49 protein-coding genes (2 of these 49 running past the window's edge) are annotated in these 57,671 nt (G+C 66.6%); 26 read left to right on the top strand and 23 right to left on the bottom strand.

The genetic code is table 11. The features are described from left to right. The 4 genes from lpxC to ligA form a co-directional block, all read left to right on the top strand. On the top strand, positions 1–177 hold the end of the coding sequence (gene lpxC / locus QX135_RS22955; protein ID WP_316234302.1) for a UDP-3-O-acyl-N-acetylglucosamine deacetylase. The gene continues 783 nt to the left of window position 1, outside the view; the window shows 177 of its 960 coding nt (coding positions 784–960); its start codon lies beyond the left edge, outside the window; it ends in the stop codon at positions 175–177. 401 nt (positions 178–578) lie between these two features. Continuing rightward, entirely contained in the window at positions 579–1,469 is an 891-nt protein-coding gene (locus QX135_RS22950) for an outer membrane protein assembly factor BamD (protein ID WP_315736792.1), read from the top strand. 125 nt (positions 1,470–1,594) lie between these two features. After that, complete coding sequence (gene recN, locus QX135_RS22945; RefSeq protein ID WP_316230188.1) at positions 1,595–3,268, top strand: DNA repair protein RecN; 1,674 nt, start codon at positions 1,595–1,597, stop codon at positions 3,266–3,268. A gap of 109 nt (positions 3,269–3,377) precedes the next feature. Further along, entirely contained in the window at positions 3,378–5,525 is a 2,148-nt protein-coding gene (ligA, locus tag QX135_RS22940; RefSeq protein ID WP_315736794.1) for an NAD-dependent DNA ligase LigA, read from the top strand. A 192-nt stretch (positions 5,526–5,717) separates the two neighbouring features. Here ligA and QX135_RS22935 read toward each other — a convergent pair whose 3' ends face one another. From QX135_RS22935 to QX135_RS22925, 3 genes are all read right to left on the bottom strand, one after another. After that, on the bottom strand, positions 5,718–6,995 hold the full coding sequence (locus tag QX135_RS22935; protein WP_315811277.1) for a multidrug effflux MFS transporter: 1,278 nt from the start codon (positions 6,993–6,995) through the stop codon (positions 5,718–5,720). A 119-nt stretch (positions 6,996–7,114) separates the two neighbouring features. Then, the gene (locus QX135_RS22930) at positions 7,115–8,938 is read right to left on the bottom strand and encodes an aminopeptidase P family protein (RefSeq protein WP_315778772.1); all 1,824 of its coding nucleotides are present in this window, start codon (positions 8,936–8,938) and stop codon (positions 7,115–7,117) included. A 479-nt stretch (positions 8,939–9,417) separates the two neighbouring features. Next, the gene (locus QX135_RS22925; protein WP_315736799.1) at positions 9,418–10,314 is read right to left on the bottom strand and encodes a 50S ribosomal protein L11 methyltransferase; all 897 of its coding nucleotides are present in this window, start codon (positions 10,312–10,314) and stop codon (positions 9,418–9,420) included. 268 nt (positions 10,315–10,582) lie between these two features. Here QX135_RS22925 and QX135_RS22920 point away from each other — a divergent pair, with 268 nt between their 5' ends. After that, on the top strand, positions 10,583–10,747 hold the full coding sequence (locus QX135_RS22920) for a Flp family type IVb pilin (protein WP_315736801.1): 165 nt from the start codon (positions 10,583–10,585) through the stop codon (positions 10,745–10,747). Between the two features lie 189 nt (positions 10,748–10,936). Here QX135_RS22920 and QX135_RS22915 read toward each other — a convergent pair whose 3' ends face one another. Further along, complete coding sequence (locus QX135_RS22915; protein ID WP_316178603.1) at positions 10,937–12,538, bottom strand: NAD(P)/FAD-dependent oxidoreductase; 1,602 nt, start codon at positions 12,536–12,538, stop codon at positions 10,937–10,939. Positions 12,539–12,738: 200 nt separating this feature from the next. On the opposite strand from QX135_RS22915, the gene QX135_RS22910 reads away from it, so the two are divergent. The 4 genes from QX135_RS22910 to QX135_RS22895 all read left to right on the top strand — a co-directional run bounded on the left by QX135_RS22910 (position 12,739) and on the right by QX135_RS22895 (position 19,035). Next, positions 12,739–15,018: a fused MFS/spermidine synthase gene (locus QX135_RS22910; protein ID WP_316178604.1), complete on the top strand. Its 2,280-nt coding sequence runs from the start codon at positions 12,739–12,741 to the stop codon at positions 15,016–15,018. Positions 15,019–15,527: 509 nt separating this feature from the next. Further along, complete coding sequence (locus QX135_RS22905; protein WP_316178606.1) at positions 15,528–16,481, top strand: sugar-binding protein; 954 nt, start codon at positions 15,528–15,530, stop codon at positions 16,479–16,481. Positions 16,482–16,494: 13 nt separating this feature from the next. Then, entirely contained in the window at positions 16,495–17,997 is a 1,503-nt protein-coding gene (locus QX135_RS22900; protein WP_316178608.1) for a sugar ABC transporter ATP-binding protein, read from the top strand. A 12-nt stretch (positions 17,998–18,009) separates the two neighbouring features. Then, positions 18,010–19,035: an ABC transporter permease gene (locus QX135_RS22895; protein WP_315755099.1), complete on the top strand. Its 1,026-nt coding sequence runs from the start codon at positions 18,010–18,012 to the stop codon at positions 19,033–19,035. A gap of 53 nt (positions 19,036–19,088) precedes the next feature. Here the strand turns inward: QX135_RS22895 and QX135_RS22890 are convergent, their stop codons facing one another. Next, positions 19,089–19,877, bottom strand: a complete 789-nt coding sequence (locus QX135_RS22890; protein WP_315755100.1) for a L,D-transpeptidase — start codon at positions 19,875–19,877, stop codon at positions 19,089–19,091. Between the two features lie 319 nt (positions 19,878–20,196). On the opposite strand from QX135_RS22890, the gene QX135_RS22885 reads away from it, so the two are divergent. Further along, positions 20,197–20,547, top strand: coding sequence for a hypothetical protein (locus QX135_RS22885; RefSeq protein WP_316178609.1), 351 nt, complete (start codon positions 20,197–20,199; stop codon positions 20,545–20,547). A 26-nt stretch (positions 20,548–20,573) separates the two neighbouring features. Here QX135_RS22885 and QX135_RS22880 read toward each other — a convergent pair whose 3' ends face one another. Together QX135_RS22880 and QX135_RS22875 are read right to left on the bottom strand one after the other, a co-directional pair. Continuing rightward, the gene (locus tag QX135_RS22880) at positions 20,574–21,335 is read right to left on the bottom strand and encodes an ABC transporter permease (RefSeq protein WP_315736810.1); all 762 of its coding nucleotides are present in this window, start codon (positions 21,333–21,335) and stop codon (positions 20,574–20,576) included. Then, entirely contained in the window at positions 21,332–22,252 is a 921-nt protein-coding gene (locus tag QX135_RS22875; protein WP_315755102.1) for an ABC transporter ATP-binding protein, read from the bottom strand. The genes QX135_RS22880 and QX135_RS22875 overlap by 4 nt, the downstream gene beginning before the upstream one ends. 290 nt (positions 22,253–22,542) lie before the next feature. Between QX135_RS22875 and QX135_RS22870 the strand changes: the two genes are divergently transcribed. Both QX135_RS22870 and QX135_RS22865 read left to right on the top strand, forming a co-directional pair. Beyond that, on the top strand, positions 22,543–23,277 hold the full coding sequence (locus QX135_RS22870) for a hypothetical protein (RefSeq protein ID WP_315811282.1): 735 nt from the start codon (positions 22,543–22,545) through the stop codon (positions 23,275–23,277). A gap of 121 nt (positions 23,278–23,398) precedes the next feature. Next, entirely contained in the window at positions 23,399–24,445 is a 1,047-nt protein-coding gene (locus QX135_RS22865; protein WP_316161474.1) for an alpha/beta fold hydrolase, read from the top strand. Positions 24,446–24,450: 5 nt separating this feature from the next. Here QX135_RS22865 and QX135_RS22860 read toward each other — a convergent pair whose 3' ends face one another. From QX135_RS22860 to QX135_RS22835, 6 genes are all read right to left on the bottom strand, one after another. After that, positions 24,451–25,074: an isoprenylcysteine carboxylmethyltransferase family protein gene (locus tag QX135_RS22860; protein WP_315755106.1), complete on the bottom strand. Its 624-nt coding sequence runs from the start codon at positions 25,072–25,074 to the stop codon at positions 24,451–24,453. A gap of 41 nt (positions 25,075–25,115) precedes the next feature. Beyond that, positions 25,116–26,141 carry an NAD-dependent epimerase/dehydratase family protein gene (locus QX135_RS22855; protein ID WP_315778760.1) on the bottom strand — a complete coding sequence of 342 codons (1,026 nt, stop codon included), beginning with the start codon at positions 26,139–26,141 and terminating at the stop codon, positions 25,116–25,118. Next, positions 26,142–26,693: an Mpo1-like protein gene (locus QX135_RS22850; protein ID WP_315778758.1), complete on the bottom strand. Its 552-nt coding sequence runs from the start codon at positions 26,691–26,693 to the stop codon at positions 26,142–26,144. It abuts the gene before it with no gap. Between the two features lie 244 nt (positions 26,694–26,937). Then, the gene (locus tag QX135_RS22845; RefSeq protein WP_315778756.1) at positions 26,938–27,609 is read right to left on the bottom strand and encodes an OmpA family protein; all 672 of its coding nucleotides are present in this window, start codon (positions 27,607–27,609) and stop codon (positions 26,938–26,940) included. Continuing rightward, the gene (locus QX135_RS22840) at positions 27,609–28,025 is read right to left on the bottom strand and encodes a hypothetical protein (RefSeq protein ID WP_315736821.1); all 417 of its coding nucleotides are present in this window, start codon (positions 28,023–28,025) and stop codon (positions 27,609–27,611) included. The genes QX135_RS22845 and QX135_RS22840 overlap by 1 nt, the downstream gene beginning before the upstream one ends. A 114-nt stretch (positions 28,026–28,139) precedes the next feature. After that, positions 28,140–30,710: an ATP-dependent helicase gene (locus tag QX135_RS22835; protein ID WP_316234301.1), complete on the bottom strand. Its 2,571-nt coding sequence runs from the start codon at positions 30,708–30,710 to the stop codon at positions 28,140–28,142. Positions 30,711–31,001: 291 nt separating this feature from the next. Between QX135_RS22835 and QX135_RS22830 the strand changes: the two genes are divergently transcribed. Continuing rightward, positions 31,002–31,175, top strand: coding sequence for a DUF1328 domain-containing protein (locus QX135_RS22830; protein ID WP_006614063.1), 174 nt, complete (start codon positions 31,002–31,004; stop codon positions 31,173–31,175). Between the two features lie 83 nt (positions 31,176–31,258). Here the strand turns inward: QX135_RS22830 and QX135_RS22825 are convergent, their stop codons facing one another. From QX135_RS22825 to QX135_RS22810, 4 genes are read right to left on the bottom strand one after another with little or no spacing between them, the layout of a single operon-like run. Continuing rightward, positions 31,259–31,903: a hypothetical protein gene (locus QX135_RS22825; RefSeq protein WP_315736825.1), complete on the bottom strand. Its 645-nt coding sequence runs from the start codon at positions 31,901–31,903 to the stop codon at positions 31,259–31,261. Beyond that, complete coding sequence (locus QX135_RS22820) at positions 31,900–32,622, bottom strand: OmpA family protein (protein WP_316234300.1); 723 nt, start codon at positions 32,620–32,622, stop codon at positions 31,900–31,902. The genes QX135_RS22825 and QX135_RS22820 overlap by 4 nt, the downstream gene beginning before the upstream one ends. 43 nt (positions 32,623–32,665) lie before the next feature. Beyond that, complete coding sequence (locus QX135_RS22815; protein WP_315736828.1) at positions 32,666–33,427, bottom strand: MBL fold metallo-hydrolase; 762 nt, start codon at positions 33,425–33,427, stop codon at positions 32,666–32,668. 60 nt (positions 33,428–33,487) lie between these two features. Next, entirely contained in the window at positions 33,488–34,327 is an 840-nt protein-coding gene (locus QX135_RS22810) for a roadblock/LC7 domain-containing protein (protein WP_316234299.1), read from the bottom strand. 262 nt (positions 34,328–34,589) lie between these two features. Here QX135_RS22810 and QX135_RS22805 point away from each other — a divergent pair, with 262 nt between their 5' ends. After that, positions 34,590–36,089, top strand: a complete 1,500-nt coding sequence (locus QX135_RS22805; RefSeq protein ID WP_316234298.1) for an amidase — start codon at positions 34,590–34,592, stop codon at positions 36,087–36,089. A gap of 5 nt (positions 36,090–36,094) precedes the next feature. Here the strand turns inward: QX135_RS22805 and QX135_RS22800 are convergent, their stop codons facing one another. Further along, positions 36,095–36,934 (bottom strand): class I SAM-dependent methyltransferase, encoded by an 840-nt coding sequence (locus QX135_RS22800; protein WP_315736834.1) that lies wholly within the window; start codon positions 36,932–36,934, stop codon positions 36,095–36,097. 159 nt (positions 36,935–37,093) lie between these two features. Between QX135_RS22800 and QX135_RS22795 the strand changes: the two genes are divergently transcribed. Beyond that, positions 37,094–38,629: a helix-turn-helix domain-containing protein gene (locus QX135_RS22795; protein WP_316234297.1), complete on the top strand. Its 1,536-nt coding sequence runs from the start codon at positions 37,094–37,096 to the stop codon at positions 38,627–38,629. A gap of 16 nt (positions 38,630–38,645) precedes the next feature. On the opposite strand, the gene QX135_RS22790 is transcribed toward QX135_RS22795, so the two are convergent. Next, positions 38,646–39,152 (bottom strand): thioesterase family protein, encoded by a 507-nt coding sequence (locus tag QX135_RS22790; RefSeq protein ID WP_316234296.1) that lies wholly within the window; start codon positions 39,150–39,152, stop codon positions 38,646–38,648. 72 nt (positions 39,153–39,224) lie between these two features. Between QX135_RS22790 and QX135_RS22785 the strand changes: the two genes are divergently transcribed. Next, a complete protein-coding gene (locus QX135_RS22785; RefSeq protein WP_315771420.1) occupies positions 39,225–40,646 on the top strand; it encodes an FAD-binding oxidoreductase in 1,422 nt (473 codons plus the stop codon). A 160-nt stretch (positions 40,647–40,806) separates the two neighbouring features. On the opposite strand, the gene QX135_RS22780 is transcribed toward QX135_RS22785, so the two are convergent. The 4 genes from QX135_RS22780 to QX135_RS22765 form a co-directional block, all read right to left on the bottom strand. After that, positions 40,807–41,079 (bottom strand): GCG_CRPN prefix-to-repeats domain-containing protein, encoded by a 273-nt coding sequence (locus tag QX135_RS22780; protein ID WP_315736838.1) that lies wholly within the window; start codon positions 41,077–41,079, stop codon positions 40,807–40,809. Between the two features lie 267 nt (positions 41,080–41,346). Beyond that, positions 41,347–41,577 (bottom strand): hypothetical protein, encoded by a 231-nt coding sequence (locus tag QX135_RS22775; RefSeq protein WP_315736839.1) that lies wholly within the window; start codon positions 41,575–41,577, stop codon positions 41,347–41,349. Positions 41,578–41,776: 199 nt separating this feature from the next. Further along, a complete protein-coding gene (locus QX135_RS22770; RefSeq protein ID WP_316234295.1) occupies positions 41,777–43,480 on the bottom strand; it encodes a SulP family inorganic anion transporter in 1,704 nt (567 codons plus the stop codon). A gap of 42 nt (positions 43,481–43,522) precedes the next feature. Beyond that, entirely contained in the window at positions 43,523–44,440 is a 918-nt protein-coding gene (locus tag QX135_RS22765) for a LysR family transcriptional regulator (RefSeq protein WP_316234294.1), read from the bottom strand. 354 nt (positions 44,441–44,794) lie between these two features. Here QX135_RS22765 and QX135_RS22760 point away from each other — a divergent pair, with 354 nt between their 5' ends. The 10 genes from QX135_RS22760 to QX135_RS22715 all read left to right on the top strand — a co-directional run. Then, complete coding sequence (locus QX135_RS22760) at positions 44,795–45,493, top strand: outer membrane protein (protein ID WP_315736843.1); 699 nt, start codon at positions 44,795–44,797, stop codon at positions 45,491–45,493. Positions 45,494–45,725: 232 nt separating this feature from the next. Further along, complete coding sequence (locus tag QX135_RS22755) at positions 45,726–46,160, top strand: DoxX family protein (protein WP_315811296.1); 435 nt, start codon at positions 45,726–45,728, stop codon at positions 46,158–46,160. Positions 46,161–46,374: 214 nt separating this feature from the next. Then, positions 46,375–47,187, top strand: coding sequence for a class III extradiol ring-cleavage dioxygenase (locus QX135_RS22750; RefSeq protein WP_316178623.1), 813 nt, complete (start codon positions 46,375–46,377; stop codon positions 47,185–47,187). 1,199 nt (positions 47,188–48,386) lie between these two features. After that, positions 48,387–48,539: a hypothetical protein gene (locus QX135_RS22745; protein WP_315783081.1), complete on the top strand. Its 153-nt coding sequence runs from the start codon at positions 48,387–48,389 to the stop codon at positions 48,537–48,539. A 291-nt stretch (positions 48,540–48,830) separates the two neighbouring features. Further along, the gene (locus tag QX135_RS22740; RefSeq protein ID WP_316178626.1) at positions 48,831–50,132 is read left to right on the top strand and encodes an MFS transporter; all 1,302 of its coding nucleotides are present in this window, start codon (positions 48,831–48,833) and stop codon (positions 50,130–50,132) included. Positions 50,133–50,202: 70 nt separating this feature from the next. Further along, complete coding sequence (locus QX135_RS22735) at positions 50,203–51,435, top strand: cytochrome P450 (RefSeq protein WP_315755124.1); 1,233 nt, start codon at positions 50,203–50,205, stop codon at positions 51,433–51,435. Positions 51,436–51,604: 169 nt separating this feature from the next. Next, the gene (locus QX135_RS22730) at positions 51,605–55,372 is read left to right on the top strand and encodes an AsmA-like C-terminal region-containing protein (protein WP_315736849.1); all 3,768 of its coding nucleotides are present in this window, start codon (positions 51,605–51,607) and stop codon (positions 55,370–55,372) included. A 31-nt stretch (positions 55,373–55,403) separates the two neighbouring features. Next, a complete protein-coding gene (locus tag QX135_RS22725) occupies positions 55,404–56,345 on the top strand; it encodes a LysR family transcriptional regulator (protein ID WP_316178629.1) in 942 nt (313 codons plus the stop codon). A gap of 121 nt (positions 56,346–56,466) precedes the next feature. Further along, on the top strand, positions 56,467–57,348 hold the full coding sequence (locus tag QX135_RS22720) for a shikimate dehydrogenase (RefSeq protein ID WP_316178630.1): 882 nt from the start codon (positions 56,467–56,469) through the stop codon (positions 57,346–57,348). 79 nt (positions 57,349–57,427) lie between these two features. Then, positions 57,428–57,671 carry the beginning of an ABC transporter substrate-binding protein gene (locus QX135_RS22715; protein WP_316178632.1) on the top strand. Its footprint extends 896 nt past the window's final position, so 244 of the gene's 1,140 nt are visible here — the first part of the coding sequence; it begins with the start codon at positions 57,428–57,430; its stop codon lies beyond the right edge, outside the window.

The raw sequence follows: 57,671 nt of genomic DNA, 5'->3' as shown, positions 1-57,671 counted from the left end.
TCGGTCCGTGGCGGTCACAAGCTCAACCACGCGGTCCTGACCGCTCTGATGGCCGATCGCGCCGCCTGGCGGATCGTCGAAGGCGAGACCGTGCGGCGTCCCCGCGTGGCCGCGGACGCCGTCGGTGGCATGGTCGGTGGCATGGTCGCCCCGGCCTACGGTCCGGACGTGTCCTGAGCGCCTGCTGCGAGGCTCGAGCGAACGGATAGCGTCCCTCGTGGGGCGCGATGGGGCAACACGATTCTGCCGTCGGTATTTGCTCGGCTGCAGATCTTGTACGCTGAATTTTTTGTCATTGATTGTTGCCGACCGCATCCTTCCTCATGGACGGGCTGTCGGCATTTCCAGGTTTTCCCGCGGCTTCTTCAGCGATAACCATGATGCACGGCGGCAGCCTCGATCTTGCCTTAATCCGGGCGGATTGGCTTCCTATGCGGTTGGTTGATGAAGTGTTTTCGGCTAGAGAGGCCGGGGCCGCGTGATGCGTGCCACTGGCGGGGCTCTTCCTTCGCGGTCATGAAGCGACCTTCATGGTGCGCGGCGTAGATCAGATCACAGGCATCGGGTTCCAAAGAAGCATGTCGATACAGCGTCTCACGCGCGACCTCCGTCATCCCGCAGCAAGCATCGGCCGGCTCCGCCTCGCCGCGTCGCTGATCCTGCTGGCGCCGTTGTTGAGCGGCTGCGGCACCGGCGGACTCTGGGACAAATTCCTGGCCAAGGACGACACCTTCGTCGATGAGCCCGCGGACAAGCTCTACAATGAGGGCTTGTTCCTGATGAACGAGAAGAAGGACGTCAAAGGCGCGACCAAGAAGTTCGAGGAGGTCGATCGCCAGCATCCTTATTCCGACTGGGCCCGCAAATCGCTGCTGATGTCGGCCTACGCGTCCTATCAGGCCGGCGACTACGACGGCTGCATCGGCGCTGCCACCCGTTACGTGACGTTGCATCCGGGCAGCCCGGACGCGGCCTATGCGCAATACCTGATCGCCGCGTCGCATTACGACCAGATCCCGGACATCAGCCGCGATCAGGGCCGCACCGAGAAGGCCATTGCCTCACTCGAAGAGGTGGTACGCAAATATCCGACCTCCGAATACGCCACCAATGCGAAGGCCAAGATGGAGGGCGCCCGCGACCAGCTCGCCGGCAAGGAGATGGATGTCGGCCGCTATTACATGCAGAAGCGCGACTACACGGCCGCCATCAACCGCTTCAAGGCGGTGGTGACGCAGTATCAGACCACGCGGCACGTCGAGGAAGCGCTGTATCGCCTGACCGAGGCCTACATGACGATCGGCATCGTCGGCGAAGCCCAGACGGCGGCGGCTGTGCTCGGGCACAATTTCCCCGACAGCAAGTGGTATAAGGACGCCTACAATCTCGTGAAGTCGGGCGGCGTCGAGCCCGAGGAGAACAAGGGCTCCTACATCTCTCGGGCCTTCAAGAAGCTGGGCCTGGGCTGAGCGGTCGGCCAGATCGGCTGGTCGGTCTGGCTTTGTTCTGTATTCTTGTTTTGTTCTCTATTTGCTGCTAGCATCGAGTCGTTCGCTCAGGGGCGTTCCGCCCCGTTACGAAGGACTTCGGTTCCATGCTGGCGCGACTGTCGATCCGTGACATCGTCCTGATCGAACGACTCGATCTCGAATTTTCCCATGGACTTGCGGTGCTGACCGGCGAGACCGGTGCCGGCAAGTCGATCCTGCTCGACGCCTTTGCTCTCGCTCTCGGCGGCCGCGGCGACGCCAGCCTGGTGCGCCACGGCGCCGACCAGGGGCAGGTCACGGCCGTGTTCGAGATCGGCAAGGATCATCCCGCCGCCAGGATCCTCGCTGCCAACGGCCTGGATGCCGATGGCGAGATGATCCTGCGCCGCGTTCAATACGGCGACGGCCGCACCCGCGCCTTCATCAACGACCAGTCGGTCAGCGTGCAGACGCTGAAAGCGATCGGCGCCACCCTGGTCGAGATCCACGGCCAGCATGACGAACGTGCGCTGGTCGATGCCGCCACCCACCGCCGGCTGCTGGATGCCTTTGCGGGCCTGGAGAAGGATGTCGCCGCGGTCGAGGCGCTCTGGGCGGCCCGCCGGACCGCGGTCACGGCGCTCGATGAGCATCGTGCGAGCATGGAGCGCGCGGCCCGCGAGGCCGATTATCTGCGGCATGCCTCGGACGAGCTGAAGAAGCTGGCGCCAAAGGAGGGCGAGGAGACGCAGCTCGCCGCCCGCCGCACCGCCATGATGCAGGGCGAGAAGATCGCAGGCGATCTGCGTGACGCGCAGGATGCCGTCAGCGGCAACCAGTCGCCGATTGCCGCGCTGGCTGCGGCGGTCCGCCGGCTGGAGCGACGCGCGGTCAGCTCGCCCGCGCTGGTCGATCCAGCGGTGAAGGCGATCGATTCGGCGATCAACGCCCTGGAGGAGGCCGATCAGCATCTGACGGTGGCGCTCGCGGCCACCGATTTCGATCCGCTGGAGCTGGAGCGCATCGAGGAGCGGCTGTTCGCGCTGCGCGCGGCCGCGCGCAAATATTCGACGCCGGTGGACGGTCTGGCTGCTTTGGCTGCCAAATATGCCGCCGATGTGATCCTGATCGATGCCGGCGCCGAGCAGTTGAAGAAGCTGGAAGCGGCGGCGGCGGCGGCCGATGCGCGCTATGCCGCGGCGGCGGCCAAGCTGTCGGCGGCGCGGACCAAGTCGGCGGAGAAGCTGAACCGGGCCGTCCATGCCGAGCTCGCTCCGCTCAAGCTCGAACGCGCCAAGTTCATGACCCAGGTCGACAGCGACGCCGAAGCGCCGGGGCCGGAGGGCATCGATCGCGTCGAGTTCTGGGTGCAGACCAATCCGGGCACGCGGCCGGGCCCGATGATGAAGGTCGCCTCGGGCGGCGAGCTGTCGCGGTTCCTGCTGGCGCTCAAGGTCGTGCTGTCCGACCGCGGCTCGGCGCCGACCTTGGTGTTCGACGAGATCGATACCGGCGTTGGCGGCGCGGTCGCCGATGCCATCGGCGCCCGGCTGGCGCGGCTCGCGCACGGGGTTCAGGTGATGGCCGTGACCCATGCGCCGCAGGTCGCGGCCAGGGCGGACCAGCATCTCCTGATTTCCAAGGATGCGCTGGATCGCGGCAGGCGTGTCGTCACCCGGGTCAACACGCTCGCCACCCTGCACCGCCGCGAGGAGATCGCCCGCATGCTGGCCGGCGCCGAGGTCACCGCCGAAGCCCGTGCCGCCGCCGACCGGCTGCTGGAGGCTGCGGCGGCATAAGCCGAGGGATCGGGCCGAACGCTTTTGGCTCCGGCGTGCGCATTGTGTAAACCGTCGTTTCGGGGCGGCCTTCGGGCCGTCCCGCCATGACGAGCAGACAGTACGCAGCATGCCCAAGACAGCAAAACCGAAGCAGCCCGTCGACGTTGCCGATCTCACCAAGGCCCAGGCCAAGGTGGAATGGAAGCGGCTGGCGCTGGAGCTCGAGACCCACGACAGGCTCTATTATCAGGATGACGCGCCGAAGATCTCGGACGCCGCTTATGACGAGCTGCGTCGCCGTTTCAATGCGATCGAGAAGCGTTTCCCTGAGCTCGTCAGCAGCGAGTCTCCGTCACAGAAGGTCGGCGCGGCTCCCTCCGGCCGGTTCAAGAAAGTGCGGCACGCGGTGCCGATGCTGTCGCTCGACAACGCCTTCGCCGAGGAGGACGTGCGCGACTTCGTCGGCCGCATCGCGCGCTTCCTCAAGCTTGCCGACGATCGCATCGATTTCTCGGCCGAGCCGAAGATCGACGGGCTGTCGATGTCGCTACGCTATGAAGGCGGCGAGCTGGTCACCGCCGCGACCCGCGGTGACGGCGCCGAGGGCGAGGATGTCACCGCCAACATCCGCACCCTGAAGGACGTGCCGCACAAGCTGCACGGCCGCAACCTGCCCGACATCTGCGAAGTGCGCGGCGAGGTCTACATGACCAAGCAGGCCTTCCTCGCGCTCAACGAGCGCCAGAAGGAAGCGGGCGACACCATCTTCGCCAACCCGCGCAACTCCGCCGCAGGTTCGCTGCGGCAGAAGGATCCGGCCATCACCGCCTCGCGTCCCCTCGGCTTCTTCGCCTATGCCTGGGGCGAAATGAGCGCGATGCCGGCGGAGACGCAGAGCGGCATGATCAAATGGTTCGAGCGCTGCGGCTTCACCACCAATCCGCTCACGAGGCTCTGCCACTCGGTGGAGGAGCTGATCGCGTTCCATCATCACATCGAGGAGCAGCGCGCCGAGCTCGACTACGATATCGACGGCGTCGTCTACAAGGTCGACCGCATCGACTGGCAGGAGCGGCTCGGATTCGTGTCGCGCACGCCGCGCTGGGGCATCGCGCACAAGTTTCCGGCCGAGCGCGCCATGACCGTGCTCAAGGACATCGAGATCCAGGTCGGCCGCACCGGCTCGTTCACGCCGGTCGGCAAGCTTGAGCCGGTCGGTGTCGGCGGCGTCATCGTGCAGAACGTGACGCTGCACAATGAGGACTACATCAAGGGGATCGGCAACAAGGGCGAGGTGCTGCGCGAGGGCCGTGACATCCGGATCGGCGACACCGTCGTGATCCAGCGCGCCGGCGACGTCATCCCCCAAGTGGTCGACGTCCTCATCGACAAACGGCCGGAGCACGCCAAGGAATTCCACTTCCCGAAGACGTGCCCTTGTCCGCTGCATACCGACGTCGTGCGTGAGGAGATTGCGACCGGCGAGGAGGGCTCGCGCGCCCGCTGCACCGGCGAGTTCGCCTGTCCGTTCCAGAAGATCGAGCACCTCAAGCTGTTCGCCTCGCGCCGCGCTTTCGACATCGATGGTCTCGGCGAGAAGCAGATCCAATTCTTCTTCGACCAGGGCTGGGTCAAGGAGCCCGCCGACATCTTCACGCTGGCCGCACGCAACAGCAAGCTGAAGCTCGAGGAGATCGAGGGCTATGGCGAGACCTCGGTGCGCAATCTCTTCAATGCCATCGACGCGCGGCGCGAGATCGCGCTGGAGCGCTTCATCTTTGCGCTCGGCATGCGCCATGTCGGCGAGACCACGGCGCTGGCGCTGGCGCGGGGCTATGGCTCATGGGAGGCGTTCCATGAGGCCTGTCTCAAGGTCGCCAATGGCGACGAGGAGGCGATCGCGGAGATGGATGCGCTCGACCAGATCGGCGACACCGTGATCAAGAGCGTCGCCGCCTATTTCGGCGAGGACCACAACCGCGGCATCGTCGAGCGGCTGACGAAAGAGGTCAAGATCCTCGACGCGGAGAGGCCGAAGCGCAATTCGCCGATCGCCGCCAAGACTGTCGTGTTCACAGGCACGCTGGAAAAGATGACGCGCGATGAGGCCAAGGCGACTGCCGAGCGGCTCGGTGCGAAAGTGTCGGGATCGGTGTCGAAGAAGACGGACTACGTCGTCGCCGGTCCGGGGGCAGGCTCAAAGCTGAAGGACGCGCAAAAGCACGGCGTGCAGGTGCTCACCGAGGACGAGTGGCTGCAGCTGATCGGGGAGTAGCAGCTCCGCAGTGTTGGTTGCGACAGACGCTGGATGCGACACCAACAGTTGTCATCATCCGCGAAAGCGGATGATCCAGTATTCCACAGGCATTTGTCATAGGGCCGAGACGCCTCGGCCTACTGGATACCCGCCTGCGCGGGTATGACGCCGAGAGTGACGCGCGGTCGTGCAGTCGCTCACGTACCTCCCTCACATTACCCCGGCTTCGTCCTCTTCCGCCGTCTCGATCAGCTCCTTCGTCACCTTGATCTGCGTGCGCGGGACCAGGAAGATCATGCTGCAGGCGCAGGCGAGGGACAGGGTGAGCATCGCTGATGTCAGCGGCAGCGTGCTGCTGAAATGGCCGCCGAGCCAGGCGCCGAGCTGCGACGTCAGCGCGCCCACGCCCATTTGCAGGAATCCCATCGCGCCGGAAGCGGTGCCGGCTGCGCCCGGCCGGACGCTGATGGCACCGGCTGCGGAATTCGCCATCACGGCGGCATTGGCGAACATCAGCAGCATCTGCGTGCCGAACAGCACTGATGGCACCTGGTTGAAACCGAACAGGCTCCACGTGAAGTTCAGCGCGGCACTGGTGAGCTGCAGTCCCAATCCGAACCAGATCAGCCGATCGAGCGAATGGCGCGGCGCGTAGCGCACGCAGAACAGGTTGCCGACGAAATAGGCGAAGCCGGTGGTCGCAAACCACGCGCCATACTCCGCCGATGAGCGGCCCATCTGCACCTCGACGATATACGGCCCGCCGCCGGCGAAGGCGAAGATGATCTGCGACGCCAGCACCTGGCAGAGCATGTAGCCGAGGAAGGCGCGGCTCCTGACGAGCATGGCGACGTCGTGGCGGAAGCTCGCGCCTTCGATGCGGGCAGGGCGCGTTTCCGGCAGGGTCAAGGTCACGGCGATCGCGGTCACGATCGACAGCGCGGCGACGACGTAGAAGATGGCGTGCCAGCCGAACGCGATCTCGATCAGGCCGCCGGTCAGCGGCGACAGCATCTGCGCGATCATCATGACCGCGACGACGAGGCTGATCATCGCGCCGATGCGCTCGCGCGGATAGAGATCGCGGATGATGGCGCGGCTGATCACCATGCCGCTGGCGCCGCCGAGCGCCTGGAAGAAGCGCGCCGCGATCAGCTGGGGCAGGGTGTCGGCGAAGATGCAACTGACGCTTGCGACGATCGACAGCGCGAGCCCTGCAAGCATCACGGGGCGGCGGCCGAAGCGGTCGGAGAGCGGCCCGAGCAGCAGCTGCGAGATCGCGATGCCGGCCATGTAGAACGACACCGTCATCTGCACGACGGAGGCGTCGCGCCCGAACGTGGTCGCGAGCAGCGGCAGGGCCGGCACCAGCAGGTAAAGCGAGATCGGCGCCAGCCCGGTCATGACGACCAGGAGGACCAGCACGGTGCGCGAGGGGACGGCGCGCGGTGGCGCCGCCCCGGGCGGTCTGCTGATCATTCCATGCATGGTGCCGCTCAAATCAGGTGAACGCCCTGACTGTAGCGGCCTTCCGCTTCGCGGAAATGCCTGTTTCGGCATGCGCCCATGCGGGCAGCGGGACAGTTGGTAGCAGGGCGCGCGGATCGCTACAGTGGCGCAGTCGCCTGATCGAGCCAGCGCTGGTCGTTCTCGTCGAGCGCTGCACGGACGGTTTCCCTGACCCGGCCATGATAGGCGTCGAGCCACGCCCGTTCCTCGGCGGTCAGCATGGCGACGTCGATCAGGCGGCGGTCGATCGGCGCCAGGGTCAGCGCCTCGAAGCCGTTCATCGGCTTCTCCGCGTCCGCGACGTCCTTCGCCACCACGAGCTCGAGGTTCTCGATGCGGATGCCGAACGCGTCGGTCTTGTAGTAGCCGGGCTCGTTGGACAGGATCATGCCGCGCTTCAGCGGTGTCGTGCCGAGCTTCGAGATGCGCGCGGGTCCCTCGTGCACCGACAGATAGCTGCCGACGCCGTGACCGGTGCCGTGCTCGAAATCGATGCCGGCCTGCCACAGGAACTGCCGCGCCAGGGTGTCGAGCTGGGCGCCGGTAGCGCCATCGGGGAAGATCGCACGTGCGATCGCGAGGTGGCCGCGCAGCACGCGGGTGAAGCGGTCGCGCATCTCCTCAGTCGGCACGCCCACGGCGATCGTGCGGGTGACGTCGGTGGTGCCGTCCTGATATTGCGCGCCGGAATCGATCAGCAGCAGATCGCCCGGCATGATGCGGCGGTTGCTCTTGCGGGTGACGCGATAATGCACGATCGCGCCGTTGGGACCGGTACCCGAGATGGTCGGGAACGACACGTCCTTGAGCGCGCCGGTGTCGCGGCGAAAGCTCTCCAGCGCCTCGACCGCATCGATCTCCGTCAACGTGCCCTTCGGCGCCTCGCGATCGATGAAGGCCAGAAAGCGCACCAGCGCGACCGCATCGCGCTGATGGGCGCGCCGCGTACCGTCGATCTCCACCGCGTTCTTGGCGGCCTTGAGCAGGCTGACCGGATCGGCGCCGCGCACCGCCTTGCCGCCGGCGCCCTGGATCAGGCGCGTCAGGGCATCGGCTGCCGTGGCGCTGTCGAGCGCGATGGCTGCGCCGGATTGCGCGAGCTCGGTCAGGCGCGGTGTCAGCACGTCCGGCTCCGCCACCTCGGCGCTCTGCTCGAGATGATCGCGTGTCAGGTTCGAGAGCTTGCGGGAATCGATGAAGATGGTCGGACGTCCGGTCTTCGGCACCAGCGCATAGGACAGCGGCAGTGGCGTGTGCGAGACGTCGGCGCCGCGGATGTTGAAGGTCCAAGCGACGTTGTGGGAATCGGACAGCACCAGCGCCTCGACGCCGAGCCGCTCGATCTCCTGGCGGATCCGGCCGAGCTTGTCCGCCTCGCTCTCGCCGGATAATTCGGCGCCGTGGATGGATACGGCGCCGAGCGGCGGCAGCGGGCGTTCGGTCCAGATGCTGTCGACCGGGTTGCTCTCGACCGGCACCAGCTCCGCGCCGGCCTTGGCACAGGCGGCGGCCAGTCGTTCGGCCGCGGCCGTCGTATGCAGCCACGGATCGAAGCCGACGCGGTCACCGCTCTGCAGGTGTCGCGTCAGCCAACTCTCGGGCGGCGGCTCGATCAGCGATTCCACGGTCCAGGCCTTGCCGTCGACCTGCTTGCCGGCCTGCAGCGTATAGCGGCCGTCGACGAAGATCGCGGCGGCCTGCGGCAGCACGATCGCAAGGCCGGCCGATCCGGTGAAGCCGGTGAGCCACGCCAGCCTTTCCTCCGACGGTGGCACATACTCGTTCTGCTGCTGGTCGGCGCGCGGCACGATGAAGCCGGTCAGCTTGCGCCGTGCCAGCTCCTCGCGGAGAGCAGCCAGCCGCGCGGTCAGCGCCACGCCGGTTTCGGGTTCTTCGAACGTCTGGAACAGAGCTTCGAACATCGGTCTCATACTTTAGAAGTGGATCTTGCCGCGTCGGCGACGAATACTCCTCCAGCAGACAGTGCAGTGCACGAAGAATCTCCTTGCATTCGCCTGTGCAAAAAGATTTGCTGTCGCATGCCGGTCATCCGAAAGAGATGCGGCGAGGAAACGTATGGACGTGACGACCACGATCGTAAAGATCATCCACGGTCGCATGATCCGGGGAGTGCCTCAACTCAACGGCGAGGGGATGCACGATGCCTGCTTTTACCTTCGAAAAACTATCGGCGCCCGCGCCAAGTGGACCGGCGCCCGCACCGGCCGAGAAGCCGCGCAGTGCGCTGGCGGATCTCGTCAATCGTCTCGTCGCGCCGCGCGTTCGACGTGCCTCTCGTAGTCAGTCCGACTCCACCTCCCAGCAGAGCCAGCCGAAGACGTAATCGCGAGCTTGCCGCACCCAGCGTGCAGGTTCGATCCATGCCATGAGCTGATCCGCCTCACTGCTGCTTTTGCAGCAACAGGCTGCTCCACCCCTCGATTCTCAGATGCCGGACCGGAACCAGGCCGCGGGCACGATAGGCGGCGCAGACGGCGCGTGCCTGCGGGGTCAACAGGCCCGACAGGATCACGAAGGCCCCGGGCGCGAGGTGGCGCTGCATCGGCGCGGCCAGCTGGCGCAGCGGGTTGGCCAGGATATTCGCCAGCACCAGGTCGAAAGGGCCGCACCGGGCAAAGTCCGCGGCGGCGAAGCCGGTAGCACGGATGACCCGGACCAGGGGGCCTGCGCCGTTGAGCCGGGCGTTCTCCCGCGCCACCATGACCGAGGGCGCATCGATGTCGCTCGCCAGCACGGACCGGTGCGTCGCCTTGGCGGCGGCAATCGCGAGCACGCCGGTGCCGGTGCCGAGGTCGAGCACCCGTCGCGGCGCGCGGGTCTTGAGCACGTGATCGAGCAGCAGCAGGCAGCCGCGCGTGGTGCCGTGGTGACCGGTGCCGAAGGCGAGCGCCGCCTCGATCTCGATCCCGAGCTTGTTGCCGGGCACCCGCTGCCGGTCATGGCTGCCATGGACCATGAAGCGGCCGGCCGGCACCGGGACGAGGTCGTCCAGGCTGGCCTTGACCCAGTCCTTGGCCTCGACGACTTCGAATGCCAGGGTCTGGGCTACGTCGGAGCCCGCCGCCCCGCCGACGAGCTCCCGCACCAGCGTCTGATCCGGCGGATCGGCGAAATGAACCGTCACGTCCCAGCGGCCGTCCGGCCGCTCGAAGGCCGCGACCGCGGCATCACCTTCGAAGAACACCTCGGTCAGGACGTCGACGGCCGGGCGCGCGGTCGCTTCATCGGCAACGGTGAAGCTGGCCTTGTGGGTGGCGGGCGTGGTCGTTGAGGTCATCAAGGTGGATCCTGGCGAGATTTGACGGCGTGGTTAAGGGATTTGTCTGCCAACGCAAGCGATAGGACCGGAAATCTGCCAGGTTGGAACATTCAACGGTTGTATCTTGCCGCTGGCGGGGCGGCGTAAAAGTTGTGATTCAATTCCCGCAAAGAATCTCTGCAACTTGAACAGAGCGCCTTATCTCAACTTTAGGTTCTGGCCGCCTAATTTTCTCGTCATGGGAACCGGATGATCCTCGGTTCCTGGGTTGGGAAACGAGGTTCAGATGAAGACCACTCTGCTGAAGTTCTTGCGTGATGAATCTGGCGCCACCGCCATCGAATACGGCCTGATCGCAGCCGGCATCTCGCTGGCCATCATTGCCGCCGTCAACGGCCTGGGCAGCTCGCTCAGCAGCAAGTTCGAGTCGATCAACACGTCGCTGAAGTAATCCGCCTGACACGGCGTTCTCGAAGAACCGGGCCTCAGCGCCCGGTTTTTCTGCTTTTGGGGTGGGGGAATCTCGAAAGCAGGTCCACAGCATACCCACACGGCCGTGCACTGCTTATTGGATCGTTCATCCACTGCGCGTCCACAGCTTGTCCACACGGACGCCCACCCGCCTTTCCACCGCTTATCCTCAGCCGAACAGGGCGCGATGGTCGGACAGGATCGCCTGGGCCGCATTGTGGCCGGGGGCGCCGGTGACGCCGCCGCCGGGGTGGCTGCCCGAGCCGCAATGGTAGAGCCCTTTCAGCGGCGAGCGATAGTCGGCGTGACCGAGCATGGGGCGGGCCGAGAACAACTGGTTCAGGGTCAGCGCGCCGTGGAAGATGTCGCCCCCGATCAGCCCGAACTGGCGCTCGAGGTCGAGCGGTGACAGCACTTGCCGGCCGAGCACGCTGGCCGCAAAGCCCGGTGCATAACGGTCCACGGTCGCGATCATGAGGTCGGCGACCTCGTCGCGATGATTGTCCCAGGAACGGCCGTCCGGCAGCTCGGGCGCGACATGCTGGCAGAACAGGCTGGCGACGTGCTGGCCCGCGGGCGCCAGCGTCGGGTCGAGGGTGGAGGGAATCAGCAGCTCGACCACGGGATCGCGGCTCCAGCCATGCGCCCGCGCGTCGAGATAGGCTTGGTCCATGTAGCCGAGGCTCGGGCCGAGGATGATCCCGGCGGACAGATGGTCGCCGTCGCCCGGGAGCGCAATGAACGAGGGCAGCCGGTCGAGCGCCACGTTCATGCGGAACGTGCCCGAACCGCAGCGCCAGTTCCTGATGCGGCTCAGGAACGGCGCGGGCACGGCGCCGGCCGGCACCAGGCGCGTATAGAGCAGCTTCGGGTTCACGTTGGCGACGACATGGCGGGCGCGGATGGTGCGGCCATCCTCGAGCACGACGCCGACCGCGCGGTCGCGCTCGACGATCACCTCGCGCACGCCGGCCTCGACCTCGACCAGCGTTCCCAGCTCTTTCAGGCGCCCGGCCATCGCCTGCGTGATCGCGCCCATCCCGCCGATCGCATGGCCCCAGACGCCCTTCTTGCCGTTCACCTCGCCGAAGGCGTGATGCAGCATCACATAGGCCGAGCCGGCGGCGTAGGGGCTGGCATAGTTGCCGACGATGGCATCGAAGCCGAACAGCGCCTTCACCAGGTCGGTTTCGAAGATCTCGTCGAGCATCTCGCCGGCGGAGCGCGTGAACAGGTCGAGCAGATCGCGCTGCTGCTCCAGCGACAGTGCGCGCAGGGTGTTGGCGGTGCCGAGCGCGTTGAAGGCCTCGCGGATCGCCGACAGCCCGAACTGGGCGACCAGGTTTGGTGGCGCCCGCAGCACGAGGCTGCGCAGCACGTCCGCGATGGCCTCGAGCCGTGCCGAGAACGGGCCGATCGCGTCGGCGTCGCGCTGGCTCAGTCGCGCAACCGAAGCCAGCGTGCGACCCTCGCCCGTCAGCAGATAGCGACCGTCGGGCGAGGGCAGGAAGTTCTGCGCCCGGCGCTCGACGATCTCCAGCCCGTGCTCTTGCAGCTTCAGGTCGGAGATGACGCGCGAATTGAGCAGGCTCACGGTGTAGGACGCGACGGAGTTGCGGAAGCCCGGATGAAACTCCTCGGTGACCGCGGCGCCGCCGACCACCTTGCGGCGCTCGACCACATGCACGCGCAGGCCCGCCATCGCGAGGTAGGCCGCACAGGTCAGGCCATTATGGCCGGCACCGATGATGATGACCTCGGTTTCATTCATGTCAGCTTCAAAAAGCCCTGTTTAATGACCCGCACCGGGAACCTCGGCTGGTGCTGTCGCGCCGGATGGCTGCGACGTCAAGGGAAACTCCATTTTGCCTCAGCTCCTCGCCATACCGCCCTGCGATCCGCTATGTCTCGTCTGCTCATCGCGGTCCGGTCTTGGCATCTGATGCCGGCCGCGCCGCTGCCGGAGTTGTCATGACCTCAATCGCCTCGCCCGCCGCCGTCGCTCAGCCCTCTGCCGCACGCAACCGGCTGGTGCTCGTCGTCTATACCGCCGCAATTTTCGTCAGCGCGCTGCTGCTGTTCTCGGTGCAGCCGCTGTTCACCAAGATGGTGCTGCCGCGGCTCGGCGGCTCGCCGGCGGTGTGGTCGGTGGCAATGGTGTTCTTCCAGACCTTGCTGCTCGCGGGTTATGCCTATGCGCATTTTCTCACCCAGCTGCCCAGCCGGGTGCTCCCGATCGCGATTCATCTGCTGCTGCTCGGTTTCGCCATCCTGACGTTGCCGCTGTCGATCGCGAGCAGCTGGGGCGACCCGCCCAGCTCCGGTTACGGGCTTTGGCTGCTCGGCCTGTTCACCGTGTCGATCGGCCTGCCGTTCTTCGCGCTCGCTGCCAACAATCCGCTGCTGCAGGCGTGGTTCGTGCGCTCAGGTCATCCGGCCGCACCCGACCCGTATTTCCTCTATGCATCGTCGAACATCGGCAGCTTCCTGGCGCTGTTGTCCTATCCTCTGCTGATCGAGCCGATCTTCAGCCTGCGCGTGCAGAACCTGATCTGGACCGGCGGCTATGGCCTCCTGATCGCGCTGATCGCCGGCTGCGGCGTCCTGCTGCTGCGGTCGCCGGTGATCGTCACGAGCCTGCTGCACACCGGGGACAGCAATGCCCCGGCGCCACGCTGGCTGCTGCGTCTGCGCTGGATCTTCCTGGCCGCGGTGCCCTCCGGCCTGCTGATTGCGGTGACCGCGCATATCTCCACCGATGTCGCGGCCGCGCCCTTGCTGTGGGTGCTGCCGCTGTCGCTCTATCTGTTGACCTGGGTGCTGGTGTTCCAGTCGCGGCCGTTGCTGCCGCACAAATGGATGCTGGCGCTACAGCCGCTTGCGATCGCCGGCGTCGTCGTCCTGCTCGCTTTTGGCGGCGAGCAGAATCTCGCGCTCACGCTCGGCGGCCATCAGCTCTGCTTCTTCATCATCGCCATGGCCTGCCATGGCGAGCTCGCGCGCACGCGCCCGCCGGCCAAGTATCTCACCGGCTTCTATGTCGCGCTGTCGTTCGGCGGCATGGTCGGCGGCCTGTTCGCCGGCCTGATCGCCCCCTTCACCTTCTCATGGGTTGCCGAATATCCGATCCTGCTGGCGCTCGCGGCGCTGTGCCGGCCGGCGGCCAATGAGCGCTTGCCACGGATCACGCGCTGGTACTGGCTCCTGCTCGCGGTCATTGCCCTCGCGCTGCTGGTGCCCGCCGGAATGACCGGCAAGCTCACGACCTATCTCGAGGACCACCGCGTCTATGTCGCGGGCGCCGTGGGCGTGCTCGCCGTGCTGCTCGCTCTGCTGCTGAACGGTGGCCGCTGGAAGGTGTTCGCGACGGCCGCGCTCGCGCTCGTCCTGATCCGCGCCTATCCGGCCGATGACGGCCGCGTCGAGACGGTGCGCAGCTTCTTCGGCGTGCACAAGATCGTGGTGACCTCCGACGGGCACTATCACGTGCTGATGCATGGCACGACCATCCACGGCGCGCAGAAATATCTCAACGCCGACGGCTCCAAGGTGACGGGGCGGCCCGAGCCGATCACCTACTATCACAAGGACGGCGGCATCGGCCGCGCCATCACCGCGATCCGCGAGCGCAAGGGCGCGCCGCTCAAGGTCGCCGTGATCGGCGTCGGCGCCGGCACGCTCACTTGCGCAGCCGAGCCCGGCGAGAGCTGGAAATTCTTCGAGATCGACCAGACCATGGTCGATACCGCCAGCGACCCGAAATATTTCAGCTACATCAGAAACTGCGCGCCGGACTTCAAGCCTGTCATCGGCGATGCCAGGCTGACCTTCGCCAAGGAGCCGGACGGCGCCTACGATCTCATCATCGTCGATGCCTATTCCTCGGATGCGATTCCGATCCATCTGGCGACGGAGGAGGCGATGGCGATCTACAAGGCGAAGCTGGCGCCGCAGGGCGCCGTCGTGATGCACGTCTCCAATCGGCATCTGGAGCTGGAGAGCGTCGTCGTCGGCATCGCCGACGCCAACGACCTGAAGAGCTGGGTCTACAACGAGGACTCCGGCCGCGACGACGAGTACATCTTCTCCACCGACGTCGTCATCAGCGCGCGCGAGGACGCCGACGTCGGCACGCTGGCTTCCTCGGACAAGTGGACCGAAACCGAGCCGACCGACGGCGAGCGGGTCTGGACCGACGATTATTCGAACATTCTCGGCGCCGTGTATCGGCGGCTGCGCGACGGCGAGTAACAGGGCACTGCCGCCGTTCGACGTCGCCGGGCCCGGATCGCCGTGATAATGGCGTCTGCGCTCAAAGAGGTGCGCGCCTCGTCGGTGGCGGGCCTCGGTTGCATTGCCGCATCTATTTCTCGACCGTCTGATCGCCGACTTTGCTGTACCGCATCGCAAAACACAGTGGTTACGCGCTTTCTGCGTGGGCCTCTGTTGCGTGCCCGTCATGACCATGCTACCTTGAGGTGCGCCCCTCATTTGAAGTCGGTACTTTGCGCGTCTTCGAATGGGTGGGTTGGGGCACGCACGCGCAGTCGAGCTGGATCGCAAACTGAGCGGTGAGGGACCGGTCTGGTCGTCTCGCCCTGAGCGAACGATCGCGCGGACGCTGTCCAGATCGAGGTGCTGTTCGTCCGGGCGGAGCCAGCGGTTCGGACGAGAGATGATTGTTCGCGACTAGATTTCGTTCGACTACAAAATGCCGGCCGCATCAAAGCAGGCCGGCTTCACATGGGAGGAGGGGTTCAATGAAGCGTCTTTGGATTGCCGGTGCGTCTGCCTTGTTGTCGATGGCGCTCGGTCTCGGCTCCGCGGGAGCCGCGGACAAGAAGGTCCTCGCCTTCGTCGTCAACGGCGCGTCCGACTTCTGGAAGATCGCCGAAGCCGGCGTCAAGAAGGCGCAAGGCGAGCTGCCCAATTACAACCTGCAGCTCAAATATCCCGAGCAGGCGGCAGCCGCCGTGCAGCAGCGGATGCTGGATGACCTCGTCGCGGCCGGGGCCGCCGGAATCATGGTGAGCGCCGTCGATCCGAAGAACCAGACTGAGCACCTCAACAAGATTGCCGCACAGACGGTGCTCTTCACCACCGACAGCGACGCTCCGCAATCGAAGCGCATCGCCTATATCGGCTCCTCCAATACCGAGCTCGGCAAGGATGCCGGCAAGCTGATGCTGAAGGCGCTGCCGAATGGCGGCAAGTGCGTCGGTTTCGTCGGCCTGCTCGGGGCTGACAACGCCCGCGAGCGCATCGAAGGCGTGAAGGCGACCATCAAGGGATCGAAGGTCGAGCTGGTCGACGTACGCGGCGACGAGATCGACCAGACCCGGGCCAAGCGCAATGTCGAGGACATCCTGGCGGCGATGCCGGACGTCAGTTGTCTGGTCGGCTTCTATTCCTACAACACGCCGCGCATCTACGAGGTGCTGAAGGAGGCCGGCAAGCTCGGCAAGATCAAGGTCATCGGCTTCGACGAGGATCCGATCACGCTCGGCGGCGTGAAGGACGGCGCGATCGAGGGCACGGTGGTGCAGCAGCCGTTCGAGTGGGGCTATCAGGGCATGAAGCTGATGGCGAAGGTCGTGCAGGGCGACAAGTCCGGCGTTCCGGCCAACGGCATCATCATCGTGCCCGGCAAGGTGATCGAGAAGTCCAACGTCGACGACTTCATGGCGCAGATGAAGCAGATGCTGAAGAAGTGACGCGACGGCCGGCGTGCGCGAGCCCTTCCTTGAGCTGATCGACATCGGCAAGACCTATCCTGGCGTGGTCGCGCTCGACCACGCCAGCCTGTCGGTCGCGCCCGGCGAGGTGATCGCCCTGGTCGGCGAGAACGGCGCCGGCAAGTCGACCTTGATGCGCGTGCTCGGCGGCGTGGTGGAGCCGAGCAGCGGCACGATCCGGATCGATGGCGTGGCGCGGGCCAGCTACACGGTGGCGGACGCGATCGCGTCCGGCATCGCCTTCGTCCACCAGGAGCTGAACCTGTTCGACAATCTCGATGTCGCAGGCAACGTCTTCATCGGCCGCGAGCCGGTCTATGGCGGCCCGCTGCGGCTGATCGACCGCAAGACGCTGCGGGCCAAGGTGCGTCCGCTGATCGCGCGCCTCGCCGCTGATTTCGAGCCGGATACGCCGCTCGCCGAGCTGTCCTTGGCGCAGCGCCAGCTGGTCGAGATCATCAAGGCTTTGTCGCTCGACGCGCGCTGCGTCATCATGGACGAGCCGACCTCCAGCCTGACGCTGTCGGAAACCGAGCGGCTGATGCAGGTCATCGCCGGCCTGAAGGCGGACGGGGTCAGCGTCATCTTCATCACGCATCGCCTGAACGAAGTCATGCAATGCGCCGATCGCGCCATTGTGCTGCGCGACGGCCGCATGGTCGGCGCGCTTGCGCAAGACGAGCTCAGTCCTGCCGCGATGATCAGGCTGATGATCGGCCGGGACCTGCGGTCGCTCTACGTGCCGCCGGCCGCGCCGCCCGGCGAAGCCGTGCTCGACGTGGTGGAGGCCGTGACCGCGACCTATCCCAACCAGGCCGTCAGCCTGCAGCTCCGGCGCGGCGAGATCCTCGGGCTTGCAGGTCTCGTCGGCTCCGGCCGCACCGAGCTCGCGCGCGGCATCTTCGGCGTCGAGCCGCTGCTGGCCGGGGGCATCAGCCTGGAGGGCGAGCCGATCCGCATCTCGACGCCGCGCGCGGCGATCGATCGCGGCATCTATCTCATTCCGGAAGACCGCAAGGCTTGCGGCCTGCTGCTCGACCTGTCGATCGCCGAGAACATCTCGCTGCCGGATCTCGCCTCCTATCTCAGCTTTGGACTTGTCGACATCAGGCGTGAGACCGAGAATGCCGATCGGCAGCGCGAACGGCTCAAGATCCGGGCGTCCGACGTCAAGGTCTCGGTCGACACCTTGTCCGGCGGCAACCAGCAGAAGGTCGTGCTCGCCAAATGGCTGTCGATGCGGCCAAAGGTCCTGATCTTCGACGAGCCGACCCGGGGCATCGATGTCGGCGCCAAACAGGAGATCTACGACATGCTGCGGCGTCTGGCGGATTCCGGCGTCGCGATCCTGATGATCTCGAGTGACATGGAGGAGGTGATCGGGGTGAGCGACCGGATCGCAGTGATGCATGAAGGCATGATTTCGGGCTTCCTGGCCCGCAACGAGTTCAGCGAGCACAACGTGCTTCAGCTCGCCGTCGGCCATACCGTCTGAGCGAGGGCGCCCGTGCAGAAGAAAGATCTCAGCCTGCTGATCCTGATCCTGGTGGTCGGCGCCGTCGTGGCCTTCATCAACCCGCGCTTCCTGCTGGTCGGCAACCTCTCCAATACCGCCAACCAGGTCGGCATGTTCGGCATTTTCTCGATCGCGGAGGCCTTCGTCATCATCGTCGGCGGCATCGAGCTCGCCGTCGGCTCGGTGATCGCGTTGCTCGGCGTGCTGTTCATCGACCTCATCGTCAACCGGGACGTCGACTGGATCGCCGCCTTGTTCCTCATCCTCGCCGGCGGCATCGCCATCGGCTTGGTCCATGGCACGCTGGTCACCAAGATGCGCATCCAGCCCTTCGTGGTGACCCTGTGCGGGCTGCTGATCTACCGCGGCGCGGCGCGCTACTACACCGAGGATGCCACCGCCGGCTTCGGCTATGGCGCAAGCTTCCCGGCGCTGGAATGGCTGGCCGCCGGCCGCACCGATGTCCTCGGCTTTCCGCTGCCGCATAGCGTCGTGGCGCTCGTCATCGTGGCCGGCATCGCCTGGCTGGTGCTGCACCGCTCGGTGTACGGCCGTTATTTCTACGCGGTCGGCAAGAACGAGGAGGCGGCGCGCTACTCCGGCATCCGGTCCGATCGGGTCACGATAGCGGCCTATGTGATCTGCGGCGGGCTGACAGCGCTGGCCGCGGTCCTGCTCGCGATGTACACCCGCTCGATCTCGCCGGCGGTACACGGCTCGTTCTACGAGCTCTATGCGATCGCCGCGGCGGTGCTCGGGGGCTGTTCGCTGCGCGGCGGCGAGGGCTCGGTCATCGGCGTCGTGCTCGGCACGATCCTGCTGCAGATGCTGCAGAACCTGGTCAATCTGCTGGGCATCCCGAGCTCGCTCAATTTCGCCGTGATGGGCACGGTGATCCTGATCGGCGTGCTGGCCGATCAGTATTTCGTGCAGCGGCGCACGCGCATGCCGACGGCCCGCGGGCAGGCCAGCGCCGATCGCGCGTCCGCCTCGCTCGAGCGGGTCAACGCCGAGTGAGGAGGCGCCGATGCGCTGCGTAACAGCGCCCGGCCGCGAGGATCAATGCGCAATCAGTCCTGATAGGTGTAGTAGCCGCGCGGCTGATAATAAGAGCGCGGCTGGTAATAGCGCGGCTGCGCATAGCTCGGATTGCCGTTTTGGTAATCGTACTGCTGCTGCTGCGGATAGGCCTGCGCGTCGTAGACGCGCCGGGCCGTGCCGCGCGGCGCCGGATAGCGCACGCCGTTGTCGCTGCCGTCGGCGGGATAGATGTAGCCGTCATCGGGCCGCTGCTGCGGAACGACCTGGCGTCCCGGCAGCATCTGTGGCTGCGGCGTCAGCACGACCGGCTCGCCACTGTCGTCATACTGCTGCGGCACGTCGCGGCGGGCAACAGCGGTGCCGCGGCGTGGATTGCGCGCCAGCGCCACCTCGGCCGAGCCGGTCAGGGTCACCGTGGTGTTGAGCACGCCGTCCTTTTGCACCAGGTCGTAGAGCGTCGTGGCATTCGCCTTCGACAGCCGGACGCAGCCGTGAGACGCGGGGGTGCCGAGCCGGCCCTCCGAATCGGTGCCGTGAATGGCGTGGCCGACCTTGGTGAAGAAGATTGAGTGCGGCATCGGCGCGTCGTCGAACTCCTTGGAAAAATGATCCGCTTCCATGCGGAAGGCGCGGAACGAGCCATTGGGCGTTTCGCGCGAGGGAATGCCGGTCGAGACCGGCCACCGGTAGCGCTCGACGCCATCGACGGCGACCGTCATGATCTGGTTGTTCTTGTCGACGGTGATGTCGATCTTGGCCAGAGCTGGCGTGGCCGACAGAAAGGCGAAGCCGGCAACTGCAAAAAGGATGGTACGCATCTAACCTCTGGCCTCCAGGGCCCTCGACTGTGGAGAGACCTCAAACGGGACTTCGACAACGCCCAGGTCATCGCCTCGGCCTGCACTATGTCGGAATTGCGGGCTTTGTTCCAGCCGAGGGCACCCTCAACCTTAATGGCGGGCAGGGACCGGACAAAGGCTCCCCGCGTTCATCGGCGCTGACATTTTCGCGACCCGCGGATGGCCTTTCATTCCGGCGCTTAGGACCTCTCTAATCGGTCCAATTCGTCACGACCGCGCAACTTTTTGGCCGCATCCGCGTTTCAAGAATTCCTCCATGCGGTTTCCAGGATTCAAAATGCTGACGATGAAGGCCAAGACGGCGGTGCTCGACAATCGCGCGCCGCAGAAGCTGACCTATCTGCTCGCCGCGCTCGCGCTGGTCATCCTGGCGCTGGCCTGGCTGGCGCTGCCGCAATTCGCCCATGCCCAGGGCATCATCCGTGGCGCCCATGAAGGGGCCCACGAAGGCAACCGCATCGCCGGCCCGGTCGGCGGCGTCGTCGGAGGCGCGGTCGGTGCGGGTGTCGGCGGAGCCGTGGGCGCCGTCGAGGGCGTGCTCGGCATTCCACACCGCTCCTATTACCACCGGCACTATCACTGCCGGGGATACCGCGATGGCTACGGCCGCTTCCACTGCTACCGCTGAGCTGGAACGCCGCCCCCGATGCCGGCTCAATGCTTGAGCCGGTATCCGGTCTTGAAGATCCACCAGATGATCGCCATGCAGATCGCCAGGAACAGCAGCGTCACGCCGACGCTGATTTCCACCCTGACGTCGGCGATCTCGTAAAAGCTCCAGCGAAAGCCGGAGATCAGGTAGACCACCGGGTTGAGCAGCGCGATCGAATGCCATGTCGGCGGCAGCATGTTCACCGAGTAGAAGCTGCCGCCGAGGAAGGTCAGCGGCGTCACCACCAGCATCGGGACCATCTGCAGCTTCTCGAAGCCGTCGGCCCAGATGCCGATGATGAACCCGAACAGGCTGAAGGTCACGGCCGTCAGCACCAGGAACGCCAGCATCCACACCGGGTGCTGGATGTGCAGCGGTACGAACAGGCCGGCGGTAGCGAGGATGATCAGCCCGAGAATGATGGATTTCGTCGCGGCCGCGCCGACATAGCCGAGCACGATCTCGAAATGCGAGATCGGCGCCGAGAGGATCTCGTAGATCGTGCCGATGAATTTCGGGAAGTAGATTCCGAACGAGGCGTTGGAGATGCTCTGGGTCAGCACCGACAGCATCACGAGGCCGGGCACGATGAAGGTGCCGTAGCTGACGCCCTCGACCTGGCTGATGCGCGAGCCGATCGCGGCGCCGAACACGACGAAGTAGAGCGAGGTCGACACGACGGGCGACACGATGCTCTGCAGCAGCGTGCGCCAGGTGCGTGCCATTTCGAACTTGTAGATTGCGGCGACCGCGCGAAAATTCATTGCCGCACCAGGCTCACGAAGATGTCTTCCAGGGATGATTGCTTGGTCTCGAGATCGACGAAGCGGATGCCGGCGGTCCTGAGATCGCCGAGCAGGCTGGTGATGCCGGTGCGCTCGCCTTTGGTATCGTAGTCATAGGCGAGCCGCCAGCCGTCGTCCGACAGCGCGAGATCATAGGGCGCGAGCGCCTCGGGGACGGCTTCGATCCGGTGCTGCAGATGCAGGCTCAGCCGCTTCCGGCCGAGCTTTGCCATCAGCTTGGCCTTGTCCTCGACCAGGACGATCTCGCCCTTGTTGATGACGCCGACGCGATCGGCCATTTCCTCGGCTTCCTCGATGTAGTGCGTGGTGAGAATGATGGTGACGCCGGCGGCCTTGAGCTCGCGCACGACGTCCCACATGCCCTTGCGCAGCTCGACGTCGACGCCGGCGGTCGGCTCGTCCAGGAACAGCACCTGCGGCTCATGCGACAGCGCCTTGGCGATCATCACGCGGCGCTTCATCCCGCCGGACAGCGTGATGATCTTGGCGTCCTTCTTGTCCCAGAGCGAGAGGTCCTTGAGGATCTTCTCGATCAGGGCGGGGTTGTTGGGCTTGCCGAACAGTCCCCGGCTGAAGCTGACCGTGGCCCATACGGTCTCGAACGAATCGGTGTGCAGCTCCTGCGGCACCAGCCCGATCAGCGCCCGCGCGGCGCGATAGTCGCGGTTGATGTCGTGGCCGCCGACCGCGACCTTGCCCGTAGACGCATTGACGATGCCGCAGATGATGCTGATCAGCGTCGTCTTGCCGGCGCCGTTGGGCCCGAGCAGCGCGAAGATCTCGCCCCGCTCGATCGCGAGATCGACATTGTTGAGTGAGGTGAAGCCCGAGGAATAGGTCTTCGACAGGCCGGTAACGGAAATGACGGGAGGCATCACGAGGGAATTCGATCCGAGGGATTCGAAAAGGGCAGGGAGCTGCGCGAAGGAGGGGGCGCAGGCGCGGGCGAAGCGCTCAGATAGGAACGGCGGTGCGTTACCGCAATCGCGCGCGCCGCTCTCGATCGTGTCGCTTGTTGGGCTTTTCCGTGGCCGACGCCGGTGAGTGTTGCTGCGCAGCCACGTCTGGGGGAGGAACGCGCACCGCAATGTCCGACGATGTTGCGTCCGCGAGCATCTTGGGTACGGTCGCGCCGTCTCGACATTTCCGCCGCGGAGAAGGACCGATGACGCCACGCGCCAGCACCGTTCGACCCACCTGCAAGCGCAGCCTCTCGGCGCGCTGGTTTGGCATGGTGGCGCTGGCCGTTGCGCTGGCTCTGCCGCTCGGCACCGGATCGGTGCGGGCGGCGCCGAGCCCGGCGGCCGCGAGTGCCGCCAGCAGCACGCATGTCTATCTGCTGCGCGGCGTGCTCAACATCTTCTCGCTCGGGCTGGACGACATCGCCGCCAAGCTGGATTCGCAGGGCATTCCGAACACGGTCGCCAATTTCGTGTCGTGGTCGTCGCTCGCCGACGAGGCGGCGGCCGCCTATCGCGCCGGCCGGATCAAGACCATCATCCTGGTGGGCCATTCCTCGGGCGCGACGGCGCTGCCTGACATGATCAACAAGCTCGGCCAGCTCGGCGTGCCCGTGAAGCTCGCGATCGGGCTCGACTCGGTGTTCAAGACCAAGCTCGTTGGCGGCAACGCCGAGCGCTACATCAATTTCTACATCGCCAGCGGCGCCGGTGAGCCGGTCCGCCGCGACGACGGCTTCCGCGGCAAGCTCGAGAATGTCGACGTTCAGTCGGTTCCCGGTGTCGGCCACGTCACGATCGAAAAGAACCAGATCATGCAGCAGAAGGTGATCGGTGCCATCGACGGCGTGGTGTTCGGCGGTCGGGGCCGCCCGGCGGCGGCGCCGCCGACCCGCATGGCCGCCCCGCAGCGGGCTGCCAACGTCACCGGTTACCGGTAATAGGCGGCCGCGCCACCGGGCGCGCGCCCCAAAATGCTCCCATTCGGCGGCGACAAGCGGTATGGCAGGGGGGGAGATGACCCTGCTTGATCTGAGCTTGAGAGCTTTCCCGGGAGCGCGAATGACCAGCGTGGCGCGAATCGCGAGGCGGTGGCTCGGCCCAGCCAAGGCGGCTGCCGGCAGGAGATTGCTCGCGATTCTCGTCACCACACCTCTCCTCGCCGGACTTGCCGCCCCGAGCATCTCGCAGGCCGCCCAGCCCGGCGCTGCTTCCGCCCCCGCGCCGACCAGATCTGCCAAGGCATCCCCGGCAGCAACCCCCGCGGCGATCCGCGCCGCACCCCCCGCGCCGCCCGAGATCAGCCAGCCGCTGCCGCCGCCGCGGGTGTACCTGTTCCGCGGCGCGCTCGGGCCGCTGTTCTCGACCGGGATGGACCGTCTGGCCGAAAAGATCGAGCAGGCCGGCTACCGGGCCAGTGTCTATGAATTCACGCTGTGCGACCTGATCGCGCTCCAGGTGGCCAAGAACTACCGCCAGGAGCCGGGCCCGATCGTGCTGATCGGCCATTCGATGGGCGGGCTGTGCAGCGTCCGCATCGCGATCACGCTGCAGGAGCAGAACATCCCGGTTGCCCTCGTCGTCACCGTCGATCCGGCGCATGCGACCAAGAGCGTGCCGCCCAACGTGCAGCGCTTCATCAACCTGTTCCTGTCCGACAACATTCTCGGCGGCGGCGACGTCAAGCCCGAGCCCGGTTTTCGCGGTCATTATGCGAGCTTCGACATGAAGGATCATGACGAGGTTACGCACATCAACATCGACAAGATGGAGGATGTGCACGCCCAATTGGTCACCATGATCAGCCAATTGTCGCAGACCTCGGCCACTGCCGAGGCCGACCCGGTGCCGCTGCGCTACTTGGTGCCGCCGAGAGCCTCCGTGGAGTTGTGGGACAGCGGCACTGCACTGGCGGTGCGGCCGGGCGAGACCCTGGACCAGATCGCCACCAATTATCGCGTTCCGCTCTGGGCTCTGCAGCAGTCCAATCGCGGCCTCGCCGCCCAGCCGCTGGTCCCCGGCCAGCGCATCATCCTGCCGCGCCATCTGCTGCCGCAGGTGGCAAGCCAGCCGCCGCAGCTGCCGTCGGAAGCCCAGGTCAGGCGCTGAGCGCTTCAGCCCGGCGGCAGGAACGGAATGATCATCGGCACGCGCTGCCGGTAGGTGACGTAATCCGGCCCGAGCTCCTGAGCGAGGAAGACCTCTTCCATCTTTGCCTTCCAGGCCATCCCGAGCGAGATCAGGACGGCGCCGAGCACGGCGGTCACCGTGCCCACCGCGATGCCGGTGGCGATCATGCCGAGGATCAGCCCGGTATAGATGGGGTGACGGACCATGCCGTAGGGGCCGGTATCGATCACCTTGTGGCCTTCCTTGTGGGTGATCGCGTTGGACCAGAAGCGGCCGAGATGGATGCGCGCCCACCAGGTGAAGGCGATGCCGGCTAGGGTCACGACGGTCAGCAGGTAGACGCCGGTCTCGCCGGGATTCCAGAACGGCTTCTCGCCGAGCAGGCGCGAGGTCCACGGCGTGAACAGGATGCCGCCGAGCACGATCAGCGCGTGATAGCGGCTGGTCTTGATCACCGTCACATGCTTTCGGGTCTGCCCCGACCAGAACGAGGCGCCGACCCAGCTCGCGAGCCAGATCAGCCAGATGATGGCAAGCAGCGAGGTGGGCCAAGTGGTGGTCCATCCGCTGAACGCAAACGACGAGATGGGGCTGGCATCGCCGGACATGTCTTGGAACCGTTGTGAGACCTGGGACCGGCTGCTCTTAGCTATTCGGCCGCGGTGCGAAAAGGGTGTTGTTTGTCGTCGAGCCGCCTTCGCGGCTCGGAATCGAGCAGAAAGGCGATCGTCTCGCGCAAGCTCGGCTCGATCGGGCGCGGGGCGTAGCCGAGCTCGCGCTTGGCCCTGTCGATCGACAGATCCGAGGCCGCGCGGGCAATCCGCACCCCCTCGGCGGTGCCGGACGGGCAGCGCTTGGTGAGGTGATCGGAAACGAACTCGAGCATGCCCGCCGACAGCTCGGCCAGCCGGCCGGGCACGGCGACCGCGACATGCTTGCGGCCGCTGATCGTCGCCATCAGATCGAGGATGAGGCTGAGGCGCAGGCTCTCGCCGCCGAACACGTAGCGGCCGCCGACCCTGCCGCGCTCCATCGCCAGGATCAGGCCCGCCGCGACGTCGCGGACGTCGACCAGGTTGACGATGAAGTCGAGGTAGAGCTGGACCCGGCTGTCCAGGAAGTGGCGCAGCATCTGCGACGGCGGTGTCAGGTTGCTGTCATGCGGGCCGATCGGCATCGTCGGCGTGCCCACGACGACGGGGAAGCCGTCCGCGGCGGCTGCCATGGCGCGAGCCTCGGCGAGCGCCTTCGAGCGCGTATAGGCGCCCGGCATCGCGTCGGCCGGAGGTGCGGTCGGCGCCGAGGCGGCGCCGGTCGAGCCCGGATAGTCGAACAGGATCGATTCCGTCGAGCAGTGCAGGAACCGGCGCACCCGGCCGGCACGCGCCGCCGCCAGCACGGTCTCGGTGCCGACGCAGTTGACGCGAAAGAAGTCCTCGCGGTCCGGCATCCACATGCCGGGCAGTCCGGCCAGATGATAGACCTGATCTGCGCCGGCGACCGCCTGCTTCACCAGGCCCGCATCGAGCACCGAGCCTTCGATGTACTCGACGTCAGCGATCATGTGGCTGGGGCAGCGAATGTCGAGCACACGCACCTCGGCGCCCCGCGTCGTCAGCGCAGAGACGAGGTGATGGCCGATGAAACCGCTGCCGCCGGTGACGAGGACTTTCATTTAGGGACGCGAGTGCTGATCGCCTTGAAGCCGGTCCGATGCGAGCCGATCCGGCGACCAGTTCGGCGCGATGAGGTCGGCCACCGAAGGCCGCAGACCCAACGCCATGTACAATTTCGCCATCACGAACATCGGACCGAGAAAGAGATGCGCCGGATGATCCAGCAGAGATGGATTGTTGCGCTCGAACACCTTGTGGCCCACGGCCTGCGAGACGAAGCCGAAGATGATGAGCGCGGCAAACAGCGCCCAGAAGGCGACACCATGGACGTGATCGGCGATCATCATGGCCGCAGCAAGGAACAGCACGGCGAAGGCGAGGATGCCGGCCCCGAGTGCGGCATCGAGCAGCAGCCAGTAGAGCAGGACGGGCAGCGCCAGCACGGCGCCGAGGCCGATCCGGATGCCGAGCGCGTCGAAATGCCACAAGCTCAGGGGCAGCACGGCGCCCAGGAACAACAGGATGATCCCGAACACATGCATTAGGCCGTTGCGCGGATCGCGATGATATTCGACGTAGTCGACCATCTGGCGTCGGAACATGGCGTTCATGGCTGGCTCGCTCGTCAATGAGATCGACCGCCGCTCAATCGACGGCCGCAAAGAGGGGGCTATACCATCAAGCGGCTGCATCGACAAACCCGGCAATCGCGGCCCGGCGGCATCGCCGGGCAGAGCGCCGACTTGAAAACGGGTTCCATTCGCGCCGGCCGGAGAGCGCACCGGCAACCTGCTGAAACAACAGTCGCACCGGCAGCGCTCCGGGTTCATGGCCTCCGCGCAGGTCCCAATTGCATCAATTGCGATGCTTGCGGGGGGCCTGCCTGCTGGGCGTCGCCGGAGCAGGGGGCGGAGGCGGCGCTGCGGCCTCTTCGACGGTTTTTGCGATCGGGATGACCTGGATCTGCTGATTGACGGCGGCGGTCGGCTTGGACGGGTCAAGCAACTGCTCCTCGCCAAGTCCGATCGATTGCAGCCGCTTGACCGAGATCTTGAAGGTGTTCGCCAGGATGTCGCGGATCGCGTCGGCGCGGCGCTGGCTCAGGATGACATTCGACTCGCGCTTGCCGTTGGCTTCGACGTGGCCGACGATCAGGAACGTGTAGGGCAGGAGGTCGGAATACACCATCGCATCGGCGATCCGCCCGACGGCTTGGTATGATTCCGGACGCACGATCGGGGTGTCCACGTCGAATTGGATGTCGACGTTCAAGGCCGGCAGATTCATCAGCTCCGGCGCGATCGGCGGACGCTTCTGCGGCGGTGGCTCGTTGCGGCTGCGGATCCTGGAGCGCTCCTGGGTCTGCTGCTTCAGCGCCGGCAGATCCAGCGTGGGCGCGGTTTCGAAGCGGCCGAGCTGGCGCACGATGTCCTCGCGACTCACCTCCTGCGACCATACGGGCGCGCTCGCGGCCGCCAGCGAAGCCGCGATCAGCCCTGACAGCAGTGATCTCGCTGCCCGCCGCATCAGCGATACCCCGCTTCGCCCATCGCCTGCTGACACCGCGCGCTCACACCGTTGGTCGTCATCAGGCACGGGATCGATTTGCTGGTCTCCTTCGTGGAGCCGCCGCACAGCTTGACGATCTCGCGCTGGCAGGCATTGGCGACCGTGACCCGCGCGGCGATCCGCTTCTGGATCGCCTCGAACGCCTTGAAATAGGTTGCCTTGCACTGCGCGGAGACCACGTCCTGGTTGCGCGAGAGGCATTCCTTGAGGCGGTTGGAGTCGAGGTTGACGCCGCGGCAATTGGCGGTGATGTCAGCGCCGCAACTGGACGCGATCAGCCCCGCGGAGTCGCCAAAGCTCATCGTCTGCGCCGCCGCCAGCGAGGGCACACACAGCGCGACCGCAACACTCAACAGAATGTATCCTCGGACCATGATTGCATCTCATACGATGCACGCTGCCATGGTCAAGGCCAAACAACGGCGAAGTGTGAAGCTCGATTGCGACGCGCGGCAACGGCCGCCCGGCGGCGCGGCCGTCGCGCCAGATCACGCCCGCTGGACGAAGCTGTCGACGACGTGCTTCTCGCCGGCCTTGTCGAAGGCGATGGTCAGCTTGTTGCCGTCGATCTTGACGACGCGGCCATAGCCGAACTTCTGATGGAAGACGCGGTCGTCGAGCGTGAATTCCGACGTCGTGCCGGTGGATTTCGCCACCAGCTCGCCCTCGATGGTCATCGGTCCGCGCTTGCCGCGGCCGAAATGACCGCCGAACGGATCACGGCCTGAGAACGGCGATGGCTCTTCCTTGAAGCCGCCCTCCGACGAACCGCGTGCCGCGCCCGGCCGACGTGCCTGCGCGCGCTGCCAGCCCGGCGTGGAATAGCTCGATCCGAACGACTCGACATTATCGAAGCGTGACGGGCCGTAGCCCCCAGCGCCGCCCCAGCCCGAGCCCCCCTTCGATTCGGTGATCTCGACGCTCGCCGCGGGCAGTTCGTCGAGAAAGCGGGACGGGATCGTGGTGGTCCAGGTGCCGTGGATGCGGCGGTTGGTGGCGAAATAGATTTTTGCCCGACGCCGCGCGCGGGTCAGGCCGACATGGGCGAGGCGGCGCTCCTCTTCCAGCCCGGCGCGGCCCTGCTCGTCGAGCGTGCGCTGGCTCGGGAATAGACCTTCCTCCCAGCCCGGCAGGAACACGTTGTCGAACTCCAGCCCCTTGGCCGAGTGCAAGGTCATCAGCGACACCGCTTCCTCGTCGGCGGCGCCCTCGCGGTCCATCACCAGCGAGATGTGCTCGAGGAAGCCGTGCAGGTTCTCGAACTCCTCCATCGAGCGGACGAGCTCCTTGAGGTTGTCCAGCCGCCCGGCCGCATCGGCCGAGCGGTCCTTCTGCCACATCTCGGTGTAGCCGCTCTCGTCGAGCACGATCTCGGCGAGCTCGGTGTGCGACGTGACCTCGCGCTGGGCGCGCCAGCGCTCGAACTGCAGGATCAGCCCGCGCAGCGAGCCGCGTGCCTTCGGTTTCAGCTCGTCGGTCTCGACCACCGCGCGCGCCGCCTCGAACAGCGGGATGCGGCGCTTGCGCGCGTGGTCGTGCAGCATCTGCACGGTGGCGTCACCGAGCCCGCGCTTGGGCACATTGACGATGCGCTCGAAGGCGAGATCGTCGGCCGGCGAGTTGATGACACGCAAGTAAGCCAGCGCATCGCGGATCTCGGCGCGCTCGTAGAAGCGCGGGCCGCCGATGACGCGGTAGGGCAGGCCGAGCGTGACGAAGCGGTCCTCGAACTCGCGCATCTGGTAGGAGGCGCGCACCAGGATCGCGATATCGTTGAGATGCTCGCCCCGGCGCTGCAGCTCCTCGATCTCCTCGCCGATGCCGCGCGCTTCCTCCTCGGAATCCCAGGCCCCCGTCACGGTGACCTTCTCGCCCTCGACGTCCTCGGTGTGCAAGGTCTTGCCGAGCCGGCCTTCGTTGTGCGTGATCAGATGCGAGGCGGCGGCGAGGATGTGCCCCGTGGAACGGTAGTTGCGCTCGAGGCGAATGACCTTGGCGCCGGGGAAGTCGTGCTCGAAGCGCAGGATGTTGTCGACCTCGGCGCCGCGCCAGCCATAGATCGACTGATCGTCGTCGCCGACGCAGCAAATGTTTTTGGGAGGAGACGCGGGGCTGGGCGCAGCAACACCCGTCTCGTCATTACCGGGCCGACGCGCAGCGTCGTGACCCGGTGATCCATCTTCTTCCGAAGACGCGATGGATTGCCGGGTCGAGCCCGGCAATGACGAACCAGAGGACGACGGCGCCTGCGACAGCAGGCGCAGCCACAGATATTGCGCGACGTTGGTGTCCTGATACTCGTCGACCAGGATGAACTTGAACCGGCTCTGGTACTGCCGCAGCACGTCCGGGTTCTCGCGGAACAGCCGGATGCTCTCCAGCAGCAGGTCGCCGAAATCGGCGGCGTTGAGGATCTTCAGCCGTTCCTGATAGCTCGCATAGAGCTTGCCGCCCTTGCCGTTGGCGAACACGGCGGCCTCGCCCGAGGGCACCTGGGATGGCGCCAGGCCGCGGTTCTTCCAGCCGTCGATCAGCCCGGCCAGCATGCGCGCCGGCCAGCGCTTGTCGTCGACGTTCTCGGCCTGCAGCAACTGCTTGAGCAGGCGGATCTGGTCGTCGACGTCGAGCACGGTGAAGTTCGACTTGAGCTGCACCAGCTCGGCATGGCTGCGCAAAATGCGGCCGGAGATCGAGTGGAAGGTGCCGAGCCATGGCATGCCCTCGACCGCCTGTCCCAGCATCTCGGCCAGCCGCGTCTTCATCTCGCGCGCGGCCTTGTTGGTGAAGGTCACCGACAAAATCTCGCTCGGCCGGGCGCGGCCCTGGCTCAGGATATGCGCGATGCGCGTGGTCAGCACCCGGGTCTTGCCGGTGCCTGCGCCGGCGAGCACGAGCACCGGGCCATCGAGCGTTTCGACCGCCTCGCGCTGCTCCGGATTGAGGCCCGCCAGATAGCGCGCGCCACCGGACGCGGCGGCGCGGGCGCGCGCGGCGATGCCGCCGGCGACGGGCTGGTGGTCAGGCGCAGGAAAAGGGCTCACGCGGTTGGGCTCGGTCATCAGCGAATCAGTCTCGTCCCTCTGATGGCATCATACGACGGCATCACGAGGTCTGCAGGAAGGAGCCCTCATAGCAGGGATTGACGGCTATATGGGGCCGGCCGAGGCGTTTTACAGCCCTAATTCGGGGCAGACGGACGCCGCTCCAGCTTCGATGGGCGTTTGTTCCGGCAAATCGCGAATTTTTAGCGGCCCGCGCGCCCGGAACCTTTGTTCCGAGCCACGATTGTCCTGGCAACGGCGCAAGCTCCGCGTCGCTTTGAACCGCAATCGAGAGACAGAGGTCGTGTCATGTTAGGCTGGGTTGTCACCTTCCTGGTTATCGCATTGATCGCCGGCATCCTCGGCTTCGGCGGCATCGCTGGTGCGTCGATCGAGATCGCCAAGATCATCTTCTTCATCGCCATCGTGCTGTTTCTGGTTTCGGCCGTCGTGGGCCTCGCCCGCGGCCGCAGCCGCGTGTAGTCGGCCTCATCCCTGACAATGAGGTCGGCGAAGGGCGCAGTGCCTCGCAAGAGGTGCTGCGCCCTTTGCGTTCTGGGGAGGTGTCAGGCCGGCGCAGTCAGCGCGACCTGCACCTTGGCGAGCGCGGGATCGAGCGCAACGGAGGCGAGGCGCGCATCGTTGGAGAGCGCGGTCAGAGTGAGCGTCTGGTCCTGCACGCGGAAGATCCGGCACAGCGTCGTCGCCTCGGAGGCGTCGCGCAGCATCACCGACAACGGCGCGATGTGGGTCTCGTCGGCGATCTTCTCCGCCACCAGCGCAAGCCGCGTCGCCGCTGCCGCAAGCTGCTCGGTGCGGTGGGCAGTCGTATTGGCCGCAAGCGGCAGGCCTTCCTCGTTGGTGAGCAGCACGGTCTGGAAGCGGCCGACTTCGGCGATGCGGTCGAGCAGCGGCACCAGCTCGCGGCGCCGGCCGGGCCGGCTCGCGAGCTGCGCCAGATCCAGCGAGATACGCTCACGCTCGACCAGCGGCGCCAGCACATCCTCGATCGCGCTGCGCAGGCTGGTCTCCCGCTCGATGGCGTCGTGGCTGCTCTGCTCTTGCAACTGGTCGAGGCTGGCCGCCTGTATTTGCACCTGCCGCCGCAACAGCTCGCGGGACAGCGCGCCCTGGCGGGCGCCGAACAAATAGCCCGAGGTGAGCAGCAGAATGGCGGCGCCGAGGCCGCTCACGATGGCATAGATCGTCATGGTCGCTTCGTCGCTGTGAGTTGACTGCAATCGTCGACGCCCGCAATGCGCAGCACGGCCTTGCGGTCGCCCGCGACCGCCTGGGCATCGCCGCGCGCCTCGCCGGCGCCGGCCGCGCGCACCGACATCCGCTGCGCGGAGAGCCCCTCGCGCTTCAACTGGGCCGCGATCTCCTTGGCGCGCGAATAGCTCAGCAGCACGTTCAGATCCTCGGTGCCGCTGGCGTCGGTATGGCCCTCGATGATGATGGTCGCCTCACCGTGGCGCGCGAGCGCGCGTTGCAGGATCGCCAGCGACCGCTTCATGTCGGCAGGGTTCGGTCGCGCGCTGCCGCGCTCGAAGCCGACCGCCAGCGGGGCGAAGCACTCGGCGGGGGGCTTCGTCGTGCCCTGGGGCTCCGGGGGCGCTGCCGGGGCGATCGGCGGAGTTGGTGGCGCGATCACGACGGGAGCGATTGCGGGCGGCGTCGGCGGCGCGATGATCGGCGCCGGTTCGACGATCCGCGCCTCCCGTTGCTTGGGCGCCGCGTCGGCAACGCGGTCGCCGCGCTGCGGCACGGCCGTCACCGGCATTGCGGCCGTCGCGATCGGCGGCGTGGCGGTGCTTTGCTGCCAGAGCGCTGCGGACATGACGGCGATCAGGGTGCCGGCGACGGCGAAGGCCGCGGCGAGCCAGATCGGCGCCTCCTCGCCGGCCACGGCGCACGCATCGACGCGCATTGCGGGCGACGGCGGAACGGAGTTCGGGGAAGGCGCCAGCATGTCAGCCCACGGGCACCTTGAATTTCGGCGTGATCAGGTCGATGCCGCATTCGAGCCCTGCGCACCACGCGATGAACTGGCGCGACATCGTCGCATCCGGAAACAGCGCGCCGTGCTGCGGGGCGATGATCTCGATGTCGAGCGTGCTGACCATCTGCGCCCACGCCTTCATGACGCGGTTGGAGACCATGTAGCGCCGGTGAAAGCCTTCCATGAAGCGCGTATGCGCCTTGAAGTCACGCACGACGGTGTAGTCGACGCCGATCGAGGCGCCGAGGTCGCCGCTGTAGAGGATCTTCGAGATCGGATCGTAGAGCTGGAAATTGCCCTCGCTGTGCAGGAAGTGCGCCGGCAGCGCGTAGAGCCTGCTGCCTGCGAGGTCGAACACCATGCCCTCGTCGGGAATCGGCTTCAGCCGGTGGGCGACGATGTGGTCGAAGCCGAAATGCGGCACGAAGCGGGTCCATAGCTCGGAGATGTAGGCGTCGGCATCGGTCGTCATCAGCCAGCCGTTGATCGCCGCGACGATGTCGGGGTCCTGGTGCGACAGAAACAGATATTTCAGCCGCCCGCCCGAGAGCTGGCTGAAGGTCTCGCTGAGCACCCTAGAATAGACCTTGTGGCCGCCAGGATCGAGCAGCATGCCGACGCGGTCGTGGATGATGAGATGCTGGTTCGCCTGCACCGCGAGATCGCCGGCGCCGAAATCCTCCAGCAGGATGTTCTTGTGAACGCCGTCGTCATAGAGGACGGTATTGGCCATGAAACTACTCCCGCCGACGCTGCGTCGTCGCCGCGCGCCGGCTCATTGGACGACGGTGCGCTACAGCACCTTCTGCAGCGACCGGACGGCTTCGCGCATGTCGAAGAAGGTGAGCCCGAGCTTGCTGTTCTCGTTGGTGAGCGCGAGCAGCAGCGCGCCGCGGCCGGCGCTGACCAGCACGGCATAGCCGGACTCGCCGCGGATGATGACCTCCTGCAGATGGCTGCGGCCGAGCTCCATGGCGGCGCGGCCGCCGAGCGACAGCAAGGTCGCGGTCATGCCGGCGACCCGCGTCTCCTCCATGTCGGCCGCGAGCACGCTCGCGATCATCAGCCCGTCCTCCGAGATCAGCGCGCAGGCCTCGACCCCGAACGAGTCGCTCTGCAGCTTGCGCAGCACCCGGTTGATTTCATCGAGTCGTGACATCGGCTTCTCCTCGACGGCGCGCGGGGCAAACTTGGAATGAAACTGACTTTGAGCCATGGCGGGATCCTGGGTGTCATCTTGAGCTGTTGAAACGGAAGCGGTCGGAATGTCGGGGTGTGCAGTAATGGAGGAGGGATGCAGCGGGTCGTCCGGGACCAGCGTCGTCGTTTGTTCTGGACCGCCGTCCGGCGCCGTCAGCGCGCGCGTTTCGATCGTATCAACCGCATCGTCGAGCGCGCGCTGCTCGGCCTTGATGCGTGAGCGCGAGACCGGCGGATCCATCGCCTGCAACTGGGTCACCAGTGCCTGGCGTGCCGACTGGTAGACTTCGGCGCGGCGCTCGGGGGAGGAATCCGGCAGGCTCTCCATCGCGCGCGACAGCAGGATGAAGTAGTCGGCGGTGGTCACGGGAACGGCTGCCGCATCCTCATGCGGACCGTGCGCTCGGCTCAGCAGGCTTGCGAGGCGTCCCATCGCTCTCTCGTCAACTCTACGCAACTAACGATGCGTAAGGTTAGGTCGGCACAAGAGACGCGACGAATGATCTGAATCAAATTAACTAGATTCGGGACCAAGCTGCGCAATCCGGCCGTCAGGTCGACCGGGGTCGACCATCGTGCCGCCACGATTGCCACCGTTGCGCCCGATTGATGCCGCGTTCGGCGCAACTGCGCCTCTGTTGCAACCAGAATCAGCTACGATGACGGCGGCGAATTGCAGTACGGGGGAGGGCAATGTGAACGTCCGGGACTATGTGCGGCGCGATGCGACGGCGCTTGCCGCCGCGGTGAAGGGCGGCGAGACCAATGCGGCGGAGCTGCTGCAGCTCGCACTGGCGCAGCACGAGCTGGCCCAGCCGAGGACCAACGCCGTCTGCAGGCTGATGGAGCGCGAGGCCCGTGCGCAGCTCGCCAAGCCTGCCAACGGCCCGCTCACGGGCGTGCCGTTCCTGATCAAGGACTGCGCCCAGGACTATGCGGGCCTTCCGACGGCCTATGGCAGCAAGGCGCTGTCCGGTTTCGTCGCCGGCGAGCATGCCTCGGTCGTCAGACGGTATCTCGAAGCCGGCCTCGTGATCTTCGGCAAGACTAACCTGCCGGAGCTCGCGCTGAAGGGCGTCAGCGACTCCCGCGCCTTCGGCCGCGTCAGCAACCCCTGGAATCCCGCACACACGCCGGGCGGCTCCAGCGGCGGCGCAGCCGCGGCCGTCGCTTCGGGCGTCGTGCCGATGGCCGCCGGCAATGATGGCGGCGGTTCGATCCGCATTCCCGCCGCCTGCTGTGGCCTGTTCGGGCTGAAGCCGTCGCGCGGCCTGGTCTCGTCGGGCCCGGGCTTCGGCGAGTACTGGTTCGGCGCCTCCTGTGAAGGCGTGCTCTCGCGCAGCGTGCGCGACACCGCGCTCGCGCTCGACGTCATCGCGGGCAGTGAGCCGGGCGATCCTTTTCTCACCGCCGAGCCCGGCGTGGTCTACGCCAACGCGGTTGCCCACGATCCCGGCCGCCTGCGCATCGGCTACACGACGGCGTCGCCGATCGGGACGGAGGTGCATGCCGAAGCGAAGCTCGCGGTCGACAACGCGGTGAAGCTGCTGGAGGGCCTCGGTCACGAGGTCGAGGAGGCCACCCCTGACATCGACGGCGCCGCGCTCGCGACCTCGTTCCTGCACATCTATTTCGGCCAGGTCGCGGCGCTGGTGGCCGATGCGCGCGGCAAGGGCGCGAAGCGCGAGGAGTTCGAGCTGCTGACGCGGGTGCTGTCGACGCTCGGCGGCGCGATCTCGGCGGGCGCGCTCACCACGCAGCTGCTCAAATGGAACGGCTTCGCGCGCGCGCTTGCCCGCTTCCATCTGCGCTACGATCTGCTGTTGACGCCGACGCTCGCGCATCCGCCGATCCGGCACGGCCAGGGCGATCCCTCGACCGCCGAGCAGACCTTGCTCGACATGCTCGACCGCATCGGCCTGCTCGGGCTGTTGACGCGCTGGGGCGTGCTCGACGGCATGATCGACAAGATCGCCCGCGACAGCCTGCAATACGTCCCGTTCACGCAGCTCGCCAATCTCACGGGCACGCCGGCGATGAGCGTGCCGCTGCACTGGACCGCCGACGGCCTGCCGCTCGGCGTGCAGTTCACGGGCCGGCTCGGCGACGAGACCAGGCTGTTGCAGCTCGCCCGTCAGCTCGAGCAGGCGCAGCCCTGGTTCGACCGCTTGCCGGACTGGGTGGTGCAGAGCTGACGATCTCAGCGCTTGATGATGACCACTTCGAGATACTCCGACGGCACTACCATCGTGCCGTCCTCGGCGCGATTGAGCGTCCCGATCAGGGCCAGCATGTCGCGCTTGAGATCGGCCTGGCGGTCGCCATCAAGCGCAGCGAAGGCCTTGAGCACCGGACCATAGTAGGTCTTGAACACGTCGACGAAATGCTCGGGCGAGCGGTAGCGCATCGCGAAATGACGCCGATGGCAGCGAATGTCGGCGGCATCGGCGAACATCTCTCGGATGCGTGCCTCGGTGCCCCACAGCGCCGGCGATTTGGCGCCGGCGGGCGGTGGCAGATATTTGCCGAGCGTCTTGAACAACTGGCCGATGAAGCCGTCGGGGGTCCAATTGGCCAGGCCGATCTTGCCGCCGCTGCGGCATACCCGGGTGAGCTCGGCGGCGGCGCGCTCCTGCCGGGGCGTGAACATCACGCCGAATGTCGAGACCACCACGTCGAACGTGCCATCGCCGAACGGAAGCGCCTCGGCATCGGCCTCCTGGAACTGCACGGACAGGCCGTCGGCGGCGGCACGCTGGCGACCGCGGTCGAGCAGGGCAGGCACGTAGTCGGTCGAGACGACGTTGCACCAGCGCCGCGCCGCAGCCAATGTGACGTTGCCGTTGCCGGCGGCCACGTCGAGCACCTTCTGGCCGGCGCGGATGTCAAGCGCCTCGCAGAGTTCCTCGCCGACGATCTGCAGCGTGTTGCCGACGATGGCGTAGTCGCCGGACGACCACGCGCTGTGCTGGCGTGCCTTGAGCGCGGTGAAGTCCGGCTCTGCGGTCACGCCGGCCTGAATTGCAGCTGATGCGGTCATGATGGTCTCCTCCGGAGAATGCAGCGCTGTTGCGCGCGCTGGTGTGTGGAGACGTACGCGGCAGGCCTCGGGCCGCGCTATCCAGATCGCGACACGGCCATCCGGATCGTGAACTTTTCGAGCGCCGCCGATGACCCATAGGCAATTGGACGTCGTCGCATGATGGACGGAGATCAGGTTCCCCTGGCGGCGCGGCAGCCTTTGCCACGCAGCGTACGCCGCGCGCTCGAAGCGATGCATGACGACCTCGGGCGGCGCTGGACGCTGGCCGATCTGGCGAAGATTGCCGGCGTTTCCGGACGGACCTTGCAGCGCCAGTTCGTCAGGTCGATCGGCCGGTCGCCGCAAATGGTCCGGCAGGAGCTCGGCTACGCGCGCGCCCGTGTCGAGTTTCTGCAGGGGCGCGCCGGCGAGAAGGTGATGGACGTCGCTCTGCGCTGCGGCTTCCCGCATTACGGCCGCTTCGCCGCCGGCTATCGTCGCTGCCACGGCGAGACGCCGTCGGAAACCCTGAGGCGGCAGGCGGTCTTGATGGCGCAGCTCGCCGCGTCGCGCACCACCATTGCGCCGGTACGCGACCGGCCGACCATCGCCTTCGCCATGATCGCCACCGATCCGAGCGTGCGCGAGCTGGCGGACGACCTCGCGGCCGAGCTCACGCTGGCGCTGACCCGCGCCGGATTTGCCGTGACGACCCAGCCGCGCGCGGCGCGCTACCGCATGAACGCGTCGCTCCACGCGGATGGCGCGTCCCGGCTGCTGCTGCAGCTGATCGACCAGGACAGCGGCGGGCTGATATGGGCGCATCGCGGCGAGGTCATGCTGCGGTGGGAGGCCGACAGTCACGAACGGTTGGCCGCCCGCGTGGCGGCATCGCTGCTGCAAAGCCTGCGCCGCGCCGAGATCGATCGGGCGCTGCGCAAACCGGATGAGGATCTGACCGCGCAGGATCTCGCGCTGCGCGCCATGCCCGGCGTGCTGTCGCTCGACGCCGACGGCAACCGCAGTGCGCTCGAGCTGCTGCATCAGGCCATCGCCCGCGATCCCCGTCATGCCCTGGCCACGGCGCTCGCGGCCTGGGCCTACGGCCAGCGCGCGGTCTATCATTTCGGCACCGCGCCCGGGCAGGATCGGCAGCTTGGTCGCGCCCTGGCGCAGCGCGTGCCGACTGAGCTTGCGGATGCGACCGTGCTGTGCGTGCTCGGCAATGCGCTCACCTTGCTGGATGAGCTCGCCGAGGCCGAGCAGGTGGTGGGCCGGGCGCTCGCGCTGGATGGCGGTGCCGCCTGGGCCTGGAGCCGCAGCGGCTGGCTCGATGTCTATCGCGGCGATGCCGCGTCGGCGATCGAGCGCTTTCGGATTGCGCTGGATCTCGCGCCGCAGGACCCGCTCGCCTTCAACGCCCTCATTGGAATCGGCTGCGCGCATTTCGCCGCCGGCACCTACGCGGAGGCGGCGCGCTGGCAGCAGCGCGGCCTGCGCGAGCATCCGTCGTCGCTGTGGGTGCACCGGACCATGTGCCCGTCCCACGTGCTGGCGGGTGAGCGGCCGGAAGCCCTGCGCAGCCTGCAGGCGCTGCGTGCCGGCTATCCGGACCTGACCCTGGCCGAGGTCCAGCGCGGCATGCCGCCGCTGCCGGACGCCTATTCGGCCCGGGTATTCGAGGGATTGTCCGACGCCGGCCTGCCGGCGTAGCGGCGGCCGGTCACCGTCATCTCTTCGGCATGCCGATGGCGCGGCCGAGCCCGTCGGGCCGCGGTAGCGTGGCATGCGCCTGCAGCACGCGGGCGATGTTGGCCTGGATGTCCGGCGGAAACGGCGCGACCTTGCGCTTGGTCATGTCGATGTGCACCGACATGTTCTCCGAGGTGGCGGAGACCCAGCCTTCCTCGGCATGGCGCAGCTCCTCGAAGGTGTGCAGCCGCTTCTCGTCGGCGGCGATCAGCCAGACCGCGACCACAACGGGATCGCCGAGATGGATCTCGCGCAGGTACCGCACGTGGCATTCGGCGGTGAAGGTCGAGCCCTGGCGCTCCTTCATGTAGGCGGGACCGATGCCGAGCTCGGCCCAGATCTGGTCGATGGCGCGGTCGAACATCACGTTGTAATAGGCCATGTTGAGATGGCCGTTGTAGTCGATCCATTGCGGCTCGATCTGCATGACCTGCGACAGAAACGGTCCGGCGCCTTGCGCTGTGGGCACTGCATTATCGCTCATCGGCTCTTCCGTTTGCTCCCTTGACCCCTTGATCGTCCTTTGTCACGGTCCGCCCAACTTTCGGAGGAAGCAGTGGCGACGACGATCCCCCATCACGATTTGAAGCGGCCCGCGCCGGAGGCGCTGAAAAGTGCGCTCGACGCGCTCGCGGCCCGCTTCGGCAACAGGCTCATCACCTCGCAGGCGGTGCGCGAGCAGCATGGCCATACCACGACCTGGCTGCCGACGCAGCCGCCGGATGGCGTGGTGCTGGCGCAGGAGACCGCCGACATCCAGGATGTCGTCCGCATCTGCGCGCCAAAGGGCGTGCCGATCATTCCGTTCGGCACCGGCACCTCGCTGGAGGGCCAGGTCAATGCGCCGGCGGGCGGCATCTGCATCGACATGCGCGACATGAACAAGGTGCTGGAGGTGCACGCCGAGGATCTCGACTGCGTGATCCAGCCCGGCATCACCCGCAAGACCCTGAACGAATATCTGCGCGACCAGGGCCTGTTCTTCCCGATCGATCCCGGCGCCGACGCGTCCCTCGGCGGCATGGCGTCGACGCGGGCCTCCGGCACCAATGCCGTGCGCTACGGCACCATCCGCGAGAACGTGCTGGCGCTGAAGGTCGTGCGCGGCGATGGCGAGATCATCAAGACCGGCACCCGTGCCAAGAAGTCCGCCGCCGGCTACGATTTGACGCACCTGTTCATCGGCGCCGAGGGCACGCTCGGCATCATCTGCGAGATGACCATCCGCCTGCGCGGCATTCCCGAGACCATCGCCGCGGCGTCGTGCTCGTTCGAGACCGTGCGCGGCGCCTGCCAGGCGACGATCCTCGCGATCCAGACCGGCATTCCGATGGCGCGCATCGAGCTGCTCAATGCAGCGCAGGTCAGGGCGTGCAACGCCTATTCCAAGCTGACCTTGCCGGAGACGCCGCTTCTGCTGCTCGAATTCCACGGCAGCGCGGCCGAGGTCGCCGAGCAGTCGAAGAACTTCGCCGAGATCGCGCGCGAGTGCGGCGGCGGCGACTTCGCCTGGACCACCAAGCCCGAGGACCGCACCAAGCTCTGGCAGGCGCGTCACGACGCCTATTGGTCGGTGAAGGCGATCCGGCCCGGCGTCGGCGTGGTCGCGACCGATGTCTGCGTGCCGATCTCGCGGCTCGCCGATTGCGTCACCGAGACCGAGGAGGATCTTGCGCGTCTCAAGCTGACCTCGCCGATCGTCGGCCATGTCGGCGACGGCAATTTCCACTGCTCCTTGATGTGCGATGTCGACGATGCCGATGAGATGGCGCGCGGCGACGAGTTCATGCATCGCCTCGTCGAGCGCGCGCAGGCCATGGACGGCACCTGCACCGGCGAGCATGGCATCGGCCAGGGCAAGCAGAAATATCTCGAGTCCGAGCTCGGCCCGGAAGCGCTCGATGCGATGCGCGCGGTGAAGCAGGCGCTCGATCCGCAGAACATCTTCAATCCCGGCAAGATCATCCCGGCGCGCTGACTGGCAATCCGAGCCGAGCTGAGTTTCGGATTTTGGTTCGGCGTGCAGGGCCGCTGCTCACATCTCCCTCCTTGCGGGGAGATGTCGGATCGCGTGACGATTCGCCAAATAGAAAATGCCGCCGCGTTTGACACGCGGCGGCATTTTGTTTCCGTTCAGATCAACGGCAGACGCGGCGCGGTCCCCACGGGGTCGGCCGCACCCAGCAGGTGCGCGGGCCGAAGCCGCCATAGCCATAGGGGCGATAGACGCGCGGGGCGGGCCGGCAACGGCCCCAGCGGTCCGGGAACCAGCCGGGACCGCAGCCGCCGGCGACGCGCTCGACATTGCTGTCCGGAGCAGCCGGCTGGGCCGGCAGCGTGAAGGCCTGCGCGGCCGACGCGCCCAACATGACGGTCGCGGCGAGCAGGGCGGAGGTGAACAGATTGCGCATTGCAGTGCGGTCCTCTCGTTGGTTTCGAAGCAGTGTAGTCCTTAGACGTCGTCGGACAGGTTTTGGTTTCGCAATTTTCTCGACGCCGCGAAACCTCTTCCTGGTACCACAGAGATCTCCATGACACCGATCGCGCGATGCAGCTCTGCTGATCATGTGGCGCATCGCTGCAGTTTGGTCGCCGTCGTGCGGTGTTCTAGCAGACATTCGCTGCAAGGAACATGAACGATCAGCGACGCGTCCTGCTGGCTTTCGTCGCAGGCGGCATCATTTGCCGCCTTGCTGCGCCTTTGCGTCCTTCAGCGCCGTCCTGCAGCCGTCGGAGAGCTTGTCGAACTTCTCGATCATGCATTGCTTGATGCGGCCGCCGCCCGGCATGATTCCAGTACAGAGCGTACGCACATCGTCGCCGCAGGCCTGGCGCATGGCGCTCCTGTCCTGAGCCTGGGCGGCGGTGCTGGAGATGACTATCAACAGCAGCGGAAGCAGCTTGTGCATGATCGGTGATCCCTTGCTTTTGCCGCGGCCGACGGGCCGGGCATCGTGAGGCGGATGTCTCGCCGATGAGTTTAGCGCGGGTATGTCGACCGTCGCCGCGACGTGTAACCGTTTGTATCACGAGGTCACCGCTTGGAACGCAAGCGTCGACCTGCCGCCGAGGTCGTCGTTGACCACGGCGCTCTCGGACACCCTTCCCTCAAACGTGCACATCCGACGCAACGGCCCGCAGCTTCTGCAGCGCGTGATCGACGCTGTGGAACACGCGATCCCGCGGCAGCACATCGTACAGGCCGAACCGTTCGAAGGCTTCCTGGGCCCGCAGCGACTCCAGCCGCGCCACCGCGAACACGATACCGGTCTCGTTGCAGATATGGATCACGTCGCGCAGAGTCTGCGCGGCGGTGAAATCGATCTCGACGATGGCGCTGGCCTCGAACACCACCAGCCGCGGCTTGCGGCTGCGCAGCAGGCGCTGCATGTCGGCGCGGAACGTCGCTGCATTGAGGAAGCTGAGCGGGGCCTGGAAGCCGACCACGGCGATGTCGGACAGATCCTCGCCCTTGATCTGCGGATGCGCCGGCCACCAGATCGTCGTGTCCGGCACGCGCTGGAAGGCGATGAGGTGGGCGCGTGTCGTGCTCCAGATGCCGTGCAGCAGCGACAGCGCAATGCCGAGCGCGACGCCCTGCTCGATTGGCAGCGCGACGATCGCCACCGCGGTCGCCAGGATGAGCAGGAACTCGCCCTTGGACGCGCGATAGACGCTTGTGATCTGCGCGACGCGGATGATGCGTAGTGCGACGAACAGCAGCACGCCGCCGAGCGCCGCTTCCGGCACATTCGCAAGCAGTCGGGCTCCGAACAGCACGAGCAGCAGCACGATCGCGGCGGCGAGCAGGCCCGCGACCTGGGACCGGCCGCCGGTCTCGACCACGATGCCGGTGCGCGGCGGACTGGCATTGACCGGAAACGCGCCGAACAATCCGGCGAGCAGGCTGCCGGCACCGGCGCCGAGGAAGTCGCGGTCGACATCGGCGGAACCATCGGGATCGGAAGGGAACGAGCGCGTCGTCGCCGACGTCTGCACCATCACCACGACCGCGATCAGGAAGGCGAGCGGGATCAGCTTCGCCCATTGTTCCGGTCCGATCAGCGGCACGGACGGCATCGGCACCGTGCCGGCGATCTCGCCGATGACGGGCACGCCGCCCCCCTTCAGCCCGGCCGACACCACGAACAAGGTCGAGGCCGCGAGCGCGATCAGCGCGCCGGGTATGCGGGCGCTGATCCGCTCGCAGACCGTGATGGTCGCGAGCACGCCGAAGCCGATGAGCATCGTGTACGCGTTGGCCTTGCCGAGTTCGCCCGCCAAGGTGGCGATCCGCGCCAGCGTTGGCCCGCTCGGTGACGGCAGGCCGAGCACGCCCGGCAATTGCGAGACGATGATGTGCACGGCAATGCCGGCCAGGAAGCCCACGGTGACCGGCACCGACAGCACGTTGGCGATGCCGCCGAGCCTGAAGCCGCCGGCCAGCACCAGCATGACCCCGACCAGCAGCGCCAGCGCCGCGGCCAGGCTGCCGTATTCGGGCGTGCCGCTGGTCGCGAGCAGCGCCAGGCCGCCGGCGAAGATCGGCGTGATCGTGGAATCGGCGCCGCAGGACAGGAAGCGGTTGGCGCCGAACAGCGCGAACCCCAGGGATCCCGCCATGAAGGCGAAGAAGCCGGTCTCGGGCGTGAAGCCGCCGAGCTTGGCGGTCGCCATCTGCTCGGGAATCGCGATCGCCGCCAGCGTCAGCCCGGCGGCGAGATCGGCGGGCAGGGCGCTGATCCGCCAGCCTCGCAGGGAGCGGAGCATCGGCCAATGATGATTGCCGTCGTGGCGTGGTTGCTCGGTCATGTCGATGTCTCCGAGTGCATCGCGGCCGAGCTGTTCGTCCGCTCACGCAAGATCGCGATCCCAAGGTGGCTCGGGCGCGAACGCCGCGGCGAGGTGGTCGATGAAGGCGCGCACCTTGGCCGATGGCGTGCGATCCGGCAGGTAGACGGCATGCACCGCCAGCAGGTCCGATGGCGGCACGTCGAGCGTCAGCGGCACCAGCCGTCCTGCGCGGATCTCGTCGCCGACGATGAAGGTCGGCTGGTAGATCACGCCTTGCCCGGCCAGGGCGGCGGCGAGCAGCGCATCGCCATTGTTGGCGCGCAGATTGCCGCTCACGGTGACGTCGATGGCCGCCTTGCCGCCCATGCGCCAGCGCGACGGGCCGGCCGCCGCCAACGTATAGCCGAGGCAGTTGTGGCCGGCGAGATCGGCCGTGGTGCGCGGCGTCCCGTGGGCGGCGAGATAGGACGGCGCCGCGCAGACCATCATCCGGCACGGCGCGAGCCGCCGCGCCACCAGGCTGGAGTCCTTGAGCGTGCCGATGCGGATCGCGAGATCCCAGCCTTCCTCGATCAGGTCGACGAGCCGGTCGTTGAGGCCAAGCTCGACGCTGACGCCGGGATAGAGCGCGGCGAAGCTTGCAAGCAGCGGCGCGATCTGGCGCGTGCCGAAGGCGAGCGGGACATTGAGCCGCAACAGGCCGCGCGGCTCGACCCGGTCGGCCGCGATCGCGCTCTCGGCCGCCTCGAAATCGCCGAGCACCCGCTCGGCAAGGTCGAGATAGCGGCGTCCGGCCTCGGTGATGGTCAGCCGGCGCGTGGTGCGGTGAAACAGCTTGGTGCCGAGTCGCGTCTCCAGCGCTGCCAGATGTTTCGTGACCATCGTTGGCGACATGCCAAGCGCACGCGCGGCCGCCGACAGGCTGCCAGAACTGGCGATCCGCGACATCACTTCCAGTCCAGTCAGACGGTCCAGCATTCAGCCTCACTCGCCGGGTGTGAGGTGTCTCGCTAGCAGACTCGTGAGGTGCGGGGAATCATCACTCTTGCGGACGGGGGCGGGGGTGGGCGTCCGTCATAACGATGGCGCGAATCAGTCGCGCTGCCTTCGCGTCATCGCACTGCAAGTGAAAAGATGTCGCAACAAATTCGGGTTCTCGCCGGTATCAGTTGCCGCGCCACAGTGCAGTCCCGAACAATGCCGCATTTGATCACTTCCTGACCCAAAGCGGGTCAACTTGGTGCCCGACTTCGTTTTCAGTTTCCGCCCCGCGCGAGCGCCTTCTGGGGATGCACTCGCTTGCACATGTATTGAGTTTGTGAGGATGGGTTGATGAAAGCAGTGTACACTCTTGCTGTTGCCGCCTGTGGCGTCCTGCTTGCCGGCACGGTCGCGCAGGCAGGAGATTTCAGGGTCCAGCGGCCCGTAGCAGTCTACGATGCCCCGTACTACAATTGGACCGGCTTCTATGCCGGCGCATTCGCCGGGGGCGCGCACGGGCTGTGGACCATCGACTTCTATCGCAACAACAATCACGGCCATGCCGAGGAGGGCGCTGATGGCGTGGCCTTCGGCCTCTATGGCGGCTACAATTATCAGTTCGCCAATCGCTTCGTGGTCGGCGCCGAGGTCGATCTCGGCCGGTCCACCGCGTCGCAGAGCAACGACATCTTCGACAACGATTCGTCCTACGCCAAATACGGCATGTTCGGCTCGGTCCGCGCGCGCGCCGGCTATGCGTTCGACCGCTTGCTGGTCTTCGGCACGCTCGGTGTCGGCATCGCCAACTTGACCAACAATATCCAAAAGGGCCGCAACGCCGGCGAGCAGGTGGTGTGGGAGGATCAGGTGAAGGCCGGCCTCACGACAGGCGTCGGTGTCGAATACGCCTTCACCAGCAACTGGGTCGGACGCGGTGAATATGTCTACACCGACTACGGCAACGTGACGCTGTTCAATCGCGACGGCAACCGTGCCGACTTCAAGAACGAACTCCACCTGATCCGCGTTGGCGCGAGCTACCGGTTCTGATCGGGAGCGGCGGCATGTGCCCCCGGTTTCCGGAGGCATGTCGGCGTCATGCAACGGTGGACGAACGGGGCGTCGGCATTCGAGGCGCCGTGGCGTCGGTGCGTAAGGCGGTACGTCCACGACGAACCGCCTGCCACCTCACCTCAATGGTTTGAGCTGTCTTTCCTGGCGGCCAGATTATCGTCTCCCAGGGAATGATCTATGTCTCGGCACTATCCATTGGGAGCCCGAGATGATCGATTCGCGCACTGCACCCTACGCCGCCCTGCTGCTTCGCCTGACGCTGGGTGGCTTGTTCCTGGCCCATGCCAGCCTCAAGCTGTTCGTGTTCAGCCCGGCCGGCACTGCAAAATTCTTCGGCAGCATCGGCCTGCCGCCCGAGCTCGCCTACCTCGTCATCACGGCCGAGATCCTCGCCGGCATCGCGCTGATCCTCGGCGTCTACACCCGCTGGGTGGCGCTCGCCGCCGTGCCGATCCTGCTCGGCGCCATCTTCACCGTCCATGGCTCCGCGGGGTTCTTCTTCAACAATCCGAAGGGCGGCTGGGAGTATCCGGCGTTCTGGGCCGTCACGCTGGTGATCCAGGCCCTGCTCGGCGACGGCGCCTATGCGCTGGGCAGCCTTCGCAGCGGTCTTGCCGGCGGGCAGTTGCGCAACGCGCATTGATCGTCATGGTTGGTTGACTGCCGCGACAATCTCAGTGTCGTCCCCGCGAACGCGGGGACCCATAACCACAAGCGGACTTGGGTTGAGCACGCTGGTCGACGCGCAGCCTGCCTCAAATGCCGATCACGCGGTATGGGTCCCTGCTTTCGCAGGGACGACAGCTGTGGGTTGGGTTGGCAGCTGAACATCCGTCTAGAGAACGAGGAGCCATGACATGACCCTGCCCAGCATCTTCCTGTCGCACGGCTCGCCGATGCTGCCGCTCACGGATTCGGCCGCCCGCGACTTCCTCGTCGGCCTCGGCGGCAGTCTGCCGCGGCCGAAGGCGATCCTGGTGATCTCGGCGCATTGGGAGACCGACATCCCCGCCGTCAATGCGGTCGCCGTCAACGAGACCATCTACGACTTCTACGGCTTTCCGCGCGAGCTCTATCAGTTGCGCTATCCCGCGCCGGGCGCGCCCGATCTCGCGCACGCCGTGGCGGCGCGGTTGCAGGCGGCCGGCCTGCCGGTCGGCATCGACCGCGCGCGCGGCCTCGATCACGGCGCCTGGGTGCCGCTGCTCCTGATGTATCCGCAAGCCGACATTCCGGTGCTGCAGCTCTCGATCCAGACCGAGCGCGGTCCAAGGCATCATCTCGAACTCGGCCGCGCGCTGGCGCCTTTGCGCGAGGAAGGCGTGCTGATCATCGGCAGCGGCAGCTTCACCCACAATCTCGGCGAATTCCGCAAGCGCCGGCTCGACATCGACGACCCCGCGCCGTCCTGGGTGGTCGACTTCGCCGACTGGGTGCACAACGCCGCGATCGAAGGCCGCGTCGACGATCTCGTCGACTACCGCCGTCTCGCTCCGCATGCGCGCGACAACCATCCGACCGACGAGCACTTCCTGCCGCTGTTCGCAGCGATGGGCGCGGCCGGCGAGGGCGGGCGCGTCGAGCGCCTGCACAACAGCGCCAATTACGGCGTGCTGCGCATGGATGTCTATGCGTTCCATGGCGTCGACGAGGCGAGGGCAGCGGCGTGAGCCGCTGAACTCATTAGTTCTGCAATGTCCAAGCCGCCGTCATTCCGGGGGGAGGGCCGCTCGCCTTGAACCCGAAATCTCGATATTGGCTGACGTCTTCTACTAATCACGAGCGATGGCGGAGCGTTGCCTGCCCGTCGGGTTACTATGTCGCAGGTGATTTCGCTTGTGTCGTCGGGCAAATCACCGCGATCCTCTCGCGCATCCCGCCTCACTTGCGGAGGGGCGTTGCGCGCGATCGTCACGACACGCGAGGCGGGGAGCGGTGGCCGCGAGAACTCGCAGCATGTCCTTTTCGATGTGCGGACGAACGATGCTCTTGCGGACGTGAAGTTGCAGGGTTCTGATACCTCGACGCTGGTATCACCGCGCAACGCGTGAAACGCGTTGTCGCGCATGGCGGCCAACAAGCCGAGCGCCAGGAAGCCTGCATATAAGCGTGAAGACCATCGCGCAGGGAGGGCCGGGTGATCTCGGCTAAACCTGTGGTACCTGCCGCCTGCATTTTTTTGAGCAGGCGGGCCACGGGCGCGGCCAGCGCCCGGCCTTCCCTGCGCCCTCCTGATTGATGAGGGTGAGCAGCTAAGCACAGCTCGGGCGCGATGGCGCCGCGAGAAAGCGCAGCCATGACCCAGCGAAGCTCGCCACACACGCGGTGTCGTCCCGGCCTTGAGCCGGGACCCATAACTACCGGCGTGAATGAGACGGATGACCGCCAGCCATATCCCTCGCGAGATCACGCGGTATGGGTCCCGGCGTTCGCCGGGACGAGTGCGTCCGTGAGGACGCTTTGTTGGAGTGGTGAAAGTCCGCTCTGGAGTTGGTCGCAACTCCATAATCGAAGGTAACTGCGTCGCCGTGAGGCGGGGTGGAGAGCAACCGGAGGTGAACTGGCAGTCCGTAGGAGCACGAACCTGATTCGGCGGGGAGCTGTGGCGAGCCTGCTCGTCCTTGGCGAAGCCTGGAAGCAACCCTCGGCGCTGATGCGACGACCAAAGCGACCGAAGGACAGTCCACGTGGTTGAGGTCGGAATGTCGGGAAGGCAAAGCGGAGTAAGCGGAGAGACCTGACGCTCAGGTGAGGGCGTCAGGAGTCAGAGCCTTCATAATACCGTGGTCCGTTTTGACGGCGAGAGGGGCGGGAAGCAAAACCGTCCTGAGGGAAGGGAGGCAGGAAGCTGGATGTGTGAGGTTGGGAGATGAAGCAAGAGAACCCCGGCAGTGCCGACAAGGCTACGCAAGGGGGAGACGTCGCCGGCGGACAACCGCGGACTTTGTGGTGGATGGAAGCTTCGATCTGGGCCGCGCGCATGGTGTCGGCGCTGGGCAACGGCGTCAAAGGAGGCAAGTGAACGCCTTCTTCAAAAGCCAAGGACTGTTCACCTTCGACGCAGCCCTGGAACAACTCAGACACCCCCGATGAGGAAACCAGCGACTGGAGAGCCGTATGCGGGAGAACCGCACGTACGGTTCGGAGGGAGGGGAGGCCAAAAGCCTTCCCTACCCCTATCAGCTGGGCAGAGGGAATAGTGCGCCGCACACATGACCTCGGAGGTAACTGACACGGGATGGCGCGGCGTAGAAAATCCTTGACCCCTCCGCATGCAGATGATGCGAAGGATGCACCAGGGAGTGAAACAACAATGCGCCTGCCGTTCTATTATGGCTGGGTCATCGTCGCCGTGACCTTCGTGACGATGGCCGTCGGCGTCAATGCACGCACGGCGTTCTCGCTGTTCTATCCGCCGATCCTCGCCGAATTCGGCTGGGACCGCGGCGTCACCGCCGGCGCGTTCTCGTTCGGCTTCGTTGCCTCCGGAATCGTCAGTCCGCTGATCGGACGGCTGATGGATCGCACCGGCCCGCGGGCCGTAATGGAACTCGGCGTCGCGCTGATGGCCGGCGGCCTGTTGCTGGCGCCGCTGACCTCGCAGCCCTGGCATCTCTACATCACGATCGGCGTGATGGTCGGCGCCGGCAGCGTCTGCCTCGGCTATTCCGGCCAGTCCCTGTTCCTGCCGAACTGGTTCATCCGCCGCCGCGGGCTGGCGATCGGCATCGCCTTTGCCGGCGTCGGCATCGGCTCGATGACGCTGTTGCCGTGGGTGCAGCATATGATCGCGCAGACCAACTGGCGCACGGCCTGCACCGCGATGGGCATCGTCGTGCTGGTCGTGCTGGCGCCGATCAATCTGCTGCTTCGCAAGAAGCCGGAGGAGATCGGCCTGCGTCCCGACGGCGACGCCGCGCCGCTCGCCCATGCGGCCAAGCCGGTCTCCAACATCGTCGACGCCGCCTGGGCCGGCACCGACTGGACGTTGTCGCGTGCGCTGCGCACGGGCCGGTTCTGGTGGCTCGCGCTGGGCTATTTCTTCGGGCTCTATGTCTGGTACGCGGTGCAGGTGCACCAGACGAAATACCTGCTCGAGATCGGCTTCAGCTCGAGCGTCGCGGTGTGGGCGCTCGGGGCCGTCAGCCTGCTCGGGATTCCCGGCCAGATCGCGCTCGGCCATTTGTCGGATCGTCTGGGGCGCGAGGCGGTGTGGGGATTAGGCTGTCTCGGCTTCGCGATCTGCTTCGCCGCGCTGATCGCGCTCAAGGCCGCGCCGTCGCTCGTGCTGATCTACGTCATGGTGGCGACGCAGGGCGCGCTTGGTTACGGCCTGACCTCGGTGATGGGCGCGGTCGCGCTGGAAATATTCCAGGGCGCGCATTTCGGCAGCATCTTCGGAACGCTGATGCTGATCGGGCTGTGCGGCGGCGCAGCAGGGCCGTGGGTGACCGGCGTGCTCTATGACTACACCCTGAGCTACACGCCGGGCTTCGTGATCGCCTTCCTCGGCGCCTTCGTCTCGGCGGCGGCGATCTGGATCGCGGCACCCCGCAGGGTCCGCCTCGTCGCCGGCCAATTGCACAGGTTAAGGACGGCAGGGGCCACGGCGTGATGTGTGATCCGGCCGACTTGCCATCGCCGCGCGGCCGTGAGCTAATCGGCCAATCCAAGGGAGGGACCACATGAACGAGCATGTCCAGGCCGCCAAGGCTGCGCCGCTGTTCAATCCGCTGTCGCCGGAGTTCATCCGCGACCCCTATCCCTTCTATGCGCAACTGCGCGACAACGATCCGATGCATGTGACGCCGTTCGGCGCGTTCCTCGCCAGCCGGCACGCGGAATCGAGCCTGGTGCTGCGCGACAAGCGCTTCGGCAAGGACTTCGTCGCGCGTTCGATCCGGCGCTACGGTCCCGACATCATGCAGGAGCCGGTGTTCCAGAGCATGCGGCATTGGATGCTGCAGCAGGACCCGCCGGACCACACCCGGTTGCGCGGCCTGGTCGTGAAGGCGTTCACCGCGCGGCGCGTCGAGGACATGCGGCCGCGCATCCAGGAGATCGTCGACCGCACGCTCGATCAGGTGATCCCGCAGGGCCGGATGGACCTGATCGAGGACTTCGCGTTCAAGCTGCCCGTCACCGTGATCTGCGACATGCTCGGCATTCCCGAGGAGCATCGCGAGGCGTTCTACAAGAGCTCGCGCGAGGGCGGCCGACTGCTCGAGCCGGTGCCGCTGTCGAAGGCCGAGATCGCCGAGGGCAATGCCGGCAACGCCGTGTCCAAGGCGTATTTCCAGCACCTGTTCGAGTTGCGCCGGAAACATCCCGGCGACGATCTGACGACGCAGCTGCTGCAGGCCGAGGAGGATGGCGCCAAGCTCAGCCATGAGGAGCTCACCGCCAACATCATCCTGCTGTTCGGCGCGGGGCACGAGACCACGGTCAACCTGATCGGCAACGGCCTGCTGGCGCTGCACCGCAATCCGGACCAGTTGGCGCTCTTGAAGGCGCGGCCGGCGCTGATCACCAACGCGATCGAGGAGTTCCTGCGCTACGATTCCTCGGTGCAGCTCACCGGGCGGGTCGCGCTCGAGGATATCGAGGATCTCGGCGGCCGGCGGATTCCTGCGGGCGAGAGCGTGCTGTGCCTGCTCGGCTCGGCCAACCGCGATCCCGCCGTGTATCCGGACAATCCGGAACAGCTCGATATCACCAGGCCAAACGTGAAGCCGCTGTCGTTCGGCGGCGGCATCCATCATTGCCTGGGCGCGCAGCTTGCCCGGATCGAGGCCGAGATCGCGATCGGAACCCTGCTGCGGCGGCTGCCGGAGCTGAAGCTGGACGATCCGGACAACCCGGAATGGCGGCCGACCTTCGTGCTGCGCGGCCTCAAGCGGCTGCCGGCCCACTGGTAACCATCTTCGTTAACGGAGTTGTGCAACGCCCCCGGAAAGACCGACAGCGCTGTGACTTCGCCATACTTAATCCTATATGATGCAGCGCTCCGGTATCGATGCCAGTGGGCCGCGGCCGCATTGGTTTTAAGGTTGGGACACCGGAGCGTTGTCCTTTGAGGGAGACCCCGTGCAGACGACCCTGCTCGGCTTGGCGATTGCCTTCATCCTTGCGCTCCTTGCTGCGCTGATCGGCCCGTACTTCGTCGACTGGAACCAGTTCCGGCCGCAGTTCGAGGCCGAGGCGAGCCAGGTCATCGGTGTGCCCGTGCGGGTCGCCGGTGCGCTGGATGCACGGCTGTTACCGACGCCGACCTTAAGGCTGCGCCAGGTCACGTTCGGCGGCGCCAACCATCTCGGCAAGCTGCGCGCCGACAAGCTCGACGTCGAGTTCAGCCTCGGCGATCTGATGCGCGGGGAATGGCGGGCGAACGAGCTCACCATCGGCGGCATGGCCGCCGATCTCGGCCTCGATGCCAAGGGCCTGGTCGACCTGCCGGCTGCCTCCGGCCGCTTCAATCTGGCCGCGCTCGCGATCGACCGGCTCAATCTCACCGGCCGCGTCGCCCTGCACGACGCAGCCAGCCGCTCGACGCTGGAGCTGACCGACATCGTCTTCTCCGGCGACGTGCGTTCGCTGGCTGGCTCCCTGCGCGGCGACGGCGCCGTGTCGATCCGCGGCGGCCGCTACCCGTTCCGGGTGTCGTCGAGCCAGGACAAGGACTCCAACGGCCTGCGCGTCCACCTCAACATCGACCCGGGCGAGCGTCTCGTGATGGCCGACATCGAAGGCCTCATCAGCTTTCCCAACCGCTCGCCGAAGTTCGAGGGCGCGCTGACGCTGTCGTCGCCCCCGAAAGAGCAGGGCGCCGACAACGACAAGCCCGCCCAGTCTGCGAAGGAGCCGTCCGCAAAGCAGGCCCAACAGGCCAAGACACGTCCGCTGAACCAGGCCGGCGCGACGCCTTGGCGCATCGCCACCAAGATCGTCGGCGACCAGGCGACGGCCAAGCTCGACCAGATCGAGGTCAGCTTCGGCCAGGAGGATCGCTCGCTGAAATTCGCAGGCAGCGGCGACGTCCGTTTCGGCGCCGCCCCCGTGCTGAAAGCCTCACTGTCCGCACGCCAGCTCGATGCCGACAAGCTCCTGGCCGGCGGTGACGACGTCAAGGACCGGCGGGCGATTGCGCCCGCGCTGGTGCTGCCGGCGCTGCGCAACTGGATTGCACAACTGCCGACCTTGCCGATGCCGGCCAACGTGCAGTTCGCGACCGAGCAGATCATGCTCTCCGGCCGCCCGGTGCAGAACTTCACCGCCGACTTGCACAATGAGCCGTCGGCATGGAGCCTCGAGAAGGTCGATCTGCGCGCGCCCGGTTCGACGCGGCTGACCTTCCGGACCATCGGCATCTCGACCTCGGTGACATCGGGCTTCACCGGCGCGCTCGATCTCGAATCGTCGGAGCCCGATACGCTGGTGGCCTGGCTGCAGGGCCGCAGCGACAGCAGCTACCGCACCCAGCGTCCGCTGCGGCTGCGCGGCGACCTCAACGTGGCGCCGGAGCGGATCGCGATCGACAGCCTCAAGGCCGATATCGACGGCGGCTCCGTCGATGGACGCGTCGCTCTCGTCAACCGGTCGGCCGGGCCGGGCTCGCGTTTCGAAGCGGTGCTGAAGGGCGACCGGCTCGACCTCGACGCGGCGATGGCCGTGACCCGGTCGCTGGTCGGCGTCACCGGCGAGTGGCCCGCCGAGGCCACCGTGGCGCTCGACGTCGGCCGCGCCAAGCTCAGCGGCCAGGAGCTGCGTCCGCTCACCGCGCGCTTTTCCTACGATCCCAAGACCATCGCCATCGACCAGATCAAGTTTGGCCAGAGCGGCGGCGTGACGAGCGAGGGCTCCGGCCGTTTCGATCGCGCCGACGCGACCGGGCGGCTGGTCGTGACCTCGATGGCCGGCTCGCTCAAGGAGATCACGGCGCTGGTGCAGCCGTTCGCGCCGCAGATCGCCGCGCGCTTCGATGCACTCGGCACGCCTGCCGGTGCTGCCCGGTTGAAGCTCACGCTCGATCTCGCCAAGGATCCTGCCAATGCCGACCGCAGCCAGGCCAAGGCGGTGCTTGATCTCGATGCGCCGCAACTCAAGGGCTCGGCGACGCTGACGGCCAAACCGTCGGCGGCGGCGCTGCGCAGCTTCGAGGTCGACGCGATCGATCGAACCGAGCTTGGGATCGAGAGCCGCGTCGCGGCCGAGCAGGGCAATGTCGTGCTGGCGCTGCTCGGGCTCGATCGCGTCGCGGCGGCCGGCAACGGTCCGGCCCAGTTCGACGCCAGCGTGACCGGCAGCTGGCGCACGCCGCTACGGGTGAATGCGAAGCTGTCCGGCGCCGGGCTCGATGGCGATGCGCAAGGCTCCGTCGATCCCTGGGGGGACACCGCCAAGGCCAACGTCAATCTGCGCCTGCGCAGCGCCAATCTGTCGCCGTTGTTCGGATTGAAGCCGCAGGATCCGGCGGCGCAGAACATCCGCCTGTTCGGCCGTCTCGGTCTTTCCAACAATCGCGTGACGCTCGACGACATCGACAGCACGGTCGGTGGATCGCGGCTGCGCGGCCGGCTCGCCCTGGTGCTCGACGAGGACAAGCAGATCGATGGTGAGCTCGGGCTGGACGCGCTCGACGTGCCGCAAGTGTTCTCGGTGCTGGTCGGCGCAGCCGGGCGTGAGCAGGCCGAGCCTCTCGGCGCAGGTCTCTTGAAGGGATGGCGCGGGCGGGTCTCGTTCCAGGCCCTCAGCGGCGCCATTCTGAACGGCACTGATCTGCGTCCGCTGGGCGGCGCCATCAAGAGCGACGGTCAGTCGCTGAGCATCGAGAACCTCAAGGGCAAGCTCGGCGGCGGCGACGTCACCGCGACCGTCGATGCGCGCTCCAACGCGAATGGTCTCGTCCTGAACGGCCGCGTCGAGCTCGCCGGCATCGACGGCAACGCGCTGCGCTATCACAGCCTGAAGATGCCGACCGGCAAGGTTTCGGCGCAGATGACGCTCGCCGCCGAAGGGCGCAGCGTGCAGGCACTGGTCAACGCGCTCTCGGGCAATGGCACGGTGACGCTCGACAATGCGGCGCTCCCCAATCTCGACCCGCGGGCGTTCGATGCGGCGTTGCGCGCGGCCGACGCAGGCCAGGTGAGCGACGACGGCAAGTTGCGGCAGGTGATCGAGCCGGTGCTGACATCGGGGACGTTGCCGGTCGCGTCTGCTCAGATCCCCTTCATCATCCGCGATGGCCGGCTGCGTGTCGGCGCCACCACGCTCGAAGCGCAGGGCGCCCGCGCCGTCGTGTCCGGTGGCTTCGACATTCCTGCCGACCAGGCCGACATTCGCGCCAGCCTGAGCGCGAACACCGTCGGCAACGCCAACAGCCGTCCCGAGATCCAGCTGTTCGTGATCGGCACGTCCGAGGCGCTGACGCGCGCGGTCGACGTCACCTCGCTGTCGTCGTGGCTCGCGGTGCGTGCGATCGATCGCGAAACGCGGCGTCTGGATGCGATCGCGCGCGGCGAGGTGCCGCCGGCCTATCCGTCGTCCACCGCGTCGCTGCCCGGTGCACCCGAGGCTGGCCCGGCCGCGCCGAGCGCGGCCGACGTGCCGCTGCCCGGGCGTGATCCGCGGCGTGAGCCGCGCGCCAAGCTCGGCGGTCCCCGCGCCGTCGTGCCGCCGCTGACCCAGCCGCTCTCCGCTCCCGCGCCTCAGCCGGCGGCACCGGTGGCATCGAGCCAGCCGCAGGTCGCGCCCTTGCCGCCGCCGGTCGAGATCAAGCCCGCGCCGGGTGCGCTGCCGCCGCGCCCCAGGCCCGTGCCGCGTCCGCCGGTCGTGCTGACGCCGCCGGGCAGCCCATGATGCCGGCTGACGGCGTGCGGGGACCGCGCCGATGATGACGTTGCGACAGGTCGAGGTCATCCGCGCGGTCATGGTGACGGGCACCATCAACGGCGCTGCGCGCCTGCTGAAGGTGTCGGCACCGGGCGTCAGCCGTCTGGTGAAATACACCGAGCGTTCGCTCGGCATCCGTTTCTTCCAGCGCCAGAACGGCCGCTATTTCCCGACCCCCGAGGCGCAGAACATCTTCGAGCAGATCAACAGCGTCTACGAGAAGGTCGACGATCTCAGCTACATCATCTCCAACATCGGCCGCGGCGCGCTGTCGGAACTGCGCGTCGGCTCGGTGCCCAGCATCTCCCAGGTGATGGTGCCGCGCGCGATCGAGCGTGTCCGCCGCCGCTATCCCGATCTCGGCATCGACATCAACATTCTCAAGATCGAGGAAGCGATCGACTATCTGATGCTGGGCAAGGGCGAGTGCGTGGCGATGAGCTACCGACTCGATCATTCCGGGCTCGAATTCCTGCCGCTGGCCTCGGGCGAATTGTTCTGCATCGTGCCGCCGGGACACGAGCTCGCCGGCCGCAAGCAGGTCTCGGCTGCCGAGATGACGCGCTATCCGCTGATCGGCATCGATCCCAACGACCCCTACGGCCGGATCATGGCGGAGATCTTCGCGCGCAACAAACTCAGCTACAACATCTCGATCAAGGCGCGCTTCGGCACCACGGTCTGCGCGCTGGTGAAGGCCGGGCTCGGCATCGCGGTGATCGACCAGTTTACGGTCGCGCATGGCGGCTATCCCGGCATCGAGTTGATCAAGATTGCCGAGCCCACGCGGTTCGACACCTACATCGCCGTCAAGCGCGGCACGCCGCTGTCGCTCTACGCCGAACACTTCATCGACTGCCTGCGCGCGGAGATGCGCGCGCTGGAGCCCGGCCGGCGTCAGGCGGCCAAACCGGCGAAATCCGGCGGCGGCAAAAAATAACATAATGTTAGGTTCAGCCGATATTTGAGTAATTGTGTTAGCGAGCGAACGCGCTATCGTCTGCATCGGAATCCGCGCGTGCGACGCTCGCACGTCACAGCAGCAAGAGACAAAAGCGAACGTGCCCGATCTTTCCGCGCTCAAAGCCCGCAAATTCCTGACCGGCTTGATCGGTGCGCCGATCGCGCATTCGGCTTCTCCCGCGATGCACGAGCACGCGGCGGCGGCGCTCGGCGTCCGCTGCCATTACCAGCTGATCGAGGTGGCCGGTGCCGATCGCGCGGGTCTGGCGACGCTGCTTGAAGGCGTGCGCCGGCTCGGCTTTGCCGGGGTCAATGTGACCTATCCCTACAAGGAAGCTGTGGTCGAGCTGCTCGACGAACTCGCGCCGAAGGCGGCGGCTATGGGCGCCGTCAATACCGTCGTCGTGCGCGATGGCCAGCTGATCGGCCACAATACCGATACCACCGGCTTCGAGCGCGCGGTGGCGCCGCTGGCGGCGCAGACCAACCAGGGTGCGGTGGCGCTGGTCGGAGCCGGCGGGGTGGGCAAGGCAATCGCCTTCGCACTTGCGAACCTCGGCGTCGCAGGCCTTCGCATCTACGACACCGAGCGCGCCCGTGCCGAAAAGCTCGCGAGCCTGTTGCCGGCGGGCAGAGCGTATACGGTGGTCGACAGCGTCGAAGCGGCGCTGCAGGGGGCAGCGGGCGTCGTCAACGGCACGCCGATCGGGATGCTGCCGAACCGCGGTACGCCGGTGCCAGATCAATTGCTGCGTGCCGATCTCTGGGTCGCCGATGCCGTCTATTCGCCGCTGTGGACGCCGCTGCTGAAAGCCGCCAAGGCCAAGGGCGCGCGCGTTCTGCTCGGCCGCGAGCTTGCGATCTACCAGGCCGCCGACGCGTTCGAGCTGTTCACCGGTCTCGCACCGTCGACCGAGGCGATGGGGGCGGCGTTCGACAACCACATGGCGGAGAGATATCCGGCGGTTGACGCCGCCTGAGCAAACCGGCCAATACGCGCCGGACTAGTCGTTCAAGCAAGAAACGCAAACAAGCGTTTAAAGCAGAGGAGGAAACAACGTGAGATCAATCATCCTGGCTGGCCTGTGCTCGGCCGCGCTGCTGTCCGGAGCCGCCTACGCGCAGTCCGGCGCCCCCATCAAGATCGCCGATGTCGCCGAGCTCTCCGGCGGCGGCGCGACCGTCGGCAACAACTGGAAGAACGGCATCGACCTCGCCGTCGAGGAGGTTAACGCCAAGGGCGGCATCCTCGGCCGCAAGATCGAGGTCAGCCATGCCGACTCGCAGTCGAACCCCGGCGTTG

Origin of the sequence: Bradyrhizobium sp. SZCCHNR1098 (assembly GCF_032489375.1) — a bacterium.
GTDB lineage: Bacteria > Pseudomonadota > Alphaproteobacteria > Rhizobiales > Xanthobacteraceae > Bradyrhizobium.
The sequence above is the reverse complement of the archived record's forward strand: the minus strand, read 5'-3'. Positions and strand labels throughout refer to the sequence as shown.

What these genes read in the sequence shown, in the direction of transcription:
- QX135_RS22760 (WP_315736843.1), top strand. Translation starts at nt 44,795, where the DNA reads ATGAAAGCAGTGTACACTCTTGCTGTTGCCGCCTGTGGCGTCCTGCTT.
- QX135_RS22865 (WP_316161474.1), top strand. Translation starts at nt 23,399, where the DNA reads ATGACCAGCGTGGCGCGAATCGCGAGGCGGTGGCTCGGCCCAGCCAAG.
- QX135_RS22850 (WP_315778758.1), bottom strand. Translation starts at nt 26,693, where the DNA reads ATGAACGCCATGTTCCGACGCCAGATGGTCGACTACGTCGAATATCAT.
- QX135_RS22875 (WP_315755102.1), bottom strand. Translation starts at nt 22,252, where the DNA reads ATGCCTCCCGTCATTTCCGTTACCGGCCTGTCGAAGACCTATTCCTCG.
- QX135_RS22855 (WP_315778760.1), bottom strand. Translation starts at nt 26,141, where the DNA reads ATGAAAGTCCTCGTCACCGGCGGCAGCGGTTTCATCGGCCATCACCTC.
- QX135_RS22930 (WP_315778772.1), bottom strand. Translation starts at nt 8,938, where the DNA reads ATGTTCGAAGCTCTGTTCCAGACGTTCGAAGAACCCGAAACCGGCGTG.
- QX135_RS22745 (WP_315783081.1), top strand. Translation starts at nt 48,387, where the DNA reads ATGAAGCAAGAGAACCCCGGCAGTGCCGACAAGGCTACGCAAGGGGGA.
- QX135_RS22830 (WP_006614063.1), top strand. Translation starts at nt 31,002, where the DNA reads ATGTTAGGCTGGGTTGTCACCTTCCTGGTTATCGCATTGATCGCCGGC.
- QX135_RS22790 (WP_316234296.1), bottom strand. Translation starts at nt 39,152, where the DNA reads ATGAGCGATAATGCAGTGCCCACAGCGCAAGGCGCCGGACCGTTTCTG.
- QX135_RS22765 (WP_316234294.1), bottom strand. Translation starts at nt 44,440, where the DNA reads ATGCTGGACCGTCTGACTGGACTGGAAGTGATGTCGCGGATCGCCAGT.
- QX135_RS22890 (WP_315755100.1), bottom strand. Translation starts at nt 19,877, where the DNA reads ATGCGTACCATCCTTTTTGCAGTTGCCGGCTTCGCCTTTCTGTCGGCC.
- QX135_RS22920 (WP_315736801.1), top strand. Translation starts at nt 10,583, where the DNA reads ATGAAGACCACTCTGCTGAAGTTCTTGCGTGATGAATCTGGCGCCACC.
- QX135_RS22935 (WP_315811277.1), bottom strand. Translation starts at nt 6,995, where the DNA reads ATGCATGGAATGATCAGCAGACCGCCCGGGGCGGCGCCACCGCGCGCC.
- QX135_RS22870 (WP_315811282.1), top strand. Translation starts at nt 22,543, where the DNA reads ATGACGCCACGCGCCAGCACCGTTCGACCCACCTGCAAGCGCAGCCTC.
- QX135_RS22810 (WP_316234299.1), bottom strand. Translation starts at nt 34,327, where the DNA reads ATGGGACGCCTCGCAAGCCTGCTGAGCCGAGCGCACGGTCCGCATGAG.
- QX135_RS22800 (WP_315736834.1), bottom strand. Translation starts at nt 36,934, where the DNA reads ATGACCGCATCAGCTGCAATTCAGGCCGGCGTGACCGCAGAGCCGGAC.
- QX135_RS22845 (WP_315778756.1), bottom strand. Translation starts at nt 27,609, where the DNA reads ATGCGGCGGGCAGCGAGATCACTGCTGTCAGGGCTGATCGCGGCTTCG.
- QX135_RS22910 (WP_316178604.1), top strand. Translation starts at nt 12,739, where the DNA reads ATGACCTCAATCGCCTCGCCCGCCGCCGTCGCTCAGCCCTCTGCCGCA.
- QX135_RS22795 (WP_316234297.1), top strand. Translation starts at nt 37,094, where the DNA reads ATGATGGACGGAGATCAGGTTCCCCTGGCGGCGCGGCAGCCTTTGCCA.
- QX135_RS22840 (WP_315736821.1), bottom strand. Translation starts at nt 28,025, where the DNA reads ATGGTCCGAGGATACATTCTGTTGAGTGTTGCGGTCGCGCTGTGTGTG.
- QX135_RS22880 (WP_315736810.1), bottom strand. Translation starts at nt 21,335, where the DNA reads ATGAATTTTCGCGCGGTCGCCGCAATCTACAAGTTCGAAATGGCACGC.
- QX135_RS22770 (WP_316234295.1), bottom strand. Translation starts at nt 43,480, where the DNA reads ATGACCGAGCAACCACGCCACGACGGCAATCATCATTGGCCGATGCTC.
- QX135_RS22775 (WP_315736839.1), bottom strand. Translation starts at nt 41,577, where the DNA reads ATGCACAAGCTGCTTCCGCTGCTGTTGATAGTCATCTCCAGCACCGCC.
- QX135_RS22735 (WP_315755124.1), top strand. Translation starts at nt 50,203, where the DNA reads ATGAACGAGCATGTCCAGGCCGCCAAGGCTGCGCCGCTGTTCAATCCG.
- recN (WP_316230188.1), top strand. Translation starts at nt 1,595, where the DNA reads ATGCTGGCGCGACTGTCGATCCGTGACATCGTCCTGATCGAACGACTC.
- QX135_RS22825 (WP_315736825.1), bottom strand. Translation starts at nt 31,903, where the DNA reads ATGACGATCTATGCCATCGTGAGCGGCCTCGGCGCCGCCATTCTGCTG.
- QX135_RS22740 (WP_316178626.1), top strand. Translation starts at nt 48,831, where the DNA reads ATGCGCCTGCCGTTCTATTATGGCTGGGTCATCGTCGCCGTGACCTTC.
- QX135_RS22915 (WP_316178603.1), bottom strand. Translation starts at nt 12,538, where the DNA reads ATGAATGAAACCGAGGTCATCATCATCGGTGCCGGCCATAATGGCCTG.
- QX135_RS22835 (WP_316234301.1), bottom strand. Translation starts at nt 30,710, where the DNA reads ATGACCGAGCCCAACCGCGTGAGCCCTTTTCCTGCGCCTGACCACCAG.
- QX135_RS22905 (WP_316178606.1), top strand. Translation starts at nt 15,528, where the DNA reads ATGAAGCGTCTTTGGATTGCCGGTGCGTCTGCCTTGTTGTCGATGGCG.
- QX135_RS22950 (WP_315736792.1), top strand. Translation starts at nt 579, where the DNA reads ATGTCGATACAGCGTCTCACGCGCGACCTCCGTCATCCCGCAGCAAGC.
- QX135_RS22750 (WP_316178623.1), top strand. Translation starts at nt 46,375, where the DNA reads ATGACCCTGCCCAGCATCTTCCTGTCGCACGGCTCGCCGATGCTGCCG.
- QX135_RS22925 (WP_315736799.1), bottom strand. Translation starts at nt 10,314, where the DNA reads ATGACCTCAACGACCACGCCCGCCACCCACAAGGCCAGCTTCACCGTT.
- QX135_RS22860 (WP_315755106.1), bottom strand. Translation starts at nt 25,074, where the DNA reads ATGTCCGGCGATGCCAGCCCCATCTCGTCGTTTGCGTTCAGCGGATGG.
- QX135_RS22780 (WP_315736838.1), bottom strand. Translation starts at nt 41,079, where the DNA reads ATGCGCAATCTGTTCACCTCCGCCCTGCTCGCCGCGACCGTCATGTTG.
- ligA (WP_315736794.1), top strand. Translation starts at nt 3,378, where the DNA reads ATGCCCAAGACAGCAAAACCGAAGCAGCCCGTCGACGTTGCCGATCTC.
- QX135_RS22725 (WP_316178629.1), top strand. Translation starts at nt 55,404, where the DNA reads ATGATGACGTTGCGACAGGTCGAGGTCATCCGCGCGGTCATGGTGACG.
- QX135_RS22755 (WP_315811296.1), top strand. Translation starts at nt 45,726, where the DNA reads ATGATCGATTCGCGCACTGCACCCTACGCCGCCCTGCTGCTTCGCCTG.
- QX135_RS22815 (WP_315736828.1), bottom strand. Translation starts at nt 33,427, where the DNA reads ATGGCCAATACCGTCCTCTATGACGACGGCGTTCACAAGAACATCCTG.
- QX135_RS22885 (WP_316178609.1), top strand. Translation starts at nt 20,197, where the DNA reads ATGCTGACGATGAAGGCCAAGACGGCGGTGCTCGACAATCGCGCGCCG.
- QX135_RS22820 (WP_316234300.1), bottom strand. Translation starts at nt 32,622, where the DNA reads ATGCGCGTCGATGCGTGCGCCGTGGCCGGCGAGGAGGCGCCGATCTGG.